General features: G+C 45.1%; 49 protein-coding genes and 3 tRNA genes (1 of these 52 running past the window's edge). 35 read left to right on the forward strand and 17 right to left on the reverse strand.

Annotated elements, in window-relative coordinates; all coding sequences use genetic code 11:
• Together RJ60_RS07930 and RJ60_RS07935 are read left to right on the forward strand one after the other, a co-directional pair.
• Window positions 1–676: IS256 family transposase (locus RJ60_RS07930; protein ID WP_146028902.1), on the forward strand; the 676-nt coding region annotated here is incomplete at its 5' end.
• 469 nt (window positions 677–1,145) lie between these two features.
• On the forward strand, window positions 1,146–2,324 hold the full coding sequence (locus RJ60_RS07935; protein ID WP_108702520.1) for a hypothetical protein: 1,179 nt from the start codon (window positions 1,146–1,148) through the stop codon (window positions 2,322–2,324).
• Here the strand turns inward: RJ60_RS07935 and RJ60_RS07940 are convergent.
• The 6 genes from RJ60_RS07940 to RJ60_RS07965 all read right to left on the reverse strand — a co-directional run bounded on the left by RJ60_RS07940 (window position 2,321) and on the right by RJ60_RS07965 (window position 8,459).
• Window positions 2,321–3,025, reverse strand: a complete 705-nt coding sequence (locus RJ60_RS07940; RefSeq protein WP_099829142.1) for an IspD/TarI family cytidylyltransferase — start codon at window positions 3,023–3,025, stop codon at window positions 2,321–2,323. The genes RJ60_RS07935 and RJ60_RS07940 overlap by 4 nt on opposite strands.
• Window positions 3,022–4,263, reverse strand: a complete 1,242-nt coding sequence (locus tag RJ60_RS07945) for a DUF1015 domain-containing protein (RefSeq protein ID WP_099829143.1) — start codon at window positions 4,261–4,263, stop codon at window positions 3,022–3,024. Before RJ60_RS07945 ends, RJ60_RS07940 begins: the two co-directional genes overlap by 4 nt.
• Window positions 4,264–4,266: 3 nt before the next feature.
• Complete coding sequence (gene ybeY, locus RJ60_RS07950) at window positions 4,267–4,695, reverse strand: rRNA maturation RNase YbeY (RefSeq protein ID WP_099829144.1); 429 nt, start codon at window positions 4,693–4,695, stop codon at window positions 4,267–4,269.
• A complete protein-coding gene (locus RJ60_RS07955; protein WP_099829145.1) occupies window positions 4,637–6,130 on the reverse strand; it encodes an HDIG domain-containing metalloprotein in 1,494 nt (497 codons plus the stop codon). The genes ybeY and RJ60_RS07955 overlap by 59 nt, the downstream gene beginning before the upstream one ends.
• On the reverse strand, window positions 6,096–7,073 hold the full coding sequence (locus RJ60_RS07960; RefSeq protein ID WP_099829146.1) for a PhoH family protein: 978 nt from the start codon (window positions 7,071–7,073) through the stop codon (window positions 6,096–6,098). The genes RJ60_RS07955 and RJ60_RS07960 overlap by 35 nt, the downstream gene beginning before the upstream one ends.
• 69 nt (window positions 7,074–7,142) lie before the next feature.
• Window positions 7,143–8,459 (reverse strand): sigma 54-interacting transcriptional regulator, encoded by a 1,317-nt coding sequence (locus tag RJ60_RS07965; RefSeq protein ID WP_099829147.1) that lies wholly within the window; start codon window positions 8,457–8,459, stop codon window positions 7,143–7,145.
• 198 nt (window positions 8,460–8,657) lie between these two features.
• Between RJ60_RS07965 and RJ60_RS07970 the strand changes: the two genes are divergently transcribed.
• Both RJ60_RS07970 and RJ60_RS07975 read left to right on the forward strand, forming a co-directional pair.
• Window positions 8,658–10,388 (forward strand): phospho-sugar mutase, encoded by a 1,731-nt coding sequence (locus RJ60_RS07970; RefSeq protein ID WP_099829148.1) that lies wholly within the window; start codon window positions 8,658–8,660, stop codon window positions 10,386–10,388.
• Window positions 10,389–10,421: 33 nt separating this feature from the next.
• Window positions 10,422–11,189 (forward strand): hypothetical protein, encoded by a 768-nt coding sequence (locus RJ60_RS07975; protein WP_243392243.1) that lies wholly within the window; start codon window positions 10,422–10,424, stop codon window positions 11,187–11,189.
• Here RJ60_RS07975 and RJ60_RS07980 read toward each other — a convergent pair.
• Window positions 11,176–11,976 carry a PhzF family phenazine biosynthesis protein gene (locus RJ60_RS07980; RefSeq protein WP_243392244.1) on the reverse strand — a complete coding sequence of 267 codons (801 nt, stop codon included), beginning with the start codon at window positions 11,974–11,976 and terminating at the stop codon, window positions 11,176–11,178. The two genes, RJ60_RS07975 and RJ60_RS07980, sit on opposite strands and share 14 nt — an antisense overlap.
• A gap of 170 nt (window positions 11,977–12,146) precedes the next feature.
• Here RJ60_RS07980 and RJ60_RS07985 point away from each other — a divergent pair, with 170 nt between their 5' ends.
• The 11 genes from RJ60_RS07985 (at window position 12,147) to RJ60_RS08035 (ending at window position 24,309) form a co-directional block, all read left to right on the forward strand.
• Complete coding sequence (locus tag RJ60_RS07985) at window positions 12,147–12,593, forward strand: ferrous iron transport protein A (protein ID WP_099829150.1); 447 nt, start codon at window positions 12,147–12,149, stop codon at window positions 12,591–12,593.
• An 8-nt stretch (window positions 12,594–12,601) separates the two neighbouring features.
• Window positions 12,602–14,551, forward strand: a complete 1,950-nt coding sequence (feoB, locus tag RJ60_RS07990; RefSeq protein ID WP_099829151.1) for a ferrous iron transport protein B — start codon at window positions 12,602–12,604, stop codon at window positions 14,549–14,551.
• Window positions 14,548–14,943: a hypothetical protein gene (locus RJ60_RS07995; protein ID WP_099829152.1), complete on the forward strand. Its 396-nt coding sequence runs from the start codon at window positions 14,548–14,550 to the stop codon at window positions 14,941–14,943. The genes feoB and RJ60_RS07995 overlap by 4 nt, the downstream gene beginning before the upstream one ends.
• A gap of 77 nt (window positions 14,944–15,020) precedes the next feature.
• Entirely contained in the window at window positions 15,021–15,626 is a 606-nt protein-coding gene (locus RJ60_RS08000) for a response regulator (RefSeq protein WP_099829153.1), read from the forward strand.
• 3 nt (window positions 15,627–15,629) lie between these two features.
• Window positions 15,630–16,082 (forward strand): TrkA family potassium uptake protein, encoded by a 453-nt coding sequence (locus RJ60_RS08005; protein ID WP_099829154.1) that lies wholly within the window; start codon window positions 15,630–15,632, stop codon window positions 16,080–16,082.
• Entirely contained in the window at window positions 16,079–16,738 is a 660-nt protein-coding gene (locus RJ60_RS08010) for a TrkA family potassium uptake protein (protein ID WP_099829155.1), read from the forward strand. Before RJ60_RS08005 ends, RJ60_RS08010 begins: the two co-directional genes overlap by 4 nt.
• A complete protein-coding gene (locus tag RJ60_RS08015) occupies window positions 16,739–18,223 on the forward strand; it encodes a TrkH family potassium uptake protein (protein ID WP_099829156.1) in 1,485 nt (494 codons plus the stop codon). It begins immediately after the preceding gene.
• Window positions 18,216–19,490: a histidine--tRNA ligase gene (hisS, locus tag RJ60_RS08020; RefSeq protein WP_243392245.1), complete on the forward strand. Its 1,275-nt coding sequence runs from the start codon at window positions 18,216–18,218 to the stop codon at window positions 19,488–19,490. The genes RJ60_RS08015 and hisS overlap by 8 nt, the downstream gene beginning before the upstream one ends.
• 134 nt (window positions 19,491–19,624) lie before the next feature.
• Window positions 19,625–20,359, forward strand: a complete 735-nt coding sequence (locus RJ60_RS08025) for a DUF4912 domain-containing protein (protein WP_099829157.1) — start codon at window positions 19,625–19,627, stop codon at window positions 20,357–20,359.
• Between the two features lie 4 nt (window positions 20,360–20,363).
• The gene (locus RJ60_RS08030) at window positions 20,364–21,968 is read left to right on the forward strand and encodes a glycoside hydrolase family 57 protein (RefSeq protein WP_099829158.1); all 1,605 of its coding nucleotides are present in this window, start codon (window positions 20,364–20,366) and stop codon (window positions 21,966–21,968) included.
• Between the two features lie 139 nt (window positions 21,969–22,107).
• A complete protein-coding gene (locus tag RJ60_RS08035; RefSeq protein ID WP_099829159.1) occupies window positions 22,108–24,309 on the forward strand; it encodes a peptidylprolyl isomerase in 2,202 nt (733 codons plus the stop codon).
• A gap of 33 nt (window positions 24,310–24,342) precedes the next feature.
• On the opposite strand, the gene RJ60_RS08040 is transcribed toward RJ60_RS08035, so the two are convergent.
• Window positions 24,343–24,418: transfer RNA gene (locus tag RJ60_RS08040), tRNA-Gln, on the reverse strand.
• 56 nt (window positions 24,419–24,474) lie between these two features.
• Between RJ60_RS08040 and RJ60_RS08045 the strand changes: the two genes are divergently transcribed.
• From RJ60_RS08045 to RJ60_RS08080, 8 genes are all read left to right on the forward strand, one after another.
• Entirely contained in the window at window positions 24,475–26,139 is a 1,665-nt protein-coding gene (locus tag RJ60_RS08045; RefSeq protein WP_099829160.1) for a nucleoside kinase, read from the forward strand.
• Between the two features lie 11 nt (window positions 26,140–26,150).
• Window positions 26,151–26,426: a metal-sensitive transcriptional regulator gene (locus RJ60_RS08050; protein WP_099829161.1), complete on the forward strand. Its 276-nt coding sequence runs from the start codon at window positions 26,151–26,153 to the stop codon at window positions 26,424–26,426.
• Window positions 26,427–27,206 carry a tRNA (adenine-N1)-methyltransferase gene (locus tag RJ60_RS08055; protein WP_099829162.1) on the forward strand — a complete coding sequence of 260 codons (780 nt, stop codon included), beginning with the start codon at window positions 26,427–26,429 and terminating at the stop codon, window positions 27,204–27,206.
• Window positions 27,199–28,437 carry a S41 family peptidase gene (locus RJ60_RS08060; RefSeq protein WP_099829163.1) on the forward strand — a complete coding sequence of 413 codons (1,239 nt, stop codon included), beginning with the start codon at window positions 27,199–27,201 and terminating at the stop codon, window positions 28,435–28,437. The genes RJ60_RS08055 and RJ60_RS08060 overlap by 8 nt, the downstream gene beginning before the upstream one ends.
• Window positions 28,434–29,108: a hypothetical protein gene (locus tag RJ60_RS08065; protein WP_099829164.1), complete on the forward strand. Its 675-nt coding sequence runs from the start codon at window positions 28,434–28,436 to the stop codon at window positions 29,106–29,108. The genes RJ60_RS08060 and RJ60_RS08065 overlap by 4 nt, the downstream gene beginning before the upstream one ends.
• A gap of 103 nt (window positions 29,109–29,211) precedes the next feature.
• Window positions 29,212–31,623 carry an RND family transporter gene (locus RJ60_RS08070; protein WP_099829210.1) on the forward strand — a complete coding sequence of 804 codons (2,412 nt, stop codon included), beginning with the start codon at window positions 29,212–29,214 and terminating at the stop codon, window positions 31,621–31,623.
• 3 nt (window positions 31,624–31,626) lie between these two features.
• Window positions 31,627–32,244, forward strand: coding sequence for a hypothetical protein (locus tag RJ60_RS08075; RefSeq protein ID WP_099829165.1), 618 nt, complete (start codon window positions 31,627–31,629; stop codon window positions 32,242–32,244).
• Entirely contained in the window at window positions 32,241–32,861 is a 621-nt protein-coding gene (locus RJ60_RS08080; RefSeq protein WP_099829166.1) for a metallophosphoesterase family protein, read from the forward strand. Before RJ60_RS08075 ends, RJ60_RS08080 begins: the two co-directional genes overlap by 4 nt.
• A gap of 65 nt (window positions 32,862–32,926) precedes the next feature.
• Here the strand turns inward: RJ60_RS08080 and RJ60_RS08085 are convergent, their stop codons facing one another.
• Together RJ60_RS08085 and RJ60_RS08090 are read right to left on the reverse strand one after the other, a co-directional pair.
• Window positions 32,927–34,180 carry a Glu/Leu/Phe/Val dehydrogenase gene (locus tag RJ60_RS08085; RefSeq protein ID WP_099829167.1) on the reverse strand — a complete coding sequence of 418 codons (1,254 nt, stop codon included), beginning with the start codon at window positions 34,178–34,180 and terminating at the stop codon, window positions 32,927–32,929.
• 182 nt (window positions 34,181–34,362) lie between these two features.
• Window positions 34,363–34,437, reverse strand: a tRNA-Arg gene (locus RJ60_RS08090).
• A 225-nt stretch (window positions 34,438–34,662) separates the two neighbouring features.
• Here RJ60_RS08090 and RJ60_RS08095 point away from each other — a divergent pair.
• Together RJ60_RS08095 and RJ60_RS08100 are read left to right on the forward strand one after the other, a co-directional pair.
• The gene (locus RJ60_RS08095; protein ID WP_099829211.1) at window positions 34,663–35,520 is read left to right on the forward strand and encodes a pseudouridine-5'-phosphate glycosidase; all 858 of its coding nucleotides are present in this window, start codon (window positions 34,663–34,665) and stop codon (window positions 35,518–35,520) included.
• Complete coding sequence (locus tag RJ60_RS08100) at window positions 35,517–36,950, forward strand: amidohydrolase (RefSeq protein WP_099829168.1); 1,434 nt, start codon at window positions 35,517–35,519, stop codon at window positions 36,948–36,950. Before RJ60_RS08095 ends, RJ60_RS08100 begins: the two co-directional genes overlap by 4 nt.
• Before the next feature lie 164 nt (window positions 36,951–37,114).
• Here the strand turns inward: RJ60_RS08100 and RJ60_RS08105 are convergent.
• A tRNA-Ile gene (locus RJ60_RS08105) sits at window positions 37,115–37,192 on the reverse strand.
• A 62-nt stretch (window positions 37,193–37,254) separates the two neighbouring features.
• Here RJ60_RS08105 and RJ60_RS15545 point away from each other — a divergent pair.
• Window positions 37,255–37,428 carry a hypothetical protein gene (locus tag RJ60_RS15545; protein ID WP_165775337.1) on the forward strand — a complete coding sequence of 58 codons (174 nt, stop codon included), beginning with the start codon at window positions 37,255–37,257 and terminating at the stop codon, window positions 37,426–37,428.
• 21 nt (window positions 37,429–37,449) lie between these two features.
• On the opposite strand, the gene mnmG is transcribed toward RJ60_RS15545, so the two are convergent.
• Window positions 37,450–39,336: a tRNA uridine-5-carboxymethylaminomethyl(34) synthesis enzyme MnmG gene (mnmG, locus tag RJ60_RS08110; protein WP_099829169.1), complete on the reverse strand. Its 1,887-nt coding sequence runs from the start codon at window positions 39,334–39,336 to the stop codon at window positions 37,450–37,452.
• A gap of 48 nt (window positions 39,337–39,384) precedes the next feature.
• Between mnmG and RJ60_RS08115 the strand changes: the two genes are divergently transcribed.
• From RJ60_RS08115 to RJ60_RS08135, 5 genes are all read left to right on the forward strand, one after another.
• Complete coding sequence (locus tag RJ60_RS08115) at window positions 39,385–40,779, forward strand: pyruvate carboxylase subunit B (protein WP_099829170.1); 1,395 nt, start codon at window positions 39,385–39,387, stop codon at window positions 40,777–40,779.
• Between the two features lie 201 nt (window positions 40,780–40,980).
• Window positions 40,981–42,171, forward strand: a complete 1,191-nt coding sequence (locus RJ60_RS08120; protein ID WP_099829171.1) for a maltose ABC transporter substrate-binding protein — start codon at window positions 40,981–40,983, stop codon at window positions 42,169–42,171.
• A 93-nt stretch (window positions 42,172–42,264) separates the two neighbouring features.
• Complete coding sequence (locus RJ60_RS08125; RefSeq protein WP_099829172.1) at window positions 42,265–44,007, forward strand: ABC transporter permease subunit; 1,743 nt, start codon at window positions 42,265–42,267, stop codon at window positions 44,005–44,007.
• On the forward strand, window positions 44,007–46,778 hold the full coding sequence (locus RJ60_RS08130; protein ID WP_099829173.1) for an ABC transporter permease subunit: 2,772 nt from the start codon (window positions 44,007–44,009) through the stop codon (window positions 46,776–46,778). Before RJ60_RS08125 ends, RJ60_RS08130 begins: the two co-directional genes overlap by 1 nt.
• Window positions 46,779–47,036: 258 nt before the next feature.
• Window positions 47,037–48,221 (forward strand): alkaline phosphatase family protein, encoded by a 1,185-nt coding sequence (locus RJ60_RS08135; RefSeq protein ID WP_099829174.1) that lies wholly within the window; start codon window positions 47,037–47,039, stop codon window positions 48,219–48,221.
• Here RJ60_RS08135 and tsaB read toward each other — a convergent pair.
• Genes tsaB through hrcA form a run of 5 tightly spaced genes read right to left on the reverse strand, consistent with a single transcriptional unit; the run spans window position 48,218 to window position 52,568 of the window.
• Window positions 48,218–48,877, reverse strand: a complete 660-nt coding sequence (tsaB, locus tag RJ60_RS08140) for a tRNA (adenosine(37)-N6)-threonylcarbamoyltransferase complex dimerization subunit type 1 TsaB (RefSeq protein ID WP_099829175.1) — start codon at window positions 48,875–48,877, stop codon at window positions 48,218–48,220. The two genes, RJ60_RS08135 and tsaB, sit on opposite strands and share 4 nt — an antisense overlap.
• Window positions 48,878–48,886: 9 nt before the next feature.
• Window positions 48,887–49,744, reverse strand: a complete 858-nt coding sequence (locus tag RJ60_RS08145; protein WP_102818838.1) for a YitT family protein — start codon at window positions 49,742–49,744, stop codon at window positions 48,887–48,889.
• Between the two features lies 1 nt (window position 49,745).
• Window positions 49,746–50,873, reverse strand: coding sequence for a molecular chaperone DnaJ (gene dnaJ, locus RJ60_RS08150; RefSeq protein ID WP_099829177.1), 1,128 nt, complete (start codon window positions 50,871–50,873; stop codon window positions 49,746–49,748).
• A gap of 21 nt (window positions 50,874–50,894) precedes the next feature.
• Window positions 50,895–51,512 (reverse strand): nucleotide exchange factor GrpE, encoded by a 618-nt coding sequence (locus RJ60_RS08155; protein WP_099829178.1) that lies wholly within the window; start codon window positions 51,510–51,512, stop codon window positions 50,895–50,897.
• Between the two features lie 12 nt (window positions 51,513–51,524).
• Window positions 51,525–52,568, reverse strand: a complete 1,044-nt coding sequence (gene hrcA, locus RJ60_RS08160; protein WP_099829179.1) for a heat-inducible transcriptional repressor HrcA — start codon at window positions 52,566–52,568, stop codon at window positions 51,525–51,527.
• Window positions 52,569–52,675: 107 nt separating this feature from the next.
• Between hrcA and RJ60_RS08165 the strand changes: the two genes are divergently transcribed.
• The 4 genes in view from RJ60_RS08165 to murD are tightly spaced (each overlapping or abutting the next) and all read left to right on the forward strand, a layout consistent with a single transcriptional unit that may run on beyond the window.
• On the forward strand, window positions 52,676–54,172 hold the full coding sequence (locus RJ60_RS08165) for a UDP-N-acetylmuramoyl-L-alanyl-D-glutamate--2,6-diaminopimelate ligase (protein WP_099829180.1): 1,497 nt from the start codon (window positions 52,676–52,678) through the stop codon (window positions 54,170–54,172).
• Window positions 54,169–55,494 (forward strand): UDP-N-acetylmuramoyl-tripeptide--D-alanyl-D-alanine ligase, encoded by a 1,326-nt coding sequence (gene murF / locus RJ60_RS08170; RefSeq protein WP_099829181.1) that lies wholly within the window; start codon window positions 54,169–54,171, stop codon window positions 55,492–55,494. The genes RJ60_RS08165 and murF overlap by 4 nt, the downstream gene beginning before the upstream one ends.
• Window positions 55,487–56,413 carry a phospho-N-acetylmuramoyl-pentapeptide-transferase gene (locus RJ60_RS08175; protein ID WP_099829182.1) on the forward strand — a complete coding sequence of 309 codons (927 nt, stop codon included), beginning with the start codon at window positions 55,487–55,489 and terminating at the stop codon, window positions 56,411–56,413. The genes murF and RJ60_RS08175 overlap by 8 nt, the downstream gene beginning before the upstream one ends.
• On the forward strand, window positions 56,414–57,671 hold the 5' portion of the coding sequence (gene murD / locus RJ60_RS08180; protein WP_243392246.1) for a UDP-N-acetylmuramoyl-L-alanine--D-glutamate ligase. Its footprint extends 74 nt past the window's final position; the window shows 1,258 of its 1,332 coding nt (coding positions 1–1,258); its start codon is at window positions 56,414–56,416; its stop codon lies beyond the right edge, outside the window. It begins immediately after the preceding gene.

A 57,671-nucleotide genomic window follows, 5' to 3' on the forward strand; every position in this document is an offset into this window, starting at 1 on the left:
AAGGAAGAAAGCACTCTATATAGCCTTAGGAGTATCCCTAAATGGCCACAAAGACATTTTAGGTATGTGGATAAGCGAAACAGAAGGAGCAAGCTACTGGCTAAGCATTCTAAACGAATTGAAGAATCGCGGAGTTGAAGACGTAGCAATCTTCTCAATAGATGCATTAAGCGGAATGGAAGAAGCCATAGAGGCTGTATATCCATTCTCAGAGGTTCAGAAGTGCATAGTTCACCAGATAAGAAACACCATGAGATATGTAACCTGGAGGGATCGTAGACCTCTCGCACGCGATCTAAAGACAGTTTATCAGGCACCAACAAGAGAGGCGGGATGGAATGCATTGCTTGCATTAGAAGAGAAGTGGGGTGACAAATACCACTTGTCAATAAAAAGCTGGAAGGAAAACTGGGAATCTCTCTCAACCTTCTTTCAATATCCAGAGGAACTGAGAAGATTGGTTTATACAACTAATCCCATTGAATCAGTTAATAGACAACTGAGGAAGGTAACGAAGAATAAGGGAGTCTTTCCTACGGATACTTCTCTCTTAAAGATGGCTTATCTAGCAATAATAAATATAACAAAGAAATGGACAGTAAGAACCCTTGAATGGTCAAAGATCCTTACTCAACTTGTGATAAAGTATGAAAGATTAGCTAAGTACATAAGCTGATTCTTAAACCCATTACAAAAAAGGGGTTTACACAAAAAAAGAGACAGAACCTGCACGGGATCTGCTCTTCCTAACCAAGTCTCGATAACCCGCTTCTATCAACCCGATCTTTCTAACCCGCACTTAGTAACCCGTTCCTAGACTAGGCTCTTCCGGCCGGCGCAAGCCGGACTGGCCTGCGCAGCAGACTGGCCTTTGCGAAGAAAAGACTGGCCACCGAAGGTGACTGGCATTTATTTCCCTCCTGCGCAGCAGCATCACTTCCCCGGATGCTCCTCCGGGCATCACTTCCTGGGATGTACTTCCCAGCCTCACTTCCCGACGAAGTCGGCCTCGCCTCCTGCCGAAGGCAGCATTGTGTCTTCCAACTGCTGTCTCACATGCATTACGTCCATAAATCAATCTTGGTATAATCAAGAATCGCGATAATGTCTGGAATTCTTGCAGCTTCTGCAGGGGAGGTGAGTCTTTGAGATCGAAAGTGGGTAACGCAACCGTCTATGCTATTCTTGGAATTCTTTTGGGAACTCTTGCTCTTTTAGACTATCTCTTCCCGTTGAATCACATGCCCGTACCTGACGGACCTCATAAGGTCGGTTTTCGTTCTTTCGAAGTGACGAATCCCGAACCGATTGGAGTTGCTGGAATAAGCTACTCGGATTCAACGAAGATAGGTCTGGATATCTGGTATCCGGCAGATGAGATTTCCGGTTATGAAAGAAAGGGTTGGATAGACAATGATCCGATTATCTTTGAGGGGTTCGAGATAATGACCGGTTACCCGAAGGGACTGTTCGAGCATCTATACCGAGTACGAACTAATTCGTTCATAGGCGCGCCTCCATCCATGAACTCGTCTGGCTGGCCCATTATCATATTGCTTCTCGGTTGGTCGTCAATAAGTGAATTACATACCTCCCTGGCCGAGTCCCTGGCTAGCAGCGGATATCTTGTCGCAGGAATAGAGCACCCGGGCGCCTGTGCAGTAGTGACATTTTCGGACAATAACGTCTACTATTTTTTGGGAAACGACCTTCTTGACGGTTTGCCTGAAGGCACAAGAGAGAATAAGCTCAGGTTTCTGTCGGAGTATCTTTCTCGTGATATAGACTATGTAATTGAGTTTCTAAAAGAGATGAATGAAGATCCTTATTCAGATTTCTATGAAAGATTGAATATGGAGGACATCGGTCTCTACGGCCATTCCGGAGGCGGGAGCGTTGCCTTACGGTACGCGCTTTCAAACGAAGAAGTTCCGATGGTCCTGGCCGATCCTACCCTTGAAGGCTTCACCATTGAGGAATTGGTTTCAGGGCTTTCAAATCCAGTATTATTGATGACTTCAAGTGAATGGGAATCCGGTGTCAATGGCGAGTTTCTTTCAATGGTTTCGAAAGATTCTGCCAAATCGAACTACAACTTAAGCATAAGCGGCATGAGACATGTCGACTTTGCAATGGTCAGAAATCTCTCTCCACTAACTTACTTCTTCGGCGAGACAGGAAGGTTCATGAACAAGAGAGACGCGGTAAATTACCTGGACAGCGCGGTGAAGTTCTTCTTTGATAGTATCTTTTTCGGAAGAAGCATAGAGGCGCTTTTCAAGCTCTCGGATTCCGTGCCCGAATTCTCTTTGAGTGAGTATTAGTCTCTTCTATTGAAGTCATATTCTCTATTTATCAGTAGCTCGGCCATTTTGAAGTCGAGAGGAGTAGTTATCTTTGGGTTTGGAGCGATCGAGTCGACAGTAACCACTCTGCCGCCAAATCCTATGAAAAGTTGCGCATCATCAGTTGAGCAATGAATCCCTTCTTCGGCTGCTTTTCTGTGTGCCTGCAGGATTTCGCAGAACGTGAAGGTCTGTGGGGTCTCTGCCCGTCTGAGATTACTTCTATTAGGAACGTCGACCACCACTTCATCTTCCACCAGATAGACTGTATCTGTTGCTTTCTCAGTTACTACGACTCCCGTTCCGGGTGTAATAAGTCTAAGGATCTCCGGAATTTGCTCTTTCGAAAAGAAAGGTCTTGCTGCATCGTGGATCATGACTATCTCTGGTCTGATTGTTTCGCAGAACAAAAGCCCGTTTTGAACTGACTCTTGCCTTGTCTCTCCTCCAGAAACTACACTTACTGAGTTTATTCCTCTTTTCTCGAGAATCCTCCTTGCCTGACCTAGCCAGTCTTTGTGAACGATCAGCACAATGAAATCAACATAAGCAGATCCGTGAAATACTTCCACGGATCTGACGAATATCTCTTTTCCTGAAAGAGGCATAAACTGTTTTGGAAGAGAGGAATGCATTCTCAGTCCTAGACCGCCTGCTACTATTAGAGCCCCAGTTTTCATCTAAGTAAATGAACCACAAGTCCACTGCGCAGTTTTGGTTCGAACCAGGTTGATTTCGGAGGCATTATCCTTCCCTGATCGGCGACAGCCAAAAGCTCCTCCATCGAAGTGGGGAACATTGAGAACGCGACCGCCCAGCCATTCGCTATTCTGTTCTCAAGAGCCTTCAGTCCTCTTATTCCTCCTACGAAGTCGATTCTGGAATCCTCTCTTGGATTGTCAATTCCAAGAATGGGATCGAGAAGATTCTTCTGAAGAATGTCTACATCGAGGCTTGAAACAGGATCGCTTTCATCAAAAGTACCCTCTCGGGCCGTCAATCTGTACCACTTGCCTGTCAGACACATTCCAAATTCGTGTCTCTTAAGAGGCCTGTATGGAATATCGGGAGCTTCTTCAACATCGAAAGCCTTGCTTACCTTTTCGATGAAATGCGATTCGGTCATGCCGTTCAAATCCTGAACGACTCTATTGTAGTCCATTATCTTTAGATGAGAATGGGGAAACGCAACGGCCATGAAAAAGTTGTATTCTTCGTTCCCAGTATGTGCTGGATTTTCCTTCTTGAAAAGCTCTCTTACCCTGGAAGACGAAGCTGCTCTGTGATGACCATCGGCAATATACATGCACTCGACACTTGAAAACGCAGCTCTCAGTTCATCGACTTTCTCTCTTTCCTTTACTGCATAAAGTCTATGTTCAACATCATTTTCATCGATAACACGCATTGATAATGGCAGTTCCTTGGAGTATCTCTGAAGAATCGTCTCAAGCCCTTCATTTGCTCGGAACGTCAGGAAAACCATGCCCGTATTTGCACCGGTGGTTCTTATGTGTTTAACTCTGTCCTCTTCCTTGTCCTGCCTCGTTAGCTCATGTTTCTTTATGAGGTCTTTCTGATATTCATTTACACTGGCTCCTCCAACCACTCCGATCTGAACGTGGTCTTTCATCTTCTGCCAATAGATGTAGTACATCGGCTCATCTTCCTGCACGAGAATTCCATCCCGGATCATTCTATCAAGGTTATCCCTTGCCTTCAAATAGATCGTGTCGGCGTAATGATCGGTTTCCATTGGAAGGTCGATTTCTGCCCTAATCACATGCATGAAACTCTCGGGACTCCTCCCGATCTCTCTCGCTTCTTCAAATGAAACAACATCGTATGGTGGGCAGTTCACCTTTTGCGCCATTCCTTCTGCAGGTCTTACTGCTCTAAATGGTCTAAAATCAGACAAAGCCTATCCCTCCTTAACAAAGCGCGTGAAATAACCTTTCTGGAGATCAAACATCTCTTCTCCACCATTATCGTATCCTTCATGAGTGTACCCTAGAACATGTAGGACGCCGTGAATGAGAATGTAGTATAGTTCTTCCTCAAAAGAATTGTCGAACTCAGCAGCTTGCTCAGAGATTCTGTCAAGCGAGATTACTATATCACCAATAGTTTCCTCTTCCAAGCCATACTGGAAAGAAAGAACATCGGTTGATTCATCTTTGTTTCTGAATTCCCTGTTTATGCTTTTGATTTCCGAATCGCCCGTGAGCAGAATGTTCAGTACCCCCGGATTTTTATCACCAAGCTCTGCTCTTATTACTTTCTCCGCGATGTCAACTACTATGTTCTCTTCTACCTTCCTCTGTGTCTTGTTTTGTATCAGAATCTCCATTGATGGACACCACCTTTTCGGTAGCCTCTTTAGGGTATTCAATTCTTGGCCGATTCATACTCATTAGAACTCTAGTGAAAGCTTCAATGATCTTCTCAAGATCATCGAGATCTAATCCACTTTGATCAAGCTGCCTTTCATTGTAGATACCGTTGACGACCTCTTCAACAAGCTCTTGAGTCTTTGCGGGAGTAGGTTTCTTTATACTCTTGAACGCTGCTTCAACGGAATCCGCCAGCATAATTATCCCAGACTCCTTGAACTGCGGCTTCGGACCAGGATATCTGAAGTCATCGCTTCTCTCTTCCTGACCCATCGTCTTGGCTTTGTGAAAGAAGAATTTCTTTATTCTTGTTCCATGATGTTCTTTTATTACGTCCTCTACAAGAAGCGGAAGCCTATACTTTCTAGCCTGTTCGATTCCTTGCTTCACGTGTTCATTTATAACGAGATTTGACATTGATGGCGTGATATTGTCGTGAGGATTTGTCCCCTCTTGCTGGTTCTCAGTGAAGTACTGCGGACGTTTCGACTTTCCGATGTCGTGAAAATAGGCTGCTACTCTCGCCAGTATGGCGTTTGCTCCTATCCTCTCCGCGGCAGCTTCAGAGAGATTTGCAAGGGAGATGCTGTGATAGTAGGTCCCTGGCGCGTATATCGACAGATTCTTCAGCAAAGGATGGGATAAATTTCCGAGTTCCAGCAAACCCATATCCGAGTAAATCCTGCTTGCGTATTCGAGATAGGGTATTATTCCAATTACAATCACAGACGACAGAATGGGATTAGCAAAAGCTATTAACAGATCGACCACACGAATTGCCTCTCCTTGAAGTGACATTCTGATCCCATTTACCACCGTAAATATCAAGCTAACTTCGAAACCGGCTCTAGCGATCTCAATTCTTCTCTCTATAGCTCTTGTGGTAAGAGCTGTTGCAAGAACCACCACCGACAACAGTATGAATGTTTCAAGAGAGTTGTCGAGATTCGCAGATGCAAGGAAGGACATGAACAGACCGCTGCCAATCCCCTCCTGGTAACCAATCAGAACTGTCACAATTGAAACACTCAGAAAAATCGGTGTCATTTCCGGTAGAAGTGCTTCGTCTGCAAGAGAGGGTACAAAAGAATTCACAAAAACACCAAAAGAAACAACAGAAAAGAAAGTTATCCGATAAGCTCTATGAAGGTTGAAATACCTGTTATTTCTGACGGATCTCTCCGCGAATATGTACCATAAGATCGCCGAACCCACGAAGTAGAGAAATGGTTTTGAAGGAAGCGAAAGGAACGGCAATCTATTGAGCAGTGCTAGGAATATGGGAAAGACTACGAAATTTGTGAGATCTTTGACATTCAGAAGTCTCTCAAGAGGGAACTGAACCTTTGATATTTCACTATTCTTCGTCTTTTTCTTCTCGTTCATACTCATCGTATGCCTTTATAATATCCTTAACAAGAGGGTTTCTCACAACATCCTGATCGGTCAAATATGAGAAGCCGATCGTTTGGATATCTCCAAGCACTTTCTGAATGACCACTAAACCCGACCCTGAATCTCTAGGAAGGTCAATCTGAGTAATATCCCCAGTCACAACTACTCTCGAACCAAATCCAATTCTAGTAAGGAACATCTTCATTTGCTGGTAGGTTGTGTTTTGAGCCTCGTCAAGGATGATGAATGAGTTGTTCAAAGTCCTTCCTCTCATATAGGCAAGAGGGACGACTTCGATTATCGAACTCTCTCTGTAGTAGGCGAGTTTCTCAGCGGGTATCATTTCCATGAGTGCGTCATAGAGAGGTCTCAGATAAGGATCTACCTTATCGAGAAGAGTGCCCGGGAGATATCCCAATTTCTCTCCGGCTTCTACGGCGGGTCGAGTGAGGATTATCCTTTGTACCTTACCTGACTTCAGAAAGTCTACTGCCATAGCTACAGCAAGATAGGTTTTCCCGGTCCCAGCAGGACCAATGGAAAAGACGAGTTCTTTCTCCTTCATCGTCTCCATATAGTTCTTCTGCCCGATGGTTTTCGGTCTTATCCTGTTTGAAAGCAGTGTTGTTTCCTTTACTTCGTTGTAGACGCCCTTGAAGCTTCCCCCATCCTCGTCATACTGCAGGTGTTGATCTACTATATATTCAAACTCCCTCCACTCAACAAGGTGGCCATCTCTGCTTATCTGAACAAGTTCATCCACTATCTTTCCTGCAATATCTATTCCTGTTCCATCTTCACCTTTTATCCAAATCTCATCACCGATGATCGAAATTCTTACATCCAGCTTCTTCTGAATATACTTAGCTTTTCGATCATACTCTCCGAAAAGCTCGGCGACTTCAACCCCTGTTGGTAGACTGAGCTTTCGTATCGCCAAAAAAACACCTCCTACTCCAGAGATTATACATTAATATTTTCGCATAAGGAGAGTCCGATGATCGTGGTTTCACTCTTCTCCATCACTTCGTGTTGGATTATTGGCGGAGCTGTTAAGCTCAGCAAGGAGATCTCTGATCCTTCTTGTAGTCAAACCAAATTCCTTTGAGAGTTCGTTAATATCGTTTCCGAGGACTTCTGAACGTTGTTGGAGTAGTTCCTGAGAGGCGCTTTTATAGACTTCCTGGAGAAAGTCTTTGTAGGTTGTTCCGTTTACTATTCTAGCCACCATCGCCTCTTCGGCGAGAAGTTTGACATTTTTCGACATCGAAGAGTTTACGGAAGCTTGAACAACATCGTTGACCGCCAGATACTCTTCAACCATGTTGATCAACTCCCTGACGTTGCCTGGGTAGTTGTAGGTAAGAAACCTCTCCTTAAGCTCTTTAGGGATATTATCGAATTTTACAAGGTATCCCTTCTTCTCTAGAACGTCGTCAAAAATCAGCGGGATGTCCGTCTTTCTCTCTCTTAGCGGTGGGAGATCTATCTTCACTGCGGACAGTCTGTATCTTAGGTCATTTCTTAATGCAGAATCATCATATCTGTTCGTTGCCGTTATGAACCTAACATCTACCTTCATCGGTTTTGTCGCGCCTATTTTGAAGAACTCCCGGTTTTCTGTTATTGCAAGTATCTTGGCCTGCAGGTTCAGCGGCATGTCTCCGATCTCATCTAGAAATAACGTCCCGTAGTTCGCCTGTTCGATAAGACCAACTTTTTCGGAAGTTGCTCCGGTGAAGGCCCCCTTCTTGTACCCAAAGAGCTCGCTTTCCAGTAAGTTCTCCGGTATCGCCGCGCAGTTTATCGAATAGAAGGGCCTGGAACCTCTTGGAGAGAGCTTGGCTATTACTTCTGCAAGTAGATTCTTGCCAGATCCCGTCTCTCCGAGAATCATTATTGAGCCGTCATAAAACATAGTGAGGACCATCATCTTCTTCATCTGAAGAACTCTATTGCTTTTTCCGATTATCTTATCCAGGCTGCCGTCGATACTGGATACTATCTCCTGAACTATCTGCCTCGCACTCTTGTAGCTGCTGACAACGCGGTAGTAACCTTTGAACTCCTGCAGCTCTTCAGAATAACCCCTGATAATGAATGCCCGAATCGGGTTGTTGTTAATCAGAATTATGTTTGTGAATGCAAAGATCCAGTCGTTTAGAACATCTTTGCTGTATTTGCTTGCATCTATGAAAAGAATCGTCGGCATATCCTTTCCAAGACCGACCAGATAGTCGAAGTCGACATCAAACAGGCTTTCGAAATACATCTCGCACTGCATGGATTCAAGATTCTCTCCAACCATGATCTTTCTGTAGAGCAAAATCACACCCCCAAATTGTTAAGTGCCGCCTTAGTGATTATACAACGCATGCTTTTCCGTGATGGCATCAAAACACTCTTACTATTCGACTCATATAGGGAGATTTCTTTCAGCTGTAGAACTTGTATGCCGAAGATAAGCTATGCCAACCCGTAAGTTGTACTATATAATTAGTTAAAAGAGAAAAGGAGGCTTGATATGGATTACAAGAGCCGTTATCAGAGGTGGCTTAATAGCCCCGAAATCGATGGACCTACGCGAAATGAATTGCTCTCTATATCGAACAGTGACGACGAGATAAAGGACCGCTTCTATAAAGAGCTCGAGTTTGGTACAGCAGGTTTAAGGGGCAAGTTAGGCGCTGGCGACAACAGGATGAACAAGTACAACGTTGCCAGAGCAACGCAGGGATTGGCGAATCTGATTCTGACCGGAAGTCTTGAGCAAAGGGATAGAGGTGTTGTAATCGCCTACGATTCCAGACATATGTCAAGAGATTTCGCTGAAATTGCTGCATCGGTACTTACAGCAAATGGAATAAAAGTCTACCTCTTTAATGATATAAGGCCAACACCGCTGCTTTCCTTCTCCGTTCTTACACTCTCAACAGTAGCGGGAATTATGATTACCGCCAGCCACAATCCAAAAGAGTACAATGGGTACAAGCTATACTGGGAAGATGGGGCTCAAGTACTGCCCGAAGTGGCCGACAAAGTCTACACCCAGATGCGAAAAACAGAGCTGTTTGTTGGCCCGAAGACGATCCCTCTAGAAGAGGCAAGAAGGAATGGACTGCTGGTTGATGTGGGTAAGGAGCTCGATGATCTCTACATCTCCAAGGTCTTGTCACTTACCCTTCGAGATTCAGAGGAGGAGCTGGACAAATCAATTAGAATCGTCTTCACTCCTTTGAATGGTACCGGCAACGTCATGATACGTCGTGTATTGAGAGAACGGGGCTTTAAGAATGTTTTTGTGGTTCCTGAACAGGAGAATCCAGATCCAGACTTCTCTACAGTTGGTTATCCAAATCCTGAAGATGTTAGGGCCTTTGCACTTGCTAGAAAGCTCGGGCTTGAAAAGAAGGCCGATTTGCTTCTTGCAACTGATCCAGATGCTGATCGTCTCGCAGTAATGATCAAAAAGAATGAGGACTATGAACCACTTAACGGGAATCAGACGGGGGCACTCCTCGTTTGCTATCTTCTTCTATCAATGAAAGAGAAGGGAGTTCTACCTGAAGATGGCTTCATCGTTAAGTCTATAGTAACGGGAGATATGGCGAAAACGATTGCGCAAGAGTACGGGGTAAGAACTTTCGAAGCGTTGACTGGATTCAAGAATATCTGCGGAAAAGCCATTGAAATTGAAGAGGGTGGAAAGGGGAGATTCATATTCGGATACGAAGAAAGCATAGGTTATGTCACGGGAAGCTTTGTAAGAGATAAGGATGCCGTTTCTTCATCCATGCTTCTTTGTGAGATGGCAGCTTATTTCCTAAAGAGAGGAAAGTCATTGTTGAACGTACTCGATGAGCTATATGTCAAATACGGTGTCTTCTCGGAGAAGCAGATATCAATAATTCTTGAAGGCGTATCGGGACAAAAGAGGGTCGACAGAATTATGAAGGAGTATAGGATGGAGTACCCCGTTAAGATAGGCACTTCGAGAGTGGTGAATTACATAGACTTTCTGAGCGGCGTTAATACTGATCTTCGTACCGGAAAAGCGAGCGCAACGAAGATTCCAATCTCCGATGTCATTAAGTTCATCTTCGATGATGGTTCATGGTATGCGATAAGACCGTCGGGAACAGAGCCCAAACTGAAGGTTTACATCTATGCTAGAGCGAAAGATAAAGACGAGGCGTTAACTAAACTAGTAAGAATAGAGCAATTGGTACTTGAGAAGATAGAGTCCATACAATGATCTGATTCTTCTATCTGGACTGGAGGTAGTGGCTTGAAAGTATCTAAAAGCACAATAATGATCTTCCTCTCGATATGGGTCTTCTCATACATCCTTGCGGTGATCCTGACGGAAATCATTTCCTCGAACAGCAATGGATATCTGCTCTCTGCGATTTCGAGGAGCCTTCTGTGGCCAATTCTAATCATTGCACACTTTCTTTTCGTAAGGAAGTTCGAAGAAACTGCTTTTGACGGCTTCTGGCTTGTCTCTCTCTATGCCATGCTTGCCGGTTGGATTCTCTTCGCTGCAGTAAATGTGGGTAGCGCATTGCTGATTCTATCAATTCCGATCGTCTTCCTGTCCTTACAGCTCTTCAGGCTGAGCAAGATGAACTACGGCAACTTGTTGAAGCATATCAGATCAAGCTTCCTTGGAAGTCTCACTTTCTCATTAAGTCTTGTAATTCTTGTCTGTAGCCTTTCTTTCTTCTTTTCTTCAGAAGCTACCTCTGTCTTGCTTTTGTTCGCTCTGCTTATCCCATCGGTACTCCTCACCCATTTCAAGGCAGACGTCTTATCGGGAAGCGTCTTCGCATGGTTCTCTTTTGCAGTTGGAATGGCGAACAGGGGAGCCTCTGGTCACATAGCGGTCGCCGGCTTCTCTCTTGGACCAATTTTCATGCTTTTATCTATCTTCTCTTCTTTACTGGCAAGTGAAGATCCATCTAAAAAGGTTTTTGCAACGGTGAATCCAAGAAAGCCAGTAGATGAAGATGATCTCAGAATTCAACTGGGCGCCGACAGGACTAGATCGAAATAGTGCCCCTTATTAACGTGACTGCTTCTCCCAGGATTAAAATCCTGTTTTCCTCCAATAATCTGAGCTCGATTTCTCCCATTCTAGAAGAGAGTTGACAGGCCTTGAGAACTCTCTTTCCGAGTTGATTGGACCAGAAAGGACCTAGAACTGTGTGAGCAGATCCGGTTACCGGATCTTCGTTTATGCCTACCCATGGAGCGAAATATCTAGAGTAGAAATCATATCTTTGGTCGCCGGGAGATGTAACGATCAAACCCTTGACTTCAATACCAAAGTCCATCTTCTCAAGAAGATTGAAGTCCGGCAAAATCGCTTCGAGCTCAGAGATTGATGGTATGAAGTAGAGAAGTTTTTCCGTTGCGGGTGAATAGTAGCCTTTCCCTTTCACTCCGATGATACTCTCCAATGCATCATCGATTGGTACCCTAACTGGATTATCTGAAGGGAAATCCATCTCTATCTTTCCATCGACATACCGAACCTTCAGTCTGCCGCTTAGAGTCTCATAGAAGATTTCTCCTTCTATTCCCAGCTCGGTGAACTGTACCCAGGCAGTAGCAAGAGTGGCGTGCCCGCACATTTTCACTTCAGTCTTAGGAGTGAACCACCTCAACCCAAAAGTATTACTCTTCGTCAAAGGATTCACAAAAGCAGTCTCGGAAAGATTCATCTCAGCCGCAATGTTAAGATACTGCCTCTCTTCAATTTCCTTTTCAAGTACACAGACCCCTGCAGGATTTCCACCGAAAGGCACTCCCGTAAATGAATCTACCTGAAAGATCTTCAACAATCTCCCCTCCTTCTGCCACAATTATACGTAGTTGATTCACTCCTGTAAAATCCACTTAGGTCATTGGGAACGATCCACCTGGATTCTTTTCAGATCGTTCACTATGCAGCGGTAGCCGTTTAATGATACAATCTTATTGAGACAAATTCTCAATAATGGTGATTTCGATGGTTGTTCCACTGTCAAGAATGTGCGAAGGTGAAAAGGGCAAAATCAGAAAACTAGAGCTTCCCCCGATAACGAGGGAGCGGTTATGTGGTCTCGGTTTTGTTAGCGGCGAGGAGATACAGCTGATCAAAGTCGCTCCTTTTGGTGATCCAAAAGTCTACAGAATAAAGGGCACAGATATTACTCTTAGAGATGATATATCCATGTGGATACTTGTAGAGACATCTTCAATTTCTCTTTCATACGCTTCCAAAGGAGATTACTTGGTAAGTCTCATAAACGGTGGGATGGGATTTAGAGAAAGGCTGCGATTGCTGGGGATCGAAGAAGGCAAAGGACTTACAGTAATCGATAATCTTGGAAGGCGGATTGAAATCAGCGTAAAAGGCAATTATGCAACGCTTTCGAGAGGTCAGGCGATGCGAATCATAGTCAGGGAGAGATAAACTTATCCGTGAAAAATCAGCCAGATAGAATCGATTCAAAGGAAATTACCGTAGCGCTTCTAGGAAACCCAAACGTTGGAAAGACAAGCATATTTAACAGTCTAACCGGCTCGAGACAGGTTGTTGCGAACTGGCCCGGTGTTACTGTTGAAAAGAGAGCCGGAGTGATGAGGCATCACAATCACACCATAGATGTTGTTGATCTGCCAGGCACTTACACTCTGGGTGCCACCAGTCTTGATGAAAAAATAGCCAGGGATTTCCTTGTGAATGAGAAGCCTGGTGTCGCAATAGTCATAGGTGATGCCGTCAACCTGGAAAGAAGTCTCTATCTTCTTCTTCAAGTTCTTGAGCTTCGCGGAGATGTAGTTCTTGTAGTAAACGCAGTCGATGAAGCGAGGAAAGCAGGCTTTGAGATCGACAAGAACGAGCTTTCGAAGCAGCTTGGCATTCCGGTTGTCGTTACCTCGGCGGTCACAGGCGAAGGTATCGAAGAGCTGAAGAATACTCTTGTGAAGAGCACCAAGAGCAGCAGCCATGTCCACTATCTTTTCTCCGATGAAGTGGAAGCTCACCTTAGGGATCTATCAGAGAGAATAAAGGGAAACCCTTCTCTGGCCGGGTTTGACGAACGTTGGCTTTCGATAAAGCTTCTGGAAAAGGACTATGAAGTTCAAAAAATAACGGGAATAACTCTGGACTACGACTTCTCTGTGGAAATCGCTGAAACTCGCTATAAATATATAAAAAGGATCCTTTCCACATCAGTTAAGGGTAAAGAAAAGATAGGGTGGAATTTTTCCGAAGCAATAGATCACGTTATGACTCATAGATTTCTTGGGATTTTGATATTCCTTGCGGTTATGTACATCGTCTTCCAGCTGACCTTCACTATCTCAGGACCCTTATCGATCGTGATTGAAGAACTGCTCGGAGGCCTCGGCCGCGCATTTGGCGGCTTCATCGGCGTAGATTGGCTTCGCTCTCTCGTTGTTGAGGGAATAATAGGAGGCGTTGGAGCCGTTTTGGTTTTCGTGCCTAACATTTTCATACTTTTCCTAGCGCTTGGAATTCTTGAAGAAACCGGCTACTTGCCTAGAGCTGCCTTTGTCATTGATAGACTAATGTATTCAATGAAACTCAGCGGGCGCTCCTTCATGTCTATGCTCCTTGGATTTGGATGCAATGTTTCATCTATTATGTCGACAAGATCGATCTCTGAACCAAAAGAGCGAATAGTAACCATTCTTGTCTCGCCGTTTATCTCTTGTAGCGCGAAGCTTCCAGTCTATGTTTTGATTGCAGGCACCTTCTTCGGCGCAAGAGCCGGTGTAGTGATTTTCTTTTTGTACGTTTTAAGTATTGTTATAACGGTCCTTTCCGCGCTGCTGATCAACAAGCTCTTCTTCAAGGGCGAGCCCTCCACGTTGATAATGGAGCTTCCACGTTATAGAAAACCGAGGCTAAGTTCATTAATTCTCTATACCTGGAACAAGGGGCGTCACTTTCTCGAAAAGGCTGGTACGATAATACTTGGCGCCTCTGTTGTAATATGGTTTCTCAGTTACTTTCCCTCAGAAGGGACAGGGAGTTTCGCAGCCATGATTGGGAAATCACTTGAACCGCTCTTCATACCCCTGGGTTACACGTGGGAAATGATAACCAGTTTGGTTTTCGGAATAGCCGCGAAAGAAGTCATCGTTTCATCGCTCACAACGTTCTTTGGAAATCTTAGCGTCTCAGGAAGCTCTCTTGGTGCTATAAGAACGTTGATTACCCCTGAAATAGCTTTGAGTTTCCTAGTTTTTGTACTTCTGTATGTTCCGTGCATGCCAACACTTGCTGTGATAAAGAATGAAACCGGAAGCTACAAGTATGTATTCTTCTCCGTCTTCTACAGTCTTACAGTTGCCTATACTGTTGCACTAATCGTAAGAGTAGTTGGGGGATTCCTATGAGAGGCAGGTCGATAACATTCTGGCTTATGTTCGGTGGAGTACTCTTTGCAGCTCTCGCGATAAACTCATTTTTCGGATTGCTTCTGACTGATCGCGATCCGTTTCTTGCCATCATCATTGGAATAAACTCCGCTATCTACTTTTTCGGAATCGCTGAGAAGAAAAGCAATGTAAGAAAACGGTATTCGCATCTGTTGGTTGGAAGCTTCTTCTCCTATGTGCTCTCAATATACCAGGTTCTTGTGGTGTTTAGTGTCTGGCTCGAGGGATTACTGATCTCAAGTTGCCTATTGACTATTGAGGTATTGAACCTCCCTCTCATTGTATCAGGCTTTGCAATATCCTTTCTTTTTGACTTCGCAAAGAAACAAATCGAGACAAACAGTTTCTAAGAATTCCATTTGTGGAAACTCTCAAACACTATTTGAGCTTAATGTGGTAATATGATTTGTGTTGTGGAGGTGATTGCATGGCACTCGTTTACGTGGTCGATGACGAGCTGAATGTCAGGCGAATTGTCAAGAAGACCATGGAGAACGAAGACAATGAAGTCCATACTTTCGTGACTGCCGAGGAAGCCCTGGAAGAGATTGAGAAACGAAAGCCAGACCTCCTATTCACAGATCTTAGCTTGCCTTCTATGGATGGAATTCAATTCCTCCAGGAACTTAAGAATAGAGCATATTCAATTCCCGTAATAGTAGTCTCGTCAGACATATCTCCCGAATCAATGAGAAAAGCATTTAAAGCGGGAATAGTGGATTTTCTAACCAAACCGTTCACACCTCAGGAAATCAGAGATGCGTTTGAACTTGCCTTGAGAGAAGAAGACAGTATCTATAAGCGCGCGAGGGAAATCAGAAGATTGATCGAAGATGGCCAAACCGCCAAGGCCGAATCACTGATGAGTGCCCTATTCTCCGACTTCCCTGGGTCACCATTCCCCCACTTTCTTTATGCACTGCTGGTGGCCAAAGATAATCCAAAACTTGCTGCAAAACATCTTAAAGCCTCACTTTCTCTTGATGAGGCTTTCAAAGAAGCTTCTGAAGAACTGAAGAAGCTGGAGGAGTAAGAGATGCCTTTCATGAAGGGTGCAATCAAGAAGGATGAGTATTACATCGTTATCTTCGGTTGCGGTAGACTTGGATCGAGAATGGCTAACTGGCTCTCTTCAATGGGTTGCAGTGTGGTTGTCGTCGATAGAAACGAGTCTTCTTTCAATGCGCTCTCGTACGAATTCACAGGATTCAACATAATGGGCGACGCAACAGAACTCGATGTACTGAAGGAAGCCAAACTTGATAAGGCCGACGTTGCCCTCGTTCTCACTACGGATGATAATACTAACTTGATGATCTCAATGTCTGCCAAAGAGTACTTCGAAGTTCCAAGAGTCGTGGCAAGAGCTTATGATCCGAATAACATCCAGATGTTCTCCGATTTTGGGATAGAAGTTATTTGTCCAACACTGTTAGCAGTTGAAAGCATCAAGAACGCGTTGTACTTCATCGGCGGTGACGACAAATGAAGATCGTGCTTATCGGGGGCGAGAAGATCGCTTATCACCTGGCAAGGAGATTTCTGAGTAAGGGTCATAACGTGATGATGGTTAATAAGAACGATCGGTTTTGTGACGAAATGGCCAAGAAACTTCGTGCGGTGGTCGTAAGAGGCGATGGCAGCAAAAGATACATTCTTGAGCAACTAGAGCTTGATCGATCGGACCTCTTTGTTGCTTTGACTCCTAATGATCAGGACAATCTCGTTGCGTGCCTAACGGCCTCCAGAGTCTATGGTATCGAGCGCCCGGTAGCTATGGTGAATGATCCAGACAACAAAGCAGTCTTCGAAAAGATGGGAATAAAAAGTGTTGTAAGCCCAACGGAAATACTGGGCGTTGCTCTTGAAGATAGCCTCTTCAGAGAGCATATTACGAACCTCCTTCCTTCTTCGGAGAAAGTCTCGATTCTAAGGATAGAGATGACGGACAAGTCCCCAATAATCGGAGAAGCTATCAAGGATATCCCTCTTCCGGACGAAAGCGTCATAGGTGCGATTGTCAGGGATGACGAAGTGGTCATTCCAAGAGGTAATACAATCATTGAAAGGGGCGATGTTCTTCTAGTTCTGAGCAGTCCAACCGTTCAATCTTCAGTCTTTGAAACTCTCCTGGGAGAGGTGTAGATGTTTCAAAACATTCTGAAGCAAAGATATAGGCTTGTTTTCGGATACTTGGGGAATCTCTTCATCTTCTTCCCGATACTATTGCTGATTCCCTTGTCATATTGCATTTGGAATCCCTCCACATTTGCCGAGAGTCTTTCCTTCATCGTAACTGCGTTTCTGAGTTTTGTCATGGGACTTGTTCTTAAAATGACAATGCGAGTTAAACCTGGCTCCGCAATCACAGTTCAAGAGGGCGCGATAGTAGTCCTCTTCTCCTGGATAATCGCAATTCTACTGTCTGCCCTTCCTTTTGTTATCGGGGGTTATCTAGACTTCACACAGGCAGTTTTTGAGTCGACAAGTGGTTGGACAACGACTGGTCTAACCCTTGTGGACGTTGAAAAAATCCCCGGAACGTTTCTGCTTTGGAGAAGCTTGATGCAGTACTTCGGTGGAGCTGGCATTGCAATCATAATGATGTCCGCGATTCTCGGACCTTCGGGGCTCGGTCTTTATAAGGCCGAAGGACGAATGGATAATCTCGTTCCGAATATAAAGAGCTCCACGCGAACTATAGCAGTGATTTACGGTTCATATGCACTGGCAGGAATCGCGATGTACGTGCTAGCTGGAATGAATGTCTTCGATGCTGTAAATCATTCTTTGACGGCTCTGGCAACTGGCGGATTTTCGACTAGAACCGGATCAATAGGGGAATTCAACAGCATCTTCATAGAAATAGTCACTATAGTGTTGATGATACTGGGTGCCACCGGATTCGGAATACATTATGCATTGTGGAAGAGGAATTTCAGAGCCTTCTGGAAAAACGGTGAACCGAAACTGATGTTCGTAATTCTTGCTGTTTTCACACCTCTTCTTATGACCGGTACTCTTACGGTGGTTTACTCATCGGGCGCAGAAAGATTTCGGCACGGCCTGTTTCAAACTGTTTCTGCTCTAACAGGTACCGGTTTCTCTACCGTGGACTTTGTCCCTTGGAATCAGTTCGGTATCTATTTGATAGTTTTGTTGATGATTTTCGGTGGAGACCTTGATTCAACCTCGGGAGGCCTCAAGCAATACCGTTTGTTTGCTCTGATCATGATTCTCTGGCTCGAAATCAGACGCTATTTCCTTCCAAAGGATGCGCTTCTCAAACAGGAGATATGGAAAGGTGAAACAAAAAGGTATATCGACGATTCACTGGTCAAAGAGATTCTGTTGGTCTTTTCATTGTACTTCTTCACTTATGCAGTCGGAACAGGAATATTGATGTCATATGGAAACTCGATGGCTCTTTCTGTCTTTGAGTTTGCTTCGGCATTGAGCACTGTTGGCCTTTCGGTAGGTATAACGTCCCCCGGAGCACCGGCCGGACTCCTATGGACCGAGACGATAGGAATGTTTCTCGGAAGGCTTGAATTCGTTGTCGTAATATATGCTATAACTAAACTACTTAGAGATGGAAAGATCATATTCAGAAGACGGAGGAATGCTTAAAGTCATGATTACAAGAATAAAGGGAACTCAGGACATATCTTATGAAGACATTGGATACTGGCATTATGTTGAAGAGGCCATAAGGAATATATCTCATAAGTACGCCTTCACTGAAATCAGAACGCCAATCTTTGAAGCGACTGAACTCTTTCAGAGGAGCGTGGGTGAATCTACCGACGTTGTCCAGAAGGAGATGTACACATTTGAAGACAAAGGCGGCAGGTCGATCACTTTGAGACCCGAAGGAACGGCAAGCGTGGCCAGAGCATTCATCGAAAACTCTTTTGTGAACCTCGGGTCGCCTATTAAGCTCTTCTACAACGGGCCGATGTTTCGCTACGAAAAGCCACAAGCCGGTAGACTAAGGCAGTTTCATCAGTTCGGCGCGGAAATACTTGGCTCTGAAAGTCCCTTGGCAGACTTCGAGATAATTGAGATGGCTTACAGCTTCCTCAAAGAATTGAGATTGAACAAAGCGAAGTTATTCATAAACTCTATCGGCTGTCCTAAGTGCAGAGAGGATTATAAGACGGCTCTCAAAAAATACTACAGTGACAAGCTTCCGGAAATGTGTTCTGACTGTCAGCGTAGGTACGAAACGAATGTCCTAAGACTTCTTGACTGTAAGGTTGATAGAGAAAGGGTTGCAGGAGCCCCCAGTATTCTTGATTACCTCGACGTTGACTGTAGAAGTCACTTTGAAGAGCTTCAATGGTACCTCGATAAAGCAGGTATTCAGTATGAGGTTGATCAATTCATGGTCCGCGGACTAGATTATTACAGTAGAACTGCCTTCGAAGTAAGGTCCTCTTCTTTAGGTAGCCAGGATCAGTTAGTCGGTGGGGGTAGATACGACGGTCTTATTGAGTACATTGGAGGAAAGAGCTGCCCCGCAGTTGGTTTTGCGATAGGTCTTGAGAGAATTGTAATGCTTCTCAAATCGGAAAACTCGAAAGCCGGTATCCCAAGAGGCTCAGAAGTTGCAGTTCTTACCTTTGGAAGAGAAGAGAGTGTTAAAGGATTCGATTATGCCAGAAGGCTCCGGAAAGCTGGGGTCTCAACTTACGTTGACGTGATGGAAAGAAACATGCGAAACAAAATGAAACATGCTGCAAGAATCGGAGCGAAGATCTCTCTGATTATCGGAAAGGAAGAAATCGAAAGAGATATAGTGACCGTCAGGGTAATGAGTGACGGGTCGCAGTTTCAGGTAGATAGCGACTATATGGTTGACTACGTGGTCGATAAGCTAAGAGATATTACGTAAAACTGCCAATTTAAGTTGTCTGCGAAAGAAAATTGATAATAATCACCTTTAGTCAACTGTAATCACTTGAATTATCTTCCTGGAGTATGTTATCATCTACTCGTGGAGAAACTCATGCCCAGGAGGTTTTCAACATGATTAACGAAGAAATTCAATCATTTTTAAGTACCGACCCGACGATTCAGGATCTCCGACGTTTCGCGAAAATGATGGGGATTAACCTTAAGAGAACTATGGGAAAAAAGGATATCTCTCGTGCTCTGAAGAAGCATGCTCAGGAGAGCAAACATGTTTCGAGCGATGCAGCGACAAAGACTCCCTCAGAGATCCTCCGCCCTTCCAAGCCAGTAAATGCAGAGATCCCATCATCGTACTTTCATGATTTTGTTACTATCCATCCAGTGAATCCTTACTGGGTGTATGTGGTGTGGGATCTTTCTGAACGAACTGCTCGAGATCTTTCGACCTCTCAATTCAGGCTTCTTGTAAGAGTCAGTGATATTACTAACATCATCTACGATGGAAAGAATGCTCACAGATTTAAGGAGTCTGACATCTCTATCGATGCGGGCAACTGGTATTTCCAGGTTGATTTTCCCGATGCAGACTACATTGCCGAGATCGGTTACTACATTGACGGTCATTTCAAGAGCGTTCTTAAATCTGGAATTACGCGGACACCGAGGAACTCGCCGAAGTTTACCGATAATGAAATCTGGGTAGATCTGAGAAAAGGCTCTAGGAAAGAGTTGAAAGTCTCTCACGAGAGTTCTAGACGTGCGAGAATCACGAAATCTTCGGGACCAACAGGCAATCCTTCTTCTGAAGAGTTCATCAAAACTATCTCGAAGAGCAGAAGCGGGAGATGATTTTATGAGCAGAGGGAGATTCGTATTAATGCTCCATGCGCATTTGCCGTTTATCAACCACCCTGACTTCCCGAGCTTCATGGAAGAGAGATGGCTGTTCGAGGCCATTACAGAGACATATATACCTCTCTTACAGGCTTTCAGAAGGCTGAGGAGTGACGGAGTGAATTTTAAAGTGACGATGAGCATAACTCCGCCTCTGATGGAAATGCTTGCTAATAACGACCTGCAGAAGAAGTATCTCAATTATCTTGGATCATCGATTGAGCTTGCAGGAATAGAGATTTCGAGAACCTCTGCAGAACACCCGGCCGCCAACAGGCTGGCTACGCATTATCTTCATGAACTGGAAGACATTAGGAAAGTCTATGAAGAATGCAACTGCAATCTGGTTGGAGAATTCTCAGGGTTCCAGGATAGCGGAGAATTGGAGATTGTAACATGTAACGCTACTCATGGTTTTCTACCTCTGATGACCAATTTCCCTGAGGCGATAAATGCTCAAATAAGCATCGGAGTTGACTCCTATAGGAGACATGTTGGGAAGGACCCCAGAGGAATCTGGCTGGCCGAGTGTGGTTATGTCCCAGGCTTCGATTCGTATTTGCGCGAACACGGACTTTCTTTCTTCTTTGTTGACTCTCACAGCCTTTGGTACGGAGATCCGGCACCGAGATACGGAGTATACAGACCGGTAGTTACACCAGAGAATGTTTTTGTGTTCGCAAGAGATCCCGAATCAAGTCAACAGGTATGGAGTGCCGAAGTTGGTTATCCCGGTGATTCAAGGTATAGAGAGTTTTATAGAGACGTGGGCTTCGACAGGGAAGAGGACTATATTAGGCCCTACATAGATCCGAGTGGAGAGCGGTGCAACACTGGAATAAAGTATTATAAGATAACTGGTAAAGATGTACCCCTCAACGAAAAGAGCTATTATGACTTGGACGATGCCCGAAGAGCTACTGTAGAACACGCAAAGGATTTCGCAAACAGAAAGAGAGAACAGGTTAGGAGGTTATTCAGTCAGTTTGACGGAGAAGAACCTGTAATCGTTGCTCCTTTCGATGCAGAGTTGTTCGGTCACTGGTGGTATGAAGGCCCTCTGTTCATTGAGGAGCTTTTCAGAGAACTTAACGGAGATGACATTGTTGTTCCTTCAACTCCTTCAGAAGTTATCAACTCAATGGATCAGGCACAGGTAGTCACTCCCAATACCTCTACCTGGGGAGCCAACGGATACAACGAAGTTTGGCTGAATGGTAGAAACGACTGGATATATAGGCATCTGGACGAAGGCTCCAGGAGAATGATTGAACTCGCAAGGAAGTTTGAAAGAACAGACGACGCACTTAGAATCAGGGCGCTAAATCAGATGGCTAGAGAGCTTCTTCTTGCTCAGTCAAGCGACTGGGCATTCATCATAACAACTAACACGACAGTGGAATACGCTGTTAACAGAACCAAGACTCATATTGACAGGCTGCTGAGGCTCTATGGAGAAATCGAGAGTAATTCGATAGATGAAAGCAGACTGAAGACCCTGGAATGGATTGACTCAATATTTCCGCACATTGACTTCAGGGTCTACGCTAAGCAGGTCGGTTAGTTAAATCCATCATTTTTCTTGACGTTGCGCCGATTACAAGAGCAAACTTACTATGGTATAATTCGTGAAGCCGGGGGAGGCATGAACCTCCCCCTCTTGGTTGTAGAGTATTTGGTGCTTGGAGGGAGTTGAAAAGTAAATGCCAAAGAAGAAATCCAGAGGAAATCCTAATTTCATGAAATCTATTCAACGGCCTGTCGTTTGGGCAGTAGCTGTACTCTTTGGAGTTGGAATTATTTGGTGGTCCGTTGCCCAGTATATTGGAGGCGGCTCTCAAGGAAATCAACAGAACACAGGAGCTACGGTCAATTTCAGCGAAACCGTTGGAGGGCTCACAAAGGACGGCACACCTCTTTCTGATCCAAATTACTGGATTACCTATTCAGAGTACGAAACATCGGTACGCGACACACTAACGAACCTGAGAAGCCAGGGGTATACCCTAGATCCGTATTTTGAGATGGAAAACTATCCCAGTGAAATGGGAATTAGATACGACATATTCATGTCATTGATCGATCAGAAGACACTGCTTCTCTATGCAACAGAGAATGAAGTCCTTCCGACGACTGCACAGGTCGAGTCTGAGACAAAGAGGATAGTTGATCAGTATGTTGCAGATGAAGAAACCAGATCCGCAATAATTTACCAGTACGGTTCTGTCGATGCCTTTTCAGCGCTCATCAAAGACTATGTGGCAACGCAGTTGCTAACTGTGAATGTCGCAAACAAGGCGATTCCAGACATGAATAGTCGCTTCCAGACTTTTGTTGAAGAGAATCTAGAAGGTTTGAAGTTCGATTATGAGAGGGTAGATGCAGACCATATCCTTGTTTCTGATGAAGCGAGCGCAGTCGAAATAAAGGCGATGATTGAGAATGGTGAGGTCTCATTTGCCGAAGCCGCTACTAGGTATTCGATAGACACAGGTACTGCAGCCAGTGGCGGTGCCCTTGGGCAGTTCAGAAGAGGAGAGATGGTTCCTGAATTCGAAGACGCTTCTTTTGACGCAACTCCCGGCGTTTTGGTCGGCCCTGTCGAGTCACAATTCGGGTACCACCTTATACTTGTAAACAACAAGTCTACATTCGACAGCTTCGAGGAATTCGTTAACACTCCCTCTTATCAGACTGAAATGAATCAGTTTGAGAACGCTGAATTCGACAAATGGATCGCAGAATACAGAGTGGAGAATAATCTATCGCATATGATAAACGATCCCGATCTTGAGATGTATTCCAAGTATGATGAAGCAAGAAGAGACAGACAGGCGGCCAAGAGATTTCTGGAAGAACTCGAAAGCGACTATTTTGACGAATCCGGAAATGTCCTCATAGGCGAATCGTACCTTCCGGTTGTCTTCTATACGCAGTTAGTTGAGGACGAGGTAACCAACCTCAGATATCAGGTGTTCGATTTGGAAGATCTAGAGGATCTCTTGTTGGCTCTTCCAGCAACCGCAACATCGATGTCGATCGAGGATATTAACGATCAGCTTGAAACAATTCCGGCAACAAACACTGAATTGAGAAGTGTTCTTTCTGAAGCTAAAAGGGCCCGAGAATACATGACAGAATTCGGTGTTGAGAGTTTGGAAGAAGTTCAGGAGATGCTGGCAGATAAGCGGAAAGTCTATGACGAAACGAACTCCCGTTTCGAGAGCTCTGTTAGATACCTCTATTCTGTAATGCCCAACTCAACAAAAGTCGTAAACTATATGTACCAGATAGACGGCAACAATCCAGAAGTCGCATACATGTACAACGAGAACTCCTACAACTTGAACGTGAGGCCTCTGCTGGAGAACTCCGCCTTGCTGGATAGCTATCTTCAATACTACAGTCAGTACTTTGGAGCGCAGGCTAGATCTCTCTTGATTGACTCTCCTATTCAGAGCATAGAAGGAGATCTGAATCGAAAGGTAATTAACTCTACAGAAGCCGCGACGGATCTGAAGATTAGTGCGCTTTATCTGCTTGTTGACATCTATGAGAAGATGGCAAATCTGGAGCAAAACGAACCGCTAATGGAGATCTACCTTATGGCTGAAAAGCATTACCTGGAGAAGCTTCTGGAATTTAATCCGGAAGACGAGACTATCAGGGGTCTAATTGAGAGTATCGAATTCTATATCTCAGAACTGAACGCTAGCCAAACGATCGATGCAACCGAGACGGCTGACTCAACGGAGTTCGAAACCTCTAGCGACATGGACCTTGACACCGAAGTTACTTCAGGAGAATTGAGTGTTCCATTTGAAATCGAGGCACCTTCACAAATAGGAGATGTCGATCTGGACGTAACTCTTGATAGTGAAGGACCGAACGAGACAAATAACTAGTCATAAGAAAGGGTGGCGATAGCCACCCTTTTCTGGCTGGGGCGGCAGGATTCGAACCTACGGATGTCAGAGCCAAAATCTGATGCCTTACCAACTTGGCTACGCCCCACAGCAAATAGATTCTAACATCGACTATTTGTGGTGTCAATGATTTGGAGTGATTCTATGGCTAACCACGAGATTTTCGTAAAGGAATTGAATAAGAAGATTCCAGTTACCAAAGAGACTACTTTCTATGAACTTTCCAAAATGTGTGACGGCTTCCACAGAGCTCCCATCATGGCCGCAAAATCAGGCAATGCTTTGATAGAGCTTTGCAGAAAGGTAAACGAAGAACAGGAAGTAGAGTTCGTAGATCTGTCTTCTCTAGACGGGTTAAGAATCTATACAAGGGGAACTCTCTTCATTCTCTTCATAGCAATCAGAGAGCTCTTTGGAGCTGTGCAACTAAATGTTCATCACTCAAGAGGCCCTGGCCTTGTCTGTGATATTGAGGGTGTAGAGCCTACTTCGGATAATCTGAAGACAATTGAAAATAAGATGAGACAGCTTGTTGAAGAGGACCACGTCTTCGAAAAGGGAACGTTGGGCAAATTCGAGGCCATTAGGATGTTCAACGAAGATGGGCAGAGAGACAAGGCTCTTCTGTTCAAATACCGAAAGAAGTCAACTGTGAACATTTACAGATGCAAGGGATACCTGAATTACTTCTATGGATATATGCCCTTTTCGACAGGTGCGGTTAAGAACTTCGCGCTAATTCCGTATGGAGAATACTTCATTCTGAACCTCCCCAATACTGAAGAGCCAGACAGACTACCAGTATTTGTTGATCAGCCAAAGATCTCAACAGTCTTTCTGGAGCACGAGAAATGGGGGAAGATTCTTGGTGTTAAGACCGTGGGCGAGCTGAACGAAATAATAAGCAAAGGTCCAAAGGAGATAAGAGAGATAATCAATATTGCGGAATCTCTCCATGAAAAGAAGATCGCTGCGATTGCAGATCTCATAGCCGCACACAAAGAGCCTAGTCTTATCCTTATAGCCGGCCCTTCAAGCTCGGGCAAGACTACCTTTTCTCAGAGGCTGATGCTGCATCTAAAAGTACTGGGAATGAAACCTGTACAGATATCTATTGACGACTACTTCGTTGATAGAGAGAAGACTCCGAGAGATGAAAACGGAAACTATGATTTCGAATCGATTTATGCTCTCAACATAGAGCTATTTAACGAACAGATTTCACAGCTGCTTGACGGAAAAGAAGTCTTGCTTCCAAAGTTTGACTTCATTCTTGGAAAGAGCGGATTTCATGACAAACCTATCAGGATCTCTGAGGGTCAGCCTGTCATAATCGAGGGAATTCACGGCCTAAATGAGCTGCTCAGCAGTTCCGTACCTCACGAGAGAAAGTTCAAAATATACGTCAGCGCTCTGACGCAGATGAATCTCGATAACCTGAACAGAATACCTACTACTGATGTCAGATTATTGCGTAGAATCGTGCGTGACAATCGATTCAGAGGGCACTCGGCGCTCGATACAATAAGAATGTGGTCAAGCGTTAGGAGAGGAGAAGACAAGTATATCTTTCCCTTCCAGGAAGAGGCGGATGTGATGTTCAATTCTGCAATTGTATACGATTTGGCAGCATTGAAAGCATTCGCAGAACCTTTGCTAGTTCAGATAGACGATTCGGTACCAGAGTATCTTGAAGCTAAGAGGCTTCTGAGGTTCATAGATTACGTGCTCCCCATGACGAATCTGGAGGATATTCCGAGAACCTCCATTATAAAGGAGTTCATAGGCGGCAGTGTATTCGGTTCCTAAGAGGTGAAGGCATGCACGGAGTTGATGAAGAGACCAGGAAAGCGGTCTTGAATAGGTTGAAGAGGATCGAAGGCCAGATCAGAGGCCTGCAGAAAATGGTTGAAAACGACAGGGTTTGTGGAGACATTCTTACTCAGGTCTCTGCAGTGAACTCGGCTCTTTCAAGAGTATCGGAGATGATTGTCAAAGGCTACGCAAGAAAGTGCGTTGTCGAAGCCAGTGAATCTGGCCAAATCGAAGAACTCGATAGCCTGATTGAGAACATAATAAAACTCAGAGGAGTCTAGATGATTGAATACGGTGACAAAGTACTGATCCTGCTTGAAGATGAAGAAACAAAGTACTTCTCTGAGGTCGAGAAAGGGACAGTTCTCAAGACTCACTATGGAAACCTAATGATTGATTCAATTGTAGGCAAGGAGTTCGGAGAGAGGATCAGTCTTGGTCTGAGAGATGCGTATTTGATAAAACCGTCTATCATCGACGGAATCTTTTCGTTGAGAAGATCAACTCAGATCGTTTACCCAAAGGATATTGCGTTCATTCTCTTAAACCTGGACATAAAACCGGGTGACGTTGTCTACGAAGCCGGAACGGGTACTGGTGTAATGACTTCAGTCTTCTCTCGTCAAGTAGGTGAGTCTGGCAGAGTCGTCACCTACGAGAAGAGATCAGACTTCTTAGAGAAGGCCAAGAAGAATGTCGGGCACCTTGGATTTGCAGAAAGGGTGAACTTCGTAGCGGGAGATATTGTAGAATGCAAAGACAGTAAGGTAGCCGATGCCTTCTTTCTTGATGTTCCCGAACCTTCTACTTCTCTTGAGACTTCGACAACTATCCTGAAGAGAAGCGGTAGGATCTGCGTTCTATGCCCTACAGCCAACCAGGTTCAAGAAACGATCGGGATTCTTAGGAATCTAGGAGTTATCGATGTTCAGGTATGGGAGATAATGGCAAGAAGCTATAAGACCAATCCCGAAAGGTTTAGGCCGGAAGACAGAATGGTCGGCCATACTACATACCTGGTGTTCGGTATAAAAGTAGAAGGGAGGAAGTTGCATGACTAAGAAGAAAGCCTTTAGGATAACGGCGTCGATCGCGGTTCTTATTGCGGTCTTCTTCCTGGGGGCATTTACAACTATGACGGACGATGAGATGTTCGAGAAGTTCAGTCCTGTGTTTCAGATACTTACATATATAGAACGAAACTACTACGACATTGACAAAGTAGATTATGACGATGTGCTCAACGAAACTTTAACAGGTACGATGCGTGGACTCGATGATCCATTTGCATGGTATTTTGATCCCGTTCAAACCAGGGAGAATGAGCTTGACACAAGCTCCAAGTATGGAGGTATTGGTTCTACTGTTCAGTACAACATTAAATTTGATTGTCTTGAAGTGGTGGCACCTATGGCCGGGAGCCCGTCAGAAAGAGTGGGCCTAAGACCCGGCGACTTGATTCTTACAATAGATGGAGTACCAATTTCCGATGTCGGCTATTACGGTGCCGTCAACATGCTCAGAGGAGACCCCGATACCCAAGTGGTTTTGGAGGTCTACAGAGAAACTCTCACTGAGCCTTTCTTCGTTGAAATTACCAGGGCATTCATTGAAATAAGGAGCGTAAAGAGTGAGTTGATAGATATTGAAGATATCGAAATCTCTTATATACACATTACGGGCTTCAACGCGCCAACCTACGATGAATTCCAGGATGCTCTAAACCTTAGCAGAAACAGCGAGGCCTACATAATCGATCTGCGAAACAACCCAGGCGGACTTCTGCAAAGTGTTCTGAACATCTCATCTCTCATTCTGCCCAAAGGCCAGAGAGTAATAACGATTAGGTACAGAGACGGTCAGGAAGAAATATACAACTCATGGGGATCCAGATACAATGCCTACTTCAAAGACAAACCAATCGTTTTGCTTGTTAATGAAGGAAGCGCATCGGCCTCAGAGATACTTACTGGAGCGTTGAAAGATCACGGACTGGCAACGGTTATCGGAACAAAGACCTTTGGGAAGGCGGCAGTTCAGACTGTTTTCAATCTTTCCAATGGAGGCGAAATATGGCTACCAACTGCTCATTATTTCACTCCAGATGGTAATGATATTCATCTTCAGGGTATAGAACCAGATATCATCGTTGAACCGGGTGATGATGTCCTTGAAGAGGACGGAAGCGAACTAACACTATCCAAAGCCACTATAGACATCGAACATGATCTTCAACTTTTAAAAGCAATCGAGATAATCCTCGAAAGTCTAGGAGTGAAGACCGTAAATTGAGAATCGCAAGTTTGCCAATCGCAATTTCGCTAATTGCCCTGATTTTCGGGCTTTTGGTGATATTGTATGTTAATCTGGAAGCTCTTCAGAATATCGGGAGACGGAGTGCCGCTCCCGACTTCTTTCTTAGAAACAAGTTTCTGCCGGTGCTTGAAGGTTTCAAGAATCATCTCGAAGCAGTTGAGGAGTTCAGCTCTGTACTTAAACAGCTAGAGAAGGAAAACGTAGGACCCTGGATAATGTCTACTGAAAACGGGATGAGAACGTTTGTCAGTCCATACTTTGAAACCTTCTCGAGATTGCAGACACTTTTTGTCATTGAAAGCGGAAAACAAGGTTCAAGAGAAAGAGAGACAATCGACTTTTTCGGTTCAGTTGTAACCAGGCTGGAGTTCATCGACTACGGAGCTTTCCGACTAAGTTATATCCCCGGCTACACAATCGTTATGGAATCAGACTTCAATTCATTGCAGGAAGAAGGGTTCGAATTCGCCAGAGTCCATTATATGCACTCTCTCAGTCCTGGAAGGTTCGTTTCAGATGTTTTCTCCGGCAGTGGACCCATTGTGGTTCTCAGAGAAGGCGCGACTATTAGCGAATCCTTCTTACAGACGGTCGAGAGATACTCGATACCATTTCTTCCGGTCAGATATTTTCTTATCAGGGACTGAACACTCAGCTTTGGTCGCTTAATATCGATCTCTGGCCATGCAAAAGTTGATATACTAGAGTTGCTTGTTCAATTTAGAAGAAATGACTGAGAGTGATTATTTGTTGCAGAGATTGAGTGAGTTCGTGGTAAGACACCGTGCAGCAGTAGTAGTGTTTTTCGTAATTCTTGGCGCATTTGGTGCATACCTTTCATTGAAACTGAATATTGATTCAGATCTGCTTAAGATTCTTCCACAGGACGATCCTGTCGTGAAGCAGTACAATCGCTTCATAAACGGAGACACTTCTGGCGACGTCACTTACATCGTTCTGCAAACACAAGACAAAACTGAAAAGGGAATAGAGAATCTTATTTCGGCTGCGAGAGGGATTTACGAAGGATCGAACGAATTCAGGAGTATCGAATCCTTTGTGAGGTTCGATCTAATGTCTGATCTCGGGCCTCTGGGCCTCCTAATGGTCGATCCAGGACAACTCTCCTCAATCAGAAATCGAGATCAGGATCTTTCAAGGACCGTCCAAAGACTCGTCAACTACGATTTCTCTGCTATTCGAAGCCTTGGACAGATGTTGCTCGGTTTTGAGGACCTCAAAGGACTAGTTGCAAACGAACCGGAAGGAGAAGACTTCTTCAGCTTCATAAGACTTCCAGAATCAATTCCTGTTAACGACCCGATGGTTTTGGTTATGGGTATCAGGCTCGATGGGCCTTCTTCCGATGTATCATACGTGAAAAGAGTGATTCCAGCACTAAGAGAGTGGCTTGATGGTGTTTGCGGAGTTCACGGAGTAACTTATGGAATGGCAGGAGATCACTTCGGAACTTACGACTCGCACAGGCAAGTAAGTGATGATTTCATGCTGACAACAGTGCTGTCGCTTGCAGGAATCTCTCTTCTCTTCTTCATTGCCTATTCAAGCTGGAAGGTTACCCTTTGCGTTTTCTCTTCACTGGCTATTTCGATGTTCATCACTCTCGGCCTTGCTTACGTAATCTTCGGCTCTCTAAACATCATCACTACCTTCGTCACCGCCATAACGCTTGGACTGGGAATCGACTATGGAATACATATGATAACCAGACTTTCGGATGGTGCAAACAGAGAGAAGAACCCGGTAACTCTATTGTACAGCTCCTATAAAGCTCTTATAAAGCCTCTTTCGGCAAGCATGATAACGACAGCTCTTGTCTTCATGATCCTTGCAGTAATCAGCTCCCCGGCCATTAGAGAACTGGGGATTCTCTCTGCAATCGGTATTGTTGTCTTCTTTATCGTAATGACAGTCTATCTCCCGGCAATTTCGATCATGACCGTAATAAATCCTGAAAAGAAGGCAAACATTCACCTGCTCGACAGATTTTTCCTGAGAATCTCGAAGGTAATCTTGAAATTCGGCGTCGTTTTCGGAGGAGTTGTCTTCATGCTTATCCTGATGCTCAGTTATCTTGGTTTGAACAATATTAGAAGCTTTTCCTATACTCCTCCCGGATTGATGTCAACCGACTCAGAACAGATCGCAGTTCCCAGCCTAATTGAAAGAACCTTCGGGGGAAGCATTATAAACACAGTGCCATTTATACTTCCAGATATAGATTCTCTAAGAAGGGCGCATGAGGAAATCGATCAGAATCCGAATTTCAAGAGCTCCTTCTCAATACTTTCTGTTATCGAAGGAGGAGAGGGAGATTACATTAATCAGATGCAGCAAGTTACCAGGGAAATCAATGCGCTGAGAGACTCTCCGTTAATTGAGGCCGTTTTCAAGAAAGCAAATTACTATGACTTCGTTGTAGAACTCCTTGACAGAGCGGAATCCATTGAAGGCTCGAATGATCTTATTGACCTTGCTACCGAGGTCATACCGGAAAGCCTGAGAGATCAGCTTCTCTACGAGGCTGCCAATGGTGAGACGTATTTTGTTATGAACTCAGAACCATTATCGATGATCTATAGAAACAACGTCATAAAGATTATTTACGACAGTCTCAGTCCTGAACTCAGAGCTTCTTTCGGAGGGTATCCCAAAGTCTTCCATTACCTGATGGACCTTGTGAGAATCATCTCCCTTCCAATATGTCTGGTTGCCTTCGTAGCAATCTTTGTCGTCGTTTCTATCGAAAGAAAGTCCATCATAGACGGACTCAAAACATTAGTTCTAATGGTCGGAATTTTGATGTCGATGTTTGGTTTAATGGAATTGATGGGAATTGAGACGACTTTTGTAACTGTAATCTCTGCCCCGCTGATAATTGGAATTGGTGTGGACTCACTTGTTTACGTTATACATAGTTCTAGGGAGAAGAAGAACACAGAGCTGGCCAGAACCCTAAAATCAATAACCATGTCTTCGGCAACGACTATGCTAACCTTCTTCTCATTCATTTTTGCAAGGGGAAAACTCCTGAGCACATTCGGTGTAAGCCTCGGATTTGGGGTTCTTGTCGCACTTGTTGTTGCAACCTTTCTAGTTCCTGTGCTACCATGGAACAGCAAAAAAAAGATCGGAGGTTGAGATATGCCATTACATCTTCTGGTGGCTTACTATGTAGTTGATCATGCATTTGTAAATAATCGAAAGCTTGCAAAGATGGATGATAAGAAGTTCTGGATGCATTTCATTTGGGTCGTTCTGATCTTTCTTGCCTTCACTTTCGACGTCTTTCTATCAAGCCCTCTTGGAATACTTTTACTGATACTTTCTGTCGGCCTGACAGTCACTGTTGACATGGGCCGCAAGAGGTTGCCAAACCTCTTGATCGAAGTCATTGCGTTTTTCCTGCTGCTTTTTTTCACCTTACTGGGAAGAAGCTTCCTCGTAGAATCATTTGTCACTGTTGAGTTTTCCTGGTATCTCATGGGAATGCTTCTGGTAACCGTGGGTGTCACTTACTTTCTTCGAGGGGCCATAGTGCCGGAAGAGGCTACCGACTCAATCGGAATCGCTGAGAGAATGTCTATATTTATCTTCATTCTTGCAAATCACTGGACTTGGGTCATTATCTCGGTTGCTGCCGGGCTTGCTTTCCGGGCAGTCTTTTCAAGGGACTCCAAGAAAGAATGGATAATTAGCCCGCTTGCAGGAATTGTAATATCCTTTCTCTGGCAACTCTTTATGAGGAGATTTCTCGGTTGACCTATGCAATCGGTGACATACACGGTTGCCTTTCACCGCTCAAAAGACTTATAAAGGCGATCGATCTCAAAGCTGACGACACTCTTGTTTTCATTGGTGATTATGTGGACCGTGGACCGAACCCCAGGGGAGTCATCGATTTTCTGATATCACTTTCCGTAAACCATGACTGTCATTTCATTCGAGGTAACCACGAGCAGATGTTCCTTGATTATCTGAGAGGCGCCGAAGGATCTACGATCTGGGCTTATAACGGGATGGAAACAACAATCAGAAGTTATGGGAGTATTAGATCTGTTCCAGAATACCATATTGAGTTTCTCAACGAGACTGTTCTTCACTACGAAGAGAACAACTTCATTTTCGTTCATGCCGGGGTACGGCCGGGAATCTCCTTGAAGAAGCAGAATTCAAAGGATCTTCTGTGGATCCGAGAACCATTTCTGGAGACGCCAAACCCTATCAGGAACCGTACGGTTGTGTTTGGTCATACACCCTTAATTAGCGGCCCTCTAATTCAAGAAGGAAAGATCGGTATAGACACTGGCTGTGTTTATGGAGGCTATTTGACGGCTTACAGAGTCGACGACAACTTCTACTTATCTGAGCGACTCTGATTCTCCCAACATATAAAAAGAGCGGAAGACAATTCTTCCGCTCCGTGAATCTGACAGCAGATATATCAGGGATAGATTCCTCTGAGTTTTGTGGCGTGAGCAACCTTCTCTATAGAGTCAACATATGCGGCAGTTCTCATATCGATGTTGTACCTGTTCATTGTCGATGCTACGGAAGCGAAAGCCTCTCTCATTATCTTTTGGAGAGCTCTTCTTACGTCCTCCACATCCCAGAAATAATGCTGTAGTCCCTGTACCCATTCGAAATATGAGACTGTGACTCCTCCGGCATTTGCCAGGAAGTCGGGAACAACGAAGATCTTGTTTCCAAGAACTATGTCTTCCGCTTCCGGTGTCATAGGACCGTTTGCGCCCTCGACGATTATTCTTGCCTTTATGTTCTTTGCATTCTTCTCAGTAATCGCATTCTCAAGAGCTGCTGGAACGAGGATATCCACATCGAGTCCGAGCAGGTCTTCGTTACTGATCTTCTGTCCCTTCGGGTAGCCCTCGATCACTCCGTTGTTCTGATCCCTGTATGCGATCAGATCATCAATGTCGAAACCCTCAGGATTATAAAGTCCACCAGAAACATCACTCACACCGATGACTTTTGAACCCATCTCTTCATCTATTAGCTTCGCCGCAAACGATCCTACGTTTCCGAATCCCTGAACGGCCACCTTCGCCTGCTTTGGATCCATGTCTTTGTACTTTAGAGCCTCTTCGGCAACCACTCTTACTCCGCGACCCGTTGCTTCCGTTCTTCCCTTAGAACCACCTATTTCCAGAGGCTTGCCTGTAACGATTCCGAGAACTGAATGACCAATGTTCATGGAGTATGTGTCCATGTACCAGGCCATTATCTGAGCGTTAGTATTTACGTCTGGCGCAGGAATGTCTTCTCCTTCACCTATTATGATCTGAATCTCTGAGAAGAATCTCCTTGAAAGTCTTTCAATCTCGTTGATTGAAAGCTCTTGAGGGTTCACACAAACTCCGCCCTTTCCACCTCCGTACGGGATACCAACTACCGCGCATTTCCATGTCATCCAGAAAGCCAGTGCCTTCACTTCATCGAGAGTAACGTTCTGATGGTACCTGATTCCTCCCTTTGCCGGACCTCTGGCTACATTGTGCTGTACCCTGTGCCCAGTGAAGACCTTGATTTCCCCGTTATCCATTCTTACGGGGAAATTCACAGTTAGCTCTCTTTTCGGAAAAGACAAGACCTGCCTCATGCTCTGGCTAAGATCCATGACATCGGCAGCTTTATTGAACTGCTTAAGTGCATTTTGGAACAGACTTGTTTCGGCCACGAGAATACCTCCTCCATATTGGTGTTCTTCATTAGAATTCTATGATCATAATGAATACTTCTCAAATCGATGTACGGGCGAATGGCACCGTCTACAGCTAATTAACGTACTCTAAGTAGCCTTTTCTGTACCAGTTTCCATTATGCTAATTACCAATAAAAAAGGCGAGGAAAACCTCGCGCTGGTACCCCCAGAAGGAATCGAACCTTCATCTGCGGATTAGGAATCCGCTGTTCTATCCGTTGAACTATAGGGGCACATCGTGGAAATTATAGCATCATGGTTCCGGCTTTTCAATGACGCGACTTTTTGAGTAGATTTAATTATCATACATTACGTGACGTTCTGTTAAAATTGATTGGACAGACTTCTTAGAGCCTGCTTCAACAGTTCTTTGAAACCTGTGTTTGCAGCTGTTCTGGTTGTCTGAAAAGTTTTGTACACAGCTTGCCGCATATGAGAATTATGAGAGGTGAATATTGTTGAAAAGAGTTGTAGCTCTTGAATCTACAGTTATAGCTCACGGCCTTCCACAAGGTATTAACTTCGAAACTGCTCTGAACATGGAGCGGGCAGTCAAAGAAAATGGCGGAATACCAAAAACCATAGGAATTCTAGACGGAAGAATTATCGTGGGTGTAAACGAGGAAGAGATGAGAAGACTTGGAACGGGTCGAAATGTCCTCAAGGTTGGTACTGCAGAGATATCCTACGCAACAGCGATGAAGAGAGATGCAGCAACGACCGTCAGCGCTACAATGGCTATTGCAAAGTTGAATGGAATCTCTGTATTCGCTACGGGGGGAATCGGAGGAGTTCACAGAGGAGTAGATTGGGATGTCTCTCAAGACATCATAGAGCTTTCGAGAACTAGAATGATCGTAATATCGGCAGGCGTGAAGAGCATTCTTGACGTACCAAAGACCCTGGAGTTTCTTGAAACCTTCGGAGTAACAATCGTTGGTTACAAGACCGATTGTTTCCCGTTCTTCCACTGCTCAAAAAGCCCTTACAAAATCAATCTAACCATAGACTCCCCAAAAGAGGCAGTGATGATTCTGAAAGAAAAAGAAAGGCTTGGAATAGAGGGCGGACTGCTAGTAGCTAATCCTATTCCCGAAATGGACTCTATGGACTACGATGAATTGAGCGCTCTCATTGAATCCGCTCTAAAAGCAGCCGTAGAAGAAGGGATCTCGGGGAAGACTCTCACTCCATATCTGCTCGGCAAACTCGCGCTGCTGTCAGGAGGGAAGACACTTGATGCAAACATTTCCCTACTGATAAACAATGCCGCGCTCGGTGGTCTTATAGCCGCTAACTCGGGAGAAGAACTATGAACGGTTACTCCTTGAAAGGCGGATTTGTCTATTTGGAAGAGACCGGAGCTTATTCTTGCAAGGACCTCTACATTGACTCAGGAGAATTCTCTGCAGATACTCCTTATGGTGCTCAAGAGATAGATATTTCAGGCAAATTCGTTTACCCTGGATTTGTCGACTCGCATGCACACCTCATTGGAACGGGAAGAAAGTCTCTGGAGGTTGATCTAGAGGGCTGCAGCTCTATCGAATCGCTTGCCGATAGGTTGAGCGTTGATCGAAGGATAGTAAGAGCTAGAGGCTGGGATCAGGAAGTGTTAGGGTTTATGCCCGTGAGAGGAAAGCTTGATCTCATCACTTCAGAACCAACGATTATTACCAGAAGGTGCGGACATATCGCCTGCGTAAACTCGTCCCTGATAAAGCTATTAGACCTTGAAAGACTTCACGGTCTTGATGGTTCGGACATCGATCTTGGAATACTCAAGGAGAGAGCTCTAGAGGAGATGGACCGGATAGCAAAACTCTCTCCTGCTGAAGTCAGAGAAGCGATTGAAGCGGGAACAAGGTCCTTTTTGAAATATGGAGTGACTTCGGTACACAGTGACGATTATCACGGCATAGATTATGAACTCCTTATGGAGGCTCTCTCGAGCGCGAACAAAATGAGAGTCTACGAAAAGCTCTGCATCTCCAGAAAAGAAGATCTGGAATTGATCAAACATGGCAGGCAATTCGAAACTGATTTCTTCCGACTGAGAGCTGCAAAGATGTATCTTGACGGGTCGCTCGGAGCAAGAACGGCGGCGATGATTGAGCCTTACCACGATTCTCCGACCGAAACCGGCGTCCTATATATGACTGCCGATGATCTTAGGCCGATCGTGAGGAGAGCAGACAGAGAAGGAATTCAGGTCTGCGTACATGTTATAGGAGATCGGTCACTGGAAGAGGCCCTCTTGGCTTTTGAAGGATCGAACAGTGAAACTCTCAAGCATAGACTAATTCACGTTCAGATCGCGTCTGAGGACCAGATAAGAAGGATTGCCGGCCAGAGACTAACCGCATCGATTCAACCGGTTTTCGTTGACTCTGACAGCACAATTGCACCGGAGAGGTTCGGGCCGATCCGGATCAAAGATGCCTACCCGTTTGGAAAGATGAGAGATATGGGAGTAGTTGTTGCCTTCTCAACCGACTCACCGGTAGAGAGCACTTCGGTAGTCAAGAACCTCGTTTCGGCCGATAGATTCTTCTCCAGAAAGGACAGCATAGAGATGTATAGCAAAGCCGGACACACTCTAGCAAACAGTGTCAGATCCTTCGCGCTCAATCCAGGGGACCCAGCAGATTTCTTCGTAACCGGCTCAGATCTCTTAAAGACGAGAGAAGATACTTTCGCGGACATGACATTTGTTTCAGGAAGGTTAGTGCATACACTAGAATGAAATCAGTCTCGAACCGTAAACCGTAACTCGTATTGTACATAAATGCTTCATCTACTTTCTTTACGCTTCGTCACTTATATGTTAAATATAAGAAAACTATCTTGAAGAACACTGGCAAAACTGCTAAAATTAGTACAGAAAAAGGCGGCATAAGCCGCCGAGTCTGGTGGGCTCGGGTGGAGTCGAACCACCGACCGCCCGGTTATGAGCCGGAAGCTCTAACCAAACTGAGCTACGAGCCCAGACACAAAATTGATTATAATATTCCTCATGACTTGTGTCAAGAGGTTCAGGAGATGGTCCAATGCTAAACAACAGCTCTGTGGGTCTTCGGATATCTGCAGATCCGGTTCAGGAAATGACTGTGAAGTATCCTAGGGTTCTTGTAATAAAGGCCGCGTTCTCTCTTCTGAAAGACGGAAAGTCAATTGAACATAGAGATCTGGAAAAAACTTTACAGACCTTGCTCTCGCGATAAAACCAGAACCCAACTCGGATCTTATTTCTGGTTGTGATGCTTGAGATGAAAAGATAGATTCATGATGTCTGAGGGTGTCAAGCCGGGTATTCTCGTTGCTTGGCCTATCGTTGTAGGCTTTGTTCTTTTCAGCTTTTCTCTTCCTTCTGTTGAGAGGTTGGATACTTCACCATAATCTAAGTTGGAGGGGATTTGATCTCCCTCGAGCTCTTCAAGTCTCTTGACCTCTTCCCTAAGACGCTTAATATATCCACTGTACTTGATCTCTATTTCAACTTGTTCTATCACTTCATCATCAACAATCGGTTCGGGATCGTAATCTGAAAGGTCCCTGTACTCAACTCCCGATCTTTTTAGCAGACCCGAAAGCTTTGCGGGCGTATCAAGTCTCGAACTCCTCTTACTAATTAATAGCTGGTTCAACCTTTCAGAAGGTCTGACGGTCACTCTTTCAAGTCTTAAGACCTGATTCCTGGTCTGGTTTGCTAATCGGGATACCTTCTCACTGAACCAGTCGGGCACTAGTCCGTATTCATGACCGTACTCTGTAAGCCTTATGTGCGCATTATCGTGCCTGAGAAGCAATCTGTACTCCGCTCTTGACGTGAGAAGTCTATAAGGTTCATCCACTCCCTTCGTCACAAGATCGTCGATCATAACTCCAATATAAGCTTCCGATCGACTTAGTACAAGCTGCTTCCCGCCATGCAGCTTCGCTGATGCGTTGATTCCCGCGATCAAACCCTGACCGGCAGCTTCCTCGTAACCACTGGTCCCGTTTACCTGACCAGCGAAATACAGATTCTCGACTAATTTGCTCTCCAGCGTTGAGTACAACTGAGTCGGATCTATATAGTCGTACTCGACAGCATAAGCCGGCCTGACGATTTCCGCCCTCTCAAGCCCCTTTATTGTTCTGATCATTTCCAGCTGTGTCTCGAAAGGAAGGCTGGTTGAAAGACCGTTCAAATAGTACTCGTCGCTCAAAGCACTCTCGGGTTCAACAAACAATTGATGGCTACTCTTATCAGAGAACTTGATCACCTTATCCTCAATCGAAGGGCAGTATCTCGGTCCCTTTGAATCGATAAGCTTAACATCCCCGTACAGCGGCGAGAATCTGAGGTCTCTCTTGATGATGTCGTGTGTTCTCTCATTTGTCCTGGTCAGCCAGCACGGATGATCGTCTTCAAGGACAAAGGGCTCGGAAAAGTATGAGAAACAAAGCGGGGTATTTGAGGTACCCTGACGCTCCATACTGGAGAAATCGATTGATCTGCCTGCTATTCTTGCAGGGGTCCCAGTCTTGAAACGTCTGACTTCGAACCCCAAAGCTTTAAGCGATGCAGTTAGCTCGGTTGCTGGAAACTCACCAAGCCTTCCTGCGGGAAACTCCTGTGGTCCGATGAATATCTTCCCTCCAAGAAAGGTGCCCGAAGCAACTATTACAGAACGTGCAGAGTACCTGAGGCCAAAGTGCGTCGTGATGCCTCTTACACGACCCTTATCCACTTCTATGGACTTCACAATTCCAGACTGCAAGTGCAGATTTTCCTGCATCTCAAGTATTCTCTTCATTATCTGGCTATACCTGTTCTTGTCCACCTGAGATCTCAGTGCTCTGACGGCGGCTCCTTTGCTGGTGTTTAGAACTCTTATATTGAGTGATGCCTTATCTGTTGACTTGGCAATCTCCCCACCGAGCGCGTCTATCTCTCTTACGACAATGCCTTTCGCTGGGCCCCCCACAGCCGGATTGCAGGGCGTCCAACCAACCGTGTCGAGGTTAATATTTAGAATAAGCGTTCTCATGCCCATTCGCGCGCCAGCTAATGCGGCCTCGATACCGGCATGTCCGGCCCCTATGACGATTATGTCGAATTCGTAATCTCTTTTATTTGATCGCATAACATCACTCCTCTATCATAGTATTGTACACAGAAAGGAGGCATTAAGTTGAGAAAAGTCCGTTTCGTTGACACTACGATGAGAGATGCGCACCAGTCACTTCTGGCCACTAGGGTCACAACAGCTGAGTTGGCAGATATAGCTCCTCTTGTCGATCAGGTTGGTTACCACGCAGTGGAGGTCTGGGGCGGAGCAACCTTTGACTCCTGTGTTAGATACCTTAATGAAAATCCTTGGGAAAGACTCGATGTACTCAAAGAGAGATTTAAGAATACCAAGCTTCAGATGCTTCTAAGAGGTCAAAATCTTCTCGGTTACAGAAACTATGCAGATGATGTTGTAGAGCTCTTTGTTAAGACTATGGCAAATCACGGGATTGATATTGTAAGGATCTTTGACGCCCTTAACGACCTAAGAAATCTGGAGAAGTCGGCAAGCGCAGTAAAGGATGCTGGAATGCACCTTCAAGTAGCAATGTCGTATACAACCAGTCCCGTTCATAACATCGATTACTTTGTGAAGATCTCCGACAAAGCTGCGGATTTGGGCGCAGACTCTCTCTGTATTAAGGACATGGCAGGCCTTCTGAAGCCTGGAACGGCTTCAACTCTTGTAAATGAGATCAAGAAGAGGCACTCTATCCCTTTGGAGGTACACTCTCATTTCACAACGGGTATTGCCGATATGGCTTACTTGAAGAGCGCTGAGGCCGGGGCCGATATTCTCGACACCGCCACGTCTTCAATGGGATTCGGAACCTCACAACCTGGTGTCGAGAGCATATGGACAACATTACACGATATGGGGCTCTCAGAGAAGCCAAATTACCCTCTACTCAAAGAGATAAACGACTACTTTTCAAGGGTTAGGAAGAATCACAGTGGCACTGATGCAGGTTTCACTATAAACACTTCAGTTTTGGAAAATCAGATTCCGGGAGGAATGTACTCCAATCTAATAAACCAACTGAAATCTCAGAACATGAGCGACAGATTCGAAGAGGTTCTCGAAGAAGTTCCTCAGGTACGCGCTGATCTCGGTTATCCCCCCCTTGTTACTCCAACATCTCAAATAGTGGGCGTGCAAGCGGTCTTGAATGTTATGAACAACGAGAGATACAAGACGATCACGAAAGAAGTAGAAAGATACATAAGGGGATTCTATGGAACACCTCCTGCAGAAATCGACAAGTCACTGAAATCAAGAGTTATGGGAGATGAAGAGTCGATTTCTCATAGGCCGGGCGACACTCTTGACCCAGAAGTCGAAAAAGGAAGAAACGAACTCGGCCTGCTGGCCGAATGCGATGAGGATCTTCTTATATACCTGTTACTTGGAGAAGTTGGAAAGAAGTATCTTAGTCAGAGATACAGAGATTCTCTCAGAGTCGACTTTGAAGTCGCGAAGGATTTTAGAGAAGGGATAACGGTATACCCAGTTTGATTCGTAGTATTAACAATATTCACGAAGATAGAACTATATTAAAGCTAACAAGAGGCAACTGTAGACTACTTAGCGCCTTCATGAAGAATGGGGGCGTTTTTTTTGTTCAATCTCTGCATTAACACTTCTTTAATTAACCGGAACTTTCTGATACAATTTGTTTAGGGTGTATCCCAATTCTATCAAAGGAGGGTTCAGAAGATGAGAAAACTCGCAGCTGTTCTTTTAGTGCTACTTCTAGTCTTATCTTTTGCAAGCGCAAAGTTGGTGATTTGGTCCTCTGAGAACCAGATCCCTGCACTTGAGAAGTTGGCGGCAGATTTCGAAAGTGACTACGGAATTCAAGTGGAGATTCAGCAGGTGAACTTTGGCGACATAAAGTCCAAGTTCCTTACCGCAGCTCCCGCAGGCGAGGGCCCCGACATCATAGTAGGCGCACATGACTGGGTTGGTGAACTCGCTATCAATGGCCTTATCGAACCGATTCCATTTCTTCCCGAAGCCGATCAGTACTACGATGTCACTCTAGATGCCTTCAGCTACGGCGGAAACCTCTACGGTGTCCCCTATACTGTTGAGGCGATTGCAATCATCTACAACAAGGATCTCGTATTCAAAGCACCGAAAACAATCTCAGAGCTTGAAGAACTTGCTTTCGAGGCTGCAGATGATGAAGTCGTGGGCCTGATCTACGCAGTTGGGGATTTCTATCACTCCGCACCTTTCATACTGGGAAGAGGCGGCTATATCTTCAAGGAGACTGCTGCGGGTCTTGATGTAACCGACATAGGCCTGAACAACGAGGGTGCGATTGCAGGCGGAAACCTCATCAAATCTTGGTTCGACAAAGGCCTAATTCCTGGCGGTCCAAATTACAACCTGATGGACTCTTTGTTCAAAGACGGACTGGCCGCATTCATTATTAACGGCATATGGGCAACCCCAAGTTACCGCGATGCGGGTATCGACTACGCGATTCTTCCTTTCAGCGAAATCACATTCGACGACGGTACAACTCCGAGACCATTCGTCGGAGTACAGGGCTTCATGATAAACTCAAAGTCTCCGAACAAGCTTGAAGCCACTGAATTCGTGGTGAACTACATCGGAAGCTTCGAAGGCCAGTACGGAATGTTCCTCGGAGAGAGAAGAGGTACGGCAAGAGCCGACGTGTTTGCATTTATTGAAGCGGACGCCGGTCCAGAGCTGTATGATGTTTTACAGTTCTCCAAGAGCGCTTCAGTAGGAACACCAATGCCAAACGTTCCGGAAATGGCGAGCGTATGGGGAGCAATGGGCGATGCACTTGGCCTTATTATCAACGGTCAGGATACAGTGGAGAACGCTTTCAATTCTGCAGTAGAGAAGATCAAGACTACAATTGGAAAATGATTGTTCTCTCTTGACTTATCCACATATCTAAATCTTGTTAGACTGAGCGCGGGAGACTCCCGCGCTCTGGTTTAACTGTCCGGAGGGATTACCTTGAGTGGAAGACGATTTGTAATCTTTCTCTTTTCCCTGGCTATCCTCGCAATATTCAATGCCTTTTCTCTATGGAGCATATATCTGTTATTTGCCGATGGGAATTTCGGCTTGATGGTAACAATGGTCATCCTGACTCTGCTAATTGATATAATTGCGTTGAATCCAAAGGGTTACCCGTACAGATATATGATTCCCGCAATGATATTGCTTTTCATTCTCACGCTATATCCAATGTACTACACTTTCAGAACTGCCTTCACTAATTACGGAACCGGGCATCTATTCACAAGGCAGCAGTCAATTCAAAAGCTCCTCAGCGATTACTTCTACATCCCGGAAAACCCCGAGGAATTCGAGTTTTCCATCTTTATCGAGCTCGACAACTATAGCCCCACAGACAGATTCATAACTCTTCTGAAGTCGAAGACGGATGGAGAGATGTATGCCACTCTTAGGCCTCAGGTTGTAAGCAGAGATGCATCGGGGAACATCACACTGGCCACCGCCAAGATGTTCGAGATAAAATCGGACAGTTTCGTTATCGGCGGGGTGAACTACACTCTTTCACGCTCTCCGGATGACCGAATCCTGGCTATCCTATCTGATGCCGGTGCAAGGTATATATACTTTTATTCTCCCCAAGACACCTCCACCAGGCCGAACGCTCCCTTCTACTTCAGCGAAATAAGAGGAGTGTGGCTCCGAAATGCCGAATTTACAGACTCGGAGGGTAATCAGATAAGACTATTCCCAAACTCTCTTTACACAACCTTTGCCACCACTGAAAGGAAGTATGCGTTAAGGACTGAGACTTCATTCTCCGCCGGAAGAGCCATTCAGGAGACCGTTGTCTATAACAGGCAGACGGGAAGGACCTTGATCGAGGAGGGTGGCTTTTTCTATGATATCGACGCAAATGGAAACGAGTTCATAGTTGAGGGCTACATATCTGACGTTGGTTTTTGGAACTTCGTTAGGATGTTCCAGGATCCGAAGATAAGGGACCCGTTTTTTCAGGTATTCGGCTGGACGTTTACCTGGGCCGGACTTAGCGTTCTCTTCTCATTCGTAATTGGCCTGGCGCTGGCAATCACACTGAATGATCGGAGACTTAAGGGAAAGAAGATTTACAGAACACTGCTCATCATTCCCTGGGCCGTACCTGCCTTTATCTCTGCTCTTGTATGGAGAAATGGCTTCTTCAACGAAACCTATGGAGTTCTGAACAGGTTCATTGTTCAGGGACTCTTTGGGCTTGAACCAATAAAGTGGCTGAACGATGCCTTTTGGGCCAAAGTTTCAGTCTTGATTGTCAATACATGGTTGGGCTTCCCGTACATGATGACAGTAAGCCTCGGTGCTTTACAGAGTATTCCCGAAGAGTTTTATGAGGCCTCATCGATCGATGGTGCAACGAGACTCCAGAGATTCAGAATGATTACCTTCCCCCTGTTAATGGTTACTGTTGCACCTTTGCTTGTCGGCAGCTTTGCCTTCAACTTCAACAACTTCACCGGCATTTATCTGGTGACCCAAGGTGGACCCGCAATTCCTGGAGCTTCGACACCCGCTGGGGCAACTGATATCTTGATCTCATACACTTTTAAGCTGGCGTTTGAAGGGAGAGGTCAGGACTTTGGCTTTGCCAGTGCCATTTCAATTATCATATTCATAATCGTCGCCGGCTTCAGCTGGATAAACTTTAAATTGTCCGGTTCCTTTGAAGAGGTGAGCAGATAATGGCCGTTGAGAGAAGAAAATACTGGTTAAGACACATAATCTTGATAGCTGTTGTCGTTGTGGTTCTCTTTCCCATGGTTTGGTTGATAACCACTTCAATAAGACGTGACCAGGCAGCTTTCTCGTCAAGGCTCTTTTCAACCAGAGTAACTCTTCAACACTACAGGAACCTTCTTTTCCCGGAAAGAAGCGTAGGAAGGCTTGTTCTTGATCTCCAGAGTGCAACATACGCCACAGGAGACTACAGAGGGAAAAGCCAGGAGGATCTGAAGAATACTGTTGAGAAGTTCCTCACTAAATTCGATTCTCTTATGGATGAGAGCGAAGAAATGGTTAGGGCAGTCGAAGGCGGTACCGCTGCAATTGAAAGCAATCTGGTAGAAATGGAGAGCATGATAATCAAGGAAATGAATGAGCTGAGACTCAAAGACAAGGTCCTCTTCGAAGAGAGACTCAAAGAGATAGGTGGACTAGACGAACTGAAGACGGCCTACGCGGTAGGAGAAATTCTTCAAACCGCCTCACCTTCTCTTGAAGGAACCTATCCCTTCTACATCGGATTGCTTGGCGAAAGGTCATCACAAGTCATCGAGTCTCTCGAAGCTTACAGAAACCTGTACGAAGAGGTATTCCGTCATCGCGACGAGACGCTGCTAGCAATAGAAACCCTTGAATTTGAGAACAAGAAAGAAGTGGTGGAATCACTGAATTCTGTTGAAGATTACATATCTCTCTCTGGCATTGACTACTCTGAATGGCGAAGAGTTGAGTGGCTTCAAGTTATTAACAGATATCTAAGGGAGGTCGAATCTTCGATGCCCGAAGATCAAGCCTCCGAGCTCAACCGGATCAGGACAGGCCTATATGATTCCTTCAGATCTGCCGGTAACGCATGGGAAGCGGCAGCTGCTTCCAGTGCAGCCCTTTCTGAAGAACTATCTTTCCTGGCGGAGACGGCCTTTGGAACCGACTACTATGAGTACCTGGCCGCAAATGAAAAGTTGGAAGCAATAAAAAAGAACCTCGAGTCTACCGAAAAGGCTCTAGTCGTCTCAAATTCGGCATTAGGCGAACTAGAAGACTCTTTTGAAGTCGCATTGCCGACCGTCGTGTCTGAAACTAGAAAACTCTCTGCCGTCGTTCCACCGCTGCAAATGATAATCACTAAAGGCGCAGGTAATAGTACGGCTGTGACGGAGGCAAAAGTCAGGTCATCACTCGAGAGAATCGATTCAGCAAAGGAGACCATAGATCTTCTCCAGCGGCAGCTATCAAGTATGCAGAACGTCCGTGGGCTGAGCACAAGTCTTTCCGATCTCTCGGATAAGATGGCCTGGTTCTTAGGCAATGGCGAAGCTCTCGTAAGCGCATCTGCAAACTCAGAAGTCTTAAAGGGAGCAGACGTAATAGACATAGCCCTGTCAAACTTGTCGAGGGTATTGCCTGTTCTTGAGATGAGTGTTGCAGAGTATATTGAGGTATCGGAGAGAACGATCGCTCTCACGACGGAACTGGAATCCCTGAAGAAAAGCATGGAAGACCTCGAGAACAGGATCTCTGAACTTCAAGAAGAAGCTGAGAGAGCAGAAAGAGAGCATGCAAAAGTCCTTGAAGCGATTAGTATACAAGCTGCGATGCTGTTTGTGGAGGAGGAAATAACCTCGCTGGAAGGCGCCAGAAATTATGTATCGAAGCTGTCCGGTGTGCTGAACAACTACTTCAACATAAGAGCATCAACCCGTTACAGGACCCTTCTGTGGTACGATGATTTCATTCGGGCTGATTTGGAGGCAAAGGAAGGGACGGCTCTGCTGAATCAGCTAATCTCTACTATGAGATCGATGAAGGATGAACTTGCATCCAAGGTAAACTACTACATCGATCTGAGATTCCTTGGGACTTCGGTAACCCTAGATGACTTCGGAAAGATGCAGGAGACTTACAATTCTCTCTTTCAGCAGGTTAACGCTAAGTACCAACGTGCATCTAGGTTAATATCCGATCTAATCGAGAAGCCCACAACCTATTCATCTCCATATGATGGCATATTGAAGGAGATAGACAGAGCCTTATTCAGAACAAATCAGATCTGGGCACAAAAAGAGAGTACTTATTTCTATTTCGTCAGGTGGCTTCTTAATTCAATAATCGTAGCACTTTCTGTGTCGCTTATCAGCGTTGCCGTTGCAGCTCTAGCTGCGTATCCTTTCAGCAGAATGAGATTCCGTGGAAGGAAGCAAGGTTTGCTTGGCCTCCTCCTTATTCAGATGTTCCCTACAATAATGTTCATGGTGGCTCTCTACGCTTTGCTGCAGTTCATTGGAAGTTTAATTCCATTCCTGGGACTAAACACGCTTGGAGGCCTGATATTTGCTTATTCAGGAGGAATTGCCTTCAACATCTGGCTGATCAAAGGCTATTACGATACAATCTCTAACTCTCTCGAAGAGGCAGCAATGATCGACGGGGCAACGAAATTCCAGGCCTTTTTAAAGGTGATTTTACCGCTTGCCAGACCGATTCTGGCTGTTGTGGCTATTCTGACGTTTATGAACATCTTCAACGAGTATCTGATTGCAAGGATAATTCTTCAGGACATGAACAAATGGACATACGCAGTTGGCCTTTGGCAGTTCTCGGGAAGATTCGAAACGAGCTGGGGCCCATTCACTGCCGCAGCGTTGATTGGAGCAGTTCCGATGGTCATATTCTTCCTCGTGTTACAGGACTACATCGTTGGGGGTTTGACACAGGGAGGAGTGAAAGAGTAACTTACCCTAAACTCGTCCGATTTGTGATGAGAGCCAGTTAATTTTCAGGAGCCCGTCCCTAAGCAACCGGGATCGGGCCCCTGAATTTTGAAGGTCGTGAGTATTTCGAACAGTGAATGTTGGGAGCGGAAAGACCTATGTCATATATAATTGAAGAGAAAGGATTCAGTAAAGTTTTTTCTCACTCTGTTAGAGTGTAGATACTAGTAAGATAGGAATCTGTCGCACTCAAGATTGTCCAGATGGAAGGTGTTGCAGATGGAGTTCATTTATCCCAATTACGACACAGGTTCAATAGTAAACCTATCAGCTGCCATTCTGAAGCACTTCGATGCTGAGATACCTTCAGGGGTGAAGGAGTATTGCTTCTCAGAACACGGAATTAGCATCGATGGAATAGATAAGCTAGTGGTATTCATAATCGATGCTGTTGGCTATTATAACTTGATGAAGGTCCTTGAGAAAAGCAGTTTCAAACACTTCTCTGTCGAAGATGTAAGAAGTCTGACTTCTGTCTTCCCTTCAACCACTTCCAGTGCTCTCACTTCGTTGTTCACGGCCACAACGCCTGGAGAGCACGGAGTACTCGGGTATCTTCTCAATATTCCAGAGTACGGCGGACTAGTGAATATGATCGAGTTGACTCCCTACACTCAGGATAGAGACAATCTCACCAGATTGGGCTTTGACCCTCTTAAGTACAATCAAAATCCAACTATCTTCGAATCTCTGAAGGAAGCTGGCGTAAAAGGTTATCATCTCACATCCAAGAGTTTCGTGAACACAGGACTGACGAGAATGCATTCCCGCGGAGGCATAGCCAGGGGTGTTCATGGATTGGGAGATATGTTCGAGGAACTCAATACCATCCTTGCTGCGGATGAATCCGAAAGTCTGACGGTTGTCTACTGGGGTCTTATCGATACTTACGGTCACAAGTACGGTCCAAACTCCTTATCTTTCACTTCGGAAACCGCAGCTCTTATCTCGGCGATCGAAGGGTTCTTCGATGAGACGACTGAGAGAAACACCGCATTCTTCATCACTGCCGATCACGGTCAAATCGAAACCCCTTGGGAGCAAGAGATCTGGTGGTCAAAGTTCGACGATATCTTCGATGAGATGTACTCCATGCCGGGAGGTGAACAGCGCATGTCCTACATATATTCTCTCGATAAAGAAAAAACAAGAAAGAAGATGGAAGAGCTTTTTGGAGATTCTATTGAGATCATAGAGCCATCCCGTCTTGATGAAATAAAGCTCTTCGGCAGGCCTCTGAGCAATTCTTTCAGGAAGAGGATAGGTGAGCTCATTACCGTATCCAAGGACGACTCATCATTGTGTTTCAAATACACAGGTCAGGAACACTCGCTCAAAGGAAGGCACGGAGGTTTGACAAAGGAGGAAATGAACGTCCCTCTAATACTTCTGAGAAGGGATTAGTGGCTTTTTTCAGTCTTTCTATTCTCCCAGTTTATTTCAGCGATTGACTTCTGCAAGTATATCGGTTTAAGGTCAGAATAACCTATGAACTCTCCTGCAGCAAACTTCTCAACTGCGATTTCTCTCATCGCTGAGGGGTCCTGATGTCTCACTTCACTGCAATCAAATCTTTCGAAGGCCTGTTCTATTTCACCGTCAAAAAAGAGTTTCGTCCCTGACAAGTCGATCGCGGAGACTAACTCGGCGGTACTACTGAACTCAGTTTCTCTGACTGGCACTCTCTCTCTGTATTCTCTCCAGTAATAGTGCCCCTCTCTTCCGCGTCTCAGGAGAATGAATCTCTCATCACCGATCGAGCTTGCCAGTATATCAAGAGAGTTAAAAGGAACTACGCGGATATCATACGGAAAGGCGATACCTTTGGCTGTTGCAATGCCTACTCTCAAACCCGTAAGGGAACCGGGACCAACACCGACCCCGATGAAGTCGAGTTTCGGGACCTCAATCTTGAGATTCTCTATCATCTGCTCTACCATTACGGCTAACAAAGAACCGAATTTGTCGATTTCTCGAGCCTTTATCTCCATCTCTCCCCTGCCATTACAGGCCGAGAGAAGAAGAGTTTTAGAAGAAGTGTCGAAACATATATACTTCATCGCATCTCCTCAGCTGAGATTCTTGAAGCCTTCACCGAAGACCTCGGCATTGTTCACAATTATCACAAAAGCCCGTTTGTCTGTGGCCTTCACTATATGCCTTAACTGCCCTATCTCTCTTCTTCTTATTGATACCATCAAAACAGGTCTGTCTTCTCCGGAAAAGCCGCCCGTCGCCTTAATCATCGTCGTGCCACGCTCCATTTCCTCAATAATTCTCTTCTTTATTGAATCACTTTCCACGCTAATAATGAAAGCCGTTCTTGTGTTGCCGATACCCTCGATTATCCCATCTATTGTCTTGCTTGTAGTGAAAATCGTTATTATTCCGTACATTGCTGCGATAGGTCCGAATACGACAATGGCGAGCATTGTGATTAGTGAATCGCTTATTAACAGACCCGTTCCTGTGCTGAAATTCAGATACTTTGAGAAGATCATAGCAAGTATATCTGTTCCTCCAGTGGAAGCTCCGCGCCACAACACCAAGCCCATGCCAGCACCAGCAATAACGCCACCGTAGATTGCCACCAGCAGAAACCCGTCTTGTGTAGAAGAAGCATCGAAAACCGGGAAGTCCAGCTTCTGAAGAAGATCAACCGTTATGGACATAAGTACCGCCGAGTAGATCGACTTTATTCCAAAACCTACTCCCAGAATCACGAATGCAAGAAGAAAGAGAGCAATGTTGTACACAAACATCTGAGCTCCCACCCAGAAACCGAAGACCCTGTAGATAATTATTGCAAGCCCGCTGACGCCGCCGGCGATAATGTTGTTCGGAATCAAAAACGAAACAATTGAAACAGCAGTCAGTATTGAACCGACCGTAATCAGGAAGTAGTCAACGAATACCTTCCTATTCACTTCACTCTACGACCCTTGAGTTTTTCAGTTTTGCGATTTGCTGTAGGAGCTTCCTCTCTTTGCTTGAAGGCTTGTTAATATTCACCCTCACCGTTACGAGAAGATCTCCACGCCTATTGCCGGAAACACTTGGAACACCAAGGTTTTTCATCCTGAATACCGTGTTTGGACTAGTTCCCGCCGGGATCTTAAGGGTCTCCGTACCTCCTTCGGGAAGGGGTATCTCAACCGTGGTGCCTAGTGCACCTTCAACATAGTCTATCTCCTTGGTAATATACAGATCGTTTCCACTACGTCTGAACTCCGAAGGCATTTCGACTCTTACACTTACGTAAAGGTCTCCGTACGCACCTCCATTCTGCCCTGAATTCCCGTGACCGCCAATTCTAAGAGTTGCTCCATTCTCAACTCCTGCAGGAATCGTAACGCTCACCTGGTGTCTCTCCTTCACGTAGCCTCTGCCGCTGCACTGACCGCAGCGCTTATCGATTATCCTTCCCGTTCCGTTGCAGGTATTGCAGGCATGAGTGTTGCTGAACATCCCAAAGAATGATCTATGCTCCTCTTTCACATAACCGCTTCCATTGCAGGTAGGACATGTCCTGAAACTCGTGCCGTCTTCGGCTCCCGTTCCTTTACACTTGTGACAGACCTTATTTCTGTCATACTCAAGTATCACTTTCTTCCCAAGTATTACGTCTTTCAAATCTATGGCAACCGAAGCATGAATGTCCTCTCCCCTAACCGCTCTTGGACTCTGGGATCTGGAACTCGTACCTGACCTGCTTCCTCCAAAGAAGACATCGAAGACATCCTGAAAATCGCCGAACATATCGTCGAAGCTTCCTCCAGCGCTTCCAGGAGTTCTTCCAGAGCCACGGCTATAGGAAGAAGGATCTCCCACATATCCGAAACGGTCGAACATCGCACGCTTTTCTTTGTCGGACAAGACCTCATAGGCCTCCTGAATCTCTTTGAATTTCGCTTCGGCATCCTTCTTGTCTGCACCTTTGTATGCATCAGGATGCCATTCCTTGACGAGTCTTCTGTAAGCCTTCCTTATATCTTCATCAGACGCATTTCGTGAGACTCCTAGAATCTCATAATAGTCTTTTCTTGATTGAGCCATCTAAATCACCACCGAATGCTCTTATTCAGACTCGGAAGAGTTGTTTATGGCAACAACGACTCTTGCAGGTTTGAGAACCTTGCCGTTAAGATAGTATCCATGTTCGACGACATCATGAATCGCCATATCGGGAACATCGTTTGAAGTAATCGTCTCTTCAACTTCATGAGTGAAAGGATCAAAGGGCCTGCCCACCTCGGGGATTATCAGGGATAGCCCTTCGTCGAACATGAGCTTTTCAATCGATTTATGAATAAGCCTGACACCAGAAATGAACCCTTTCCTAGAATCTTCTGAGTTTCGCAGAGCGCGACCAAGATTTTCATAGATTTCGATGATTCTAAGGATCATCCTCTCTTTGTATCTTTTTGCATCCTCCTCCGACTCACGAATAAGAGCATTTCTATAGTTGATGAATTCCGATCTCAGCCTGGAGTTTTCATCTTTGAGAACCCTTATTTCATTCTTAAGACTCTCCACTTCATCTATTTCAAGCTCCTTTTCTTGTTTTTGTACGTCTTCCAACTTAGTTTCTTCCTCTTTTACTTCTTCGGACACATTTGGTTCATTCTCTTCTTCAATCGAGCCACCCTTTTTCTCTAGATCCTCGAGATTCTTGGTGTTCTTGTCCTCCAACATAGTTCACTCCTCCTATCTATTCGAAAAAACCTCTGATAATCTGTTAATTGAGAAGTCGAGATAGGCGTTTACCTTCTCATAGTAAGTCAGCTTAGGCGAGATAACGAATACACTACCAATCTTCTCATCGTTTCTGGAATAGGGAGATACAAATACGGCAAAGTTTCTGAGCTCCTCTCTGCCAACTTCCTCACCTATGAAAACTCTTTGATCATAAATATCGCCAAAGGAGTTAAGCAATATCTCAAGATTCCTCGGATTCTCAACCGATCTTACGAGTCCGGAAATGTCGGCAGAGTCCAGAAGATCGTTTGAAATTATGAACTCCAGGCCATATTTGTAGTACTTCTCTTCGTTCTCCTTATCAAAGATACTCTGAAGAAAATTTATTATGTCTTGCAATCTCCTATCATGCCACTGATCGTACCTCAGTTCAACGTCCCTTATTCCCTTTCTTATTTCCCCGATTGTCTTTCCTACGACTGCCATGTTCACGTACTTCTGGAAGCTGTCTATATCGAATTCACTAGCTCCAAGGAAGACTGTCGTATTTAGACTGACTCCAAGATCGGTTACAATGGATACATTAAGATAACCATCGGTTATCTTCGAGATCGAAACGCTGTTCACCAGCAGTCTGTCAAACTTCGGCTTCTCAATGACCACAAAACCCGATACAGCACGTGCCAGAATTCTGGTCATACCCTGAAGAAGATGCTCAACATCACCCACAGTGCTGGTCTGTCTTATTGCAATTGCTACATTGCTTTCTTGAAGATCCTCGGTGATCGTTTTAACTGAATCGAAATAGAACCTTAAGCCCTTGTCGGTCAAAATCCTGCCTGCTGAAGTATGAGGTTGATAGATATAACCTAAAAACTCCAGCTTTCGCATGTCGTTTCTTACGGTCGCAGAACTATACTTGAGGTTAGAGTGCTCCAGAACCTGCTTTGAACTCACAGGTCTTCCAGAGGCTATGTATTCTCTCGAAATACAATAAAGCACTCTTATCTGCCTTGGATTCAATTCTGGACCACCTGTACGTTTTCTTGACACCTAGCACTCCCTCCCATAGACTGCTAATAAATGTTACCATATGCCGCCTCTGTTGTCAACTTCAGAGACCGGTGATACAATCTTTAAGAGCGAAAGGGGTGTGATCAATGAGGTTATCTCAGGTCATAGAACTCCTCGGTAACAGTGTTCTTCAGGTTGTGAATCCCGGCAATACAGATCCGGAATTTGATCATATCGAGAGTGACTCACGTGTTCTTAGAGAGAGAAACCTCTTTGTATGCATTAAGGGTTCGAGCTTTGATTCACACCTGGTTGTGAGGGAGCTTCAGAGAAGGGGCGCAGTCGCTCTGATAGCGGAGCTGCCGATTGAAGACGAAGAAGTCGTCGTTCCGATTGTTTACGTGAAGAGTTCTCGTCTTGTTGAAGCACTACTTACCATGGAGGAGCACAGCCATCCTTACAGAAAACTCACTACTATCGGTGTAACTGGCACAAACGGGAAAACAACAATTACAACTCTCATCTATCACGTTCTCTCTTCCTTTGAGAGAAAGGCATCTTTAATTGGCACCGTTAGAAATGTGGTTGGCGAGAGCATTTACTCAAATCCAAAGAACACCACTCCGGGACCTATAGAACTTGCTAAGCTTCTCCAACTGTCGGCGGAGAAGAAGAGTGAATACTTCATTATGGAGGTCTCATCACACTCTCTTTCGATGAACAGGGTCGAAGGTATGCGTTTCGATGTCGGGATAATCAGCAATGTTACGAGAGATCATCTAGATTTCCACCCGACTTTCGATGATTACTATAGATCAAAGATGAGACTGTTCTCGTTGTTGAAGACTAATGGAATCGCCATTGTAAATGGAGACAAGATAAACATTGCAGATATCCATATAGCCAGAAACAGGATAACAACCTACGGATTTGGCGATGAATCAGATTACAGAATCGAGAATCTCGATATATCGAGGACGGGGATGGACTTCACCATACAGACTCCATACGGTTCTTCCCATAGAATATATTCGAGATTGATCGGCGAACATAATGCTTACAATATTGCAGCAGCAGTAGCAACTCTAAACTCACTGAATTACGACCTCGACCACATCGCTAAAGCCATTTCTTCCTTTGGAGGGGTACCGGGGCGATTCGAGTTTGTTGAGGAGGCTACCAAATATGGCTTCGATGTGGTAATAGACTTTGCCCATACGCCAGATGCTCTTGAGAAGCTTCTTAAGACAGCGAGAAGACTGACTCCCGGAAGACTAATCCTGGTATTTGGTGCCGGCGGGTCGGCCGATAAGGGGAAGCGACCGCTGATGGCAGAAGTATCTTCGAAGTTCAGCGATGTGGTTATACTCACTTCTGACGATCCGAAACTCGATGATCCCACCGAGATTCTTAGCGATCTCGAGAGCGGAGTAGACAAGTTCAAACCTTATCTCGTCATTCCCGATAGACGGGAAGCTATATCGGTTGCTCTCACCCTAGCAAACCGCCAGGATATGGTCTTGATAGCAGGACGTGGTCACGAAGACTTCCAGCTTCTGCGTGACAGGAAGATCCCCTTCAACGACAAACAGGTCGTAAAAGATATTCTAGAAAGTAAGTTTCGGAGGCACATCAAGAAGTGATTCCAACATCGGTAATTGAAGAACTCTTGAGTTACTCGGAAGATAGTCGAATTGCTCTCGATTCCAGAAAGGTGTCTGCCGGAGACGTCTTCGTCGCAATAAAGGGAGATATAGCCGATGGAAATGATTTCGTTGAAGACGCATTATCTGCTGGCGCGACTCGCGTTTTTTCGAACAGACCGTGCGCGGATCCTAGAGTGATTACGGTTCATGATACGGTTGAGCTTCTTATGGAAGCGGCTAAGGAAGTCATATCGCGCTCGCACCTCAAGAGCAGAATAGCCATAACCGGCTCCAACGGAAAGACCACGACGAAGGAAATCACAGCCTTTCTTCTTTCACAGCTTGGAAAGACCTTCAAAACGGCCGGCAATCTCAACACAGAGATAGGCTTGCCTCTCTCCTTACTCGAAAACAGGAGGGAGCTGCTATCGGCTAAATATGGGGTTTTTGAACTAGGTACCAATGCCAAAGGAGACATAAGAAGACTTGTGGATCTTGTTGAACCCAATCTTTGCGTTCTTCTAAATGTCGGCACGGCACACGTTGGAAACTTTGGAGGAATCGATGAACTGCTTGAAGAGAAGTTGTCAATCTTCGAATCAGGAAAGCTCTCCAGAGCTGTTTTGGGCGGAACCGACGAAAGATTGAGGAAATTCGCCGCCGATATGCCTGTTGAAACTCGTCTCTTTGGAAGGAATGACGCAGACTTTTCCATAGTAGACTTCTCTTACGGCAGTGGCGAGACTTTGCTTCATTTCGACTGCGAAGGCGATAGATTCGTCCGACTTAAAGGTATCTGGAGTCTTGGACAGTTGATGGATCTGGGGGCCGCTTACCTTGTGGCTAACTTTGAAGGCCTCGAAGAACCTTCAATCTTCCTGAGCGATTACAAGTCTCCATTCAGAGATCGTTTCAGCGTCGAACACCTTCATGGAATAACTCTGATCAGCGATTTCTACAACAGCAGCCTCGAATCTTGGGAGTCGGCAATTGTCTCTATTGAGAAGCTCAGTTACTCCCGAAAAATCGCTGTAGCGGGCTCTATACTGGAGCAGGGCGAAGAAGAAGCTAATACTCATGAAAAGCTTGGCAGATTGCTGGGGAAGTTCGATATTACGATTCTTTTCAATCATGACAAAGCGATTGAGGCTGCATCGAAGTATGTAGAACCCTCGCTAATTACTGACAGTGTTGAACAGTTAGCCGAATGGCTATTCGAGAACGTAAGAAAAGGGGACCTGGTTTTTCTCAAGGCTTCAAGGGCAGTAGCCCTGGAAAGAGTGCACAAAGCGTTTGTCGAGATGATGAGAAATGCATAGGGAAGCCCTTTCCTTTCTCCTGGCATTTCTGCTGGCAGCTATTGTCATTGAGCCTTTCAAGAGATTTCAAAGGAAGAAGAAAATAGGCCAGTACATTCGAGAAGAAGGACCGGACCTCCATAATTATAAAACGGGAACACCAACAGCCGCCGGAATTGTCTTTCTTCCTATTGCTCTTGCAATTTCCGTCATATTTGCCTTTAGGATAGAGGTTTTGCTGGTTGTTCTTACGGGCGTTTTATTTGGCCTGATAGGTCTCGTAGACGATGTCTCTAAGATCGTTAAGAAGAACGCATCCGGTTTGAGTGGCAAGAAGAAGTTGTTGCTTCAATTGGCTTTTGCATCAGCCATGGTCTTGGTCATTCAGGTTATCAATCCACATACTCACATGGCGTTTCCACTTTTAGGAGAGATAGATTTTGGCCTTGCCTACTATCCAATATCGACCGTGGTAATTGCCGGAATGAGCAATGCAGTTAACCTTGCTGACGGGGTAGACGGGCTGGCAGGTTCTATGTACATATTCTCGCTGGCTCCAATGATGCTTCTTCCAGTTTGGCAGAATGGGATAATCGCACCGATTTGCGGTGCACTGGCAGGATTTCTGTGGCACAACTGGTTTCCCGCCACGGTTTTTATGGGCGACACAGGGTCGATTTCTCTCGGAGCAATGATAGCCGTGATGTTCGCATTGGACGGACGGGAAGGCTTCCTTCTCTTTTTCGGTATGATGTTCCTCGTAGAGATGTTTAGCGTGATTATTCAGGTGTTTTCATTCAAAGTCTTCGGGAAGAGAGTGTTCAGGATGTCTCCAATACATCATCACTTCGAACTGCTCAATTGGAAGGAAAGCAAAATCGCTTTCAGGTTTTCATTGATCGCTTTTATTGGTGCAGTCTTCGGTCTGCTCTCATGGTAGGTGAATAGTTTGCTTGAAGGAAGAATCGGTCTTGTGGGATTTGGCGTCTCAAATCAGACGCTCCTGAGAAGGTTAGTAGAAGATAAAGATCCTTTCTCTTTGTTCGTCTCCGACAACGGTAATATTGGGGATGAAGGAAAGAGAATACTGAAAGAGAATCTAGTGGAGTATGAAGAAGGCGGACATACGGAAAGGTTGTTCAGCTGCGATGCTTTCGTGGTTTCACCCGGTATATCGCCCTTTTCCGATGTCGGCAAAAGGATAATTGACTCTGGAAAGCTCTTCACTACAGAACTCGAAATCTCCCTTGACCGACTGTGGTCAAAACCAAGAGGGACGGTCATTGGCGTAACCGGAACAAATGGAAAGTCGACAACCGTAACGATGCTGAATCACATTATCTCCGGAAAGAATAAGAAGGTCTTTCAGGGCGGGAACCTCGGAAACCCTCTTGCAGGAGTGAAAGACGACTTTGATTACTATATTCTGGAGGTTAGCTCCTTTCAGCTAAGATGGTTTGCAGAGGAAAAAATACGGTTCCACCTGTCCGCTATAATAAACCTAGGAGAGGACCATCTAGACTATCACAGGAGCATTGACGATTACTTCAAGTCGAAGTTGAGAATTGCAAGAATGACTGAGGGTTTCACTCTACTGCCGAAGGCTGTAGCAGACAGTCAAAAGGAGAATCTTGCCAACTGCAAGCTCATGCCTTTCTCTACTTCCTGCGAAGCAGACAACTGCTTCGACAGGGAACATTTAATGGTAGCGGGAGTGCCGTTTGAGACTTCATCCCTTCCGTTCACCGGACTACACAACTATGAAAATTCTCTTGTAGTTCTCATGATCTCACGACTCATTGGGCTGTCTGCAGAAGATGTTTTTGAAGAGCTGAGAAGCTATTCATTTCTCTCCCATAGACTTCAGCTGGTAAGAGAGTTTGAAGGAGTCAAGTACTACGACGATTCGAAGGCGACCAACGCCCACGCAGTCAGTGCCGCTCTGAGGAATTTCGAACTATCGAAAACAATTCTGATTCTCGGGGGTCAGGAGAAGGATGAGACATACATCGAGTTGATCGAACAGCTTGGTCAACTTAAGCACGTGGTTATGCTGGGAAACTCAATGAAGATATTATCTGCTAAACTTCAAATGAGAGGAATACCGTTATGCATTGCAGGAAACATGGCAGAAGCAGTTGGTATTTGCAGAAGGTTAGCACTCTCAGGCGATAGCGTAGTGCTGAGTCCGGCCGGTT

Origin of the sequence: Mesotoga sp. B105.6.4 (assembly GCF_002896535.1) — a bacterium.
Lineage (GTDB): Bacteria > Thermotogota > Thermotogae > Petrotogales > Kosmotogaceae > Mesotoga.

Excerpts from the sequence above, each read along its gene's own strand:
- RJ60_RS07940 (WP_099829142.1), bottom strand. The coding sequence starts at position 3,025 with ATGAAAACTGGGGCTCTAATAGTAGCAGGCGGTCTAGGACTGAGAATG.
- ybeY (WP_099829144.1), bottom strand. The coding sequence starts at position 4,695 with ATGGAGATTCTGATACAAAACAAGACACAGAGGAAGGTAGAAGAGAAC.
- RJ60_RS07955 (WP_099829145.1), bottom strand. The coding sequence starts at position 6,130 with ATGAGTATGAACGAGAAGAAAAAGACGAAGAATAGTGAAATATCAAAG.
- RJ60_RS07970 (WP_099829148.1), top strand. The coding sequence starts at position 8,658 with ATGGATTACAAGAGCCGTTATCAGAGGTGGCTTAATAGCCCCGAAATC.
- RJ60_RS07985 (WP_099829150.1), top strand. The coding sequence starts at position 12,147 with ATGGTTGTTCCACTGTCAAGAATGTGCGAAGGTGAAAAGGGCAAAATC.
- RJ60_RS07995 (WP_099829152.1), top strand. The coding sequence starts at position 14,548 with ATGAGAGGCAGGTCGATAACATTCTGGCTTATGTTCGGTGGAGTACTC.
- RJ60_RS08000 (WP_099829153.1), top strand. The coding sequence starts at position 15,021 with ATGGCACTCGTTTACGTGGTCGATGACGAGCTGAATGTCAGGCGAATT.
- RJ60_RS08005 (WP_099829154.1), top strand. The coding sequence starts at position 15,630 with ATGCCTTTCATGAAGGGTGCAATCAAGAAGGATGAGTATTACATCGTT.
- RJ60_RS08010 (WP_099829155.1), top strand. The coding sequence starts at position 16,079 with ATGAAGATCGTGCTTATCGGGGGCGAGAAGATCGCTTATCACCTGGCA.
- RJ60_RS08015 (WP_099829156.1), top strand. The coding sequence starts at position 16,739 with ATGTTTCAAAACATTCTGAAGCAAAGATATAGGCTTGTTTTCGGATAC.
- hisS (WP_243392245.1), top strand. The coding sequence starts at position 18,216 with ATGCTTAAAGTCATGATTACAAGAATAAAGGGAACTCAGGACATATCT.
- RJ60_RS08025 (WP_099829157.1), top strand. The coding sequence starts at position 19,625 with ATGATTAACGAAGAAATTCAATCATTTTTAAGTACCGACCCGACGATT.
- RJ60_RS08030 (WP_099829158.1), top strand. The coding sequence starts at position 20,364 with ATGAGCAGAGGGAGATTCGTATTAATGCTCCATGCGCATTTGCCGTTT.
- RJ60_RS08035 (WP_099829159.1), top strand. The coding sequence starts at position 22,108 with ATGCCAAAGAAGAAATCCAGAGGAAATCCTAATTTCATGAAATCTATT.
- RJ60_RS08045 (WP_099829160.1), top strand. The coding sequence starts at position 24,475 with ATGGCTAACCACGAGATTTTCGTAAAGGAATTGAATAAGAAGATTCCA.
- RJ60_RS08050 (WP_099829161.1), top strand. The coding sequence starts at position 26,151 with ATGCACGGAGTTGATGAAGAGACCAGGAAAGCGGTCTTGAATAGGTTG.
- RJ60_RS08055 (WP_099829162.1), top strand. The coding sequence starts at position 26,427 with ATGATTGAATACGGTGACAAAGTACTGATCCTGCTTGAAGATGAAGAA.
- RJ60_RS08060 (WP_099829163.1), top strand. The coding sequence starts at position 27,199 with ATGACTAAGAAGAAAGCCTTTAGGATAACGGCGTCGATCGCGGTTCTT.
- RJ60_RS08075 (WP_099829165.1), top strand. The coding sequence starts at position 31,627 with ATGCCATTACATCTTCTGGTGGCTTACTATGTAGTTGATCATGCATTT.
- RJ60_RS08100 (WP_099829168.1), top strand. The coding sequence starts at position 35,517 with ATGAACGGTTACTCCTTGAAAGGCGGATTTGTCTATTTGGAAGAGACC.
- RJ60_RS15545 (WP_165775337.1), top strand. The coding sequence starts at position 37,255 with ATGCTAAACAACAGCTCTGTGGGTCTTCGGATATCTGCAGATCCGGTT.
- mnmG (WP_099829169.1), bottom strand. The coding sequence starts at position 39,336 with ATGCGATCAAATAAAAGAGATTACGAATTCGACATAATCGTCATAGGG.
- RJ60_RS08120 (WP_099829171.1), top strand. The coding sequence starts at position 40,981 with ATGAGAAAACTCGCAGCTGTTCTTTTAGTGCTACTTCTAGTCTTATCT.
- RJ60_RS08130 (WP_099829173.1), top strand. The coding sequence starts at position 44,007 with ATGGCCGTTGAGAGAAGAAAATACTGGTTAAGACACATAATCTTGATA.
- RJ60_RS08135 (WP_099829174.1), top strand. The coding sequence starts at position 47,037 with ATGGAGTTCATTTATCCCAATTACGACACAGGTTCAATAGTAAACCTA.
- tsaB (WP_099829175.1), bottom strand. The coding sequence starts at position 48,877 with ATGAAGTATATATGTTTCGACACTTCTTCTAAAACTCTTCTTCTCTCG.
- dnaJ (WP_099829177.1), bottom strand. The coding sequence starts at position 50,873 with ATGGCTCAATCAAGAAAAGACTATTATGAGATTCTAGGAGTCTCACGA.
- RJ60_RS08155 (WP_099829178.1), bottom strand. The coding sequence starts at position 51,512 with ATGTTGGAGGACAAGAACACCAAGAATCTCGAGGATCTAGAGAAAAAG.
- RJ60_RS08165 (WP_099829180.1), top strand. The coding sequence starts at position 52,676 with ATGAGGTTATCTCAGGTCATAGAACTCCTCGGTAACAGTGTTCTTCAG.
- RJ60_RS08175 (WP_099829182.1), top strand. The coding sequence starts at position 55,487 with ATGCATAGGGAAGCCCTTTCCTTTCTCCTGGCATTTCTGCTGGCAGCT.